The sequence below is a fragment of the Bradyrhizobium sp. SZCCHNR1015 genome, assembly GCF_032489875.1.
Classification (GTDB): domain Bacteria; phylum Pseudomonadota; class Alphaproteobacteria; order Rhizobiales; family Xanthobacteraceae; genus Bradyrhizobium.
In genome coordinates, this window is record NZ_JAUEYW010000010.1 from 227934 (window position 1) to 285237 (window position 57304).

General features: G+C 65.9%; 50 protein-coding genes (1 of these 50 running past the window's edge). 24 read left to right on the plus strand and 26 right to left on the minus strand.

Annotated features, from left to right (window positions below; genetic code table 11):
* Together QX128_RS18715 and QX128_RS18720 are read right to left on the minus strand one after the other, a co-directional pair.
* Positions 1-901 carry the 5' portion of an extracellular solute-binding protein gene (locus tag QX128_RS18715; RefSeq protein WP_316238218.1) on the minus strand. 944 nt of this gene lie to the left of the window's left edge, so 901 of the gene's 1845 nt are visible here — the first part of the coding sequence; the start codon lies at positions 899-901; the stop codon falls past the left edge of the window.
* A gap of 373 nt (positions 902-1274) precedes the next feature.
* Positions 1275-1823, minus strand: a complete 549-nt coding sequence (locus QX128_RS18720) for a c-type cytochrome (protein WP_316177215.1) — start codon at positions 1821-1823, stop codon at positions 1275-1277.
* 250 nt (positions 1824-2073) lie between these two features.
* On the opposite strand from QX128_RS18720, the gene QX128_RS18725 reads away from it, so the two are divergent.
* Both QX128_RS18725 and QX128_RS18730 read left to right on the plus strand, forming a co-directional pair.
* A complete protein-coding gene (locus tag QX128_RS18725; protein WP_316238185.1) occupies positions 2074-2814 on the plus strand; it encodes a 3-deoxy-manno-octulosonate cytidylyltransferase in 741 nt (246 codons plus the stop codon).
* A 34-nt stretch (positions 2815-2848) separates the two neighbouring features.
* A complete protein-coding gene (locus QX128_RS18730) occupies positions 2849-3709 on the plus strand; it encodes a prephenate dehydratase (protein ID WP_315805762.1) in 861 nt (286 codons plus the stop codon).
* A 7-nt stretch (positions 3710-3716) separates the two neighbouring features.
* On the opposite strand, the gene QX128_RS18735 is transcribed toward QX128_RS18730, so the two are convergent.
* On the minus strand, positions 3717-4607 hold the full coding sequence (locus tag QX128_RS18735) for a LysR family transcriptional regulator (protein WP_316238186.1): 891 nt from the start codon (positions 4605-4607) through the stop codon (positions 3717-3719).
* Between the two features lie 102 nt (positions 4608-4709).
* On the opposite strand from QX128_RS18735, the gene QX128_RS18740 reads away from it, so the two are divergent.
* Complete coding sequence (locus tag QX128_RS18740; RefSeq protein ID WP_316238187.1) at positions 4710-5579, plus strand: NmrA/HSCARG family protein; 870 nt, start codon at positions 4710-4712, stop codon at positions 5577-5579.
* 68 nt (positions 5580-5647) lie between these two features.
* Positions 5648-6313, plus strand: a complete 666-nt coding sequence (locus QX128_RS18745) for an SDR family oxidoreductase (RefSeq protein ID WP_316177205.1) — start codon at positions 5648-5650, stop codon at positions 6311-6313.
* 17 nt (positions 6314-6330) lie between these two features.
* Here the strand turns inward: QX128_RS18745 and QX128_RS18750 are convergent, their stop codons facing one another.
* Positions 6331-7350, minus strand: a complete 1020-nt coding sequence (locus tag QX128_RS18750; RefSeq protein ID WP_315805758.1) for an LLM class flavin-dependent oxidoreductase — start codon at positions 7348-7350, stop codon at positions 6331-6333.
* A 372-nt stretch (positions 7351-7722) separates the two neighbouring features.
* Here QX128_RS18750 and metF point away from each other — a divergent pair, with 372 nt between their 5' ends.
* From metF to QX128_RS18775, 5 genes are all read left to right on the plus strand, one after another.
* A complete protein-coding gene (gene metF / locus QX128_RS18755; RefSeq protein WP_315805757.1) occupies positions 7723-8640 on the plus strand; it encodes a methylenetetrahydrofolate reductase [NAD(P)H] in 918 nt (305 codons plus the stop codon).
* Positions 8640-12509: a methionine synthase gene (metH, locus tag QX128_RS18760; RefSeq protein ID WP_316238188.1), complete on the plus strand. Its 3870-nt coding sequence runs from the start codon at positions 8640-8642 to the stop codon at positions 12507-12509. Before metF ends, metH begins: the two co-directional genes overlap by 1 nt.
* 337 nt (positions 12510-12846) lie before the next feature.
* Positions 12847-13980, plus strand: a complete 1134-nt coding sequence (locus tag QX128_RS18765) for an ABC transporter permease (protein WP_316238189.1) — start codon at positions 12847-12849, stop codon at positions 13978-13980.
* Entirely contained in the window at positions 13977-14696 is a 720-nt protein-coding gene (locus tag QX128_RS18770; protein ID WP_316238190.1) for an ABC transporter ATP-binding protein, read from the plus strand. Before QX128_RS18765 ends, QX128_RS18770 begins: the two co-directional genes overlap by 4 nt.
* Positions 14693-15715 carry an HlyD family secretion protein gene (locus QX128_RS18775; RefSeq protein ID WP_316238191.1) on the plus strand — a complete coding sequence of 341 codons (1023 nt, stop codon included), beginning with the start codon at positions 14693-14695 and terminating at the stop codon, positions 15713-15715. The genes QX128_RS18770 and QX128_RS18775 overlap by 4 nt, the downstream gene beginning before the upstream one ends.
* Positions 15716-15970: 255 nt before the next feature.
* On the opposite strand, the gene QX128_RS18780 is transcribed toward QX128_RS18775, so the two are convergent.
* From QX128_RS18780 to QX128_RS18820, 9 genes are all read right to left on the minus strand, one after another.
* Positions 15971-16603: a glutathione S-transferase N-terminal domain-containing protein gene (locus tag QX128_RS18780; protein ID WP_316238192.1), complete on the minus strand. Its 633-nt coding sequence runs from the start codon at positions 16601-16603 to the stop codon at positions 15971-15973.
* A 60-nt stretch (positions 16604-16663) separates the two neighbouring features.
* Positions 16664-17257, minus strand: coding sequence for a GNAT family N-acetyltransferase (locus QX128_RS18785; protein ID WP_315805751.1), 594 nt, complete (start codon positions 17255-17257; stop codon positions 16664-16666).
* A gap of 9 nt (positions 17258-17266) precedes the next feature.
* Entirely contained in the window at positions 17267-18769 is a 1503-nt protein-coding gene (glpK, locus tag QX128_RS18790; RefSeq protein ID WP_316238193.1) for a glycerol kinase GlpK, read from the minus strand.
* Positions 18770-19124: 355 nt separating this feature from the next.
* On the minus strand, positions 19125-19898 hold the full coding sequence (locus QX128_RS18795; protein WP_315805749.1) for an SDR family oxidoreductase: 774 nt from the start codon (positions 19896-19898) through the stop codon (positions 19125-19127).
* A 214-nt stretch (positions 19899-20112) separates the two neighbouring features.
* Positions 20113-21255 (minus strand): pimeloyl-CoA dehydrogenase small subunit, encoded by a 1143-nt coding sequence (pimD, locus tag QX128_RS18800; protein WP_316177193.1) that lies wholly within the window; start codon positions 21253-21255, stop codon positions 20113-20115.
* A gap of 145 nt (positions 21256-21400) precedes the next feature.
* Entirely contained in the window at positions 21401-22591 is a 1191-nt protein-coding gene (gene pimC, locus QX128_RS18805; RefSeq protein ID WP_315805747.1) for a pimeloyl-CoA dehydrogenase large subunit, read from the minus strand.
* A 262-nt stretch (positions 22592-22853) separates the two neighbouring features.
* On the minus strand, positions 22854-24041 hold the full coding sequence (locus QX128_RS18810; RefSeq protein ID WP_315805746.1) for an acetyl-CoA C-acyltransferase: 1188 nt from the start codon (positions 24039-24041) through the stop codon (positions 22854-22856).
* A gap of 19 nt (positions 24042-24060) precedes the next feature.
* Positions 24061-25725, minus strand: coding sequence for a dicarboxylate--CoA ligase PimA (pimA, locus tag QX128_RS18815; RefSeq protein WP_316238194.1), 1665 nt, complete (start codon positions 25723-25725; stop codon positions 24061-24063).
* 175 nt (positions 25726-25900) lie between these two features.
* A complete protein-coding gene (locus QX128_RS18820; RefSeq protein WP_315805744.1) occupies positions 25901-27994 on the minus strand; it encodes a 3-hydroxyacyl-CoA dehydrogenase NAD-binding domain-containing protein in 2094 nt (697 codons plus the stop codon).
* A gap of 213 nt (positions 27995-28207) precedes the next feature.
* Between QX128_RS18820 and QX128_RS18825 the strand changes: the two genes are divergently transcribed.
* The 9 genes from QX128_RS18825 (at position 28208) to QX128_RS18865 (ending at position 38142) form a co-directional block, all read left to right on the plus strand.
* Positions 28208-29104, plus strand: a complete 897-nt coding sequence (locus tag QX128_RS18825; RefSeq protein WP_315805743.1) for an IclR family transcriptional regulator — start codon at positions 28208-28210, stop codon at positions 29102-29104.
* A gap of 66 nt (positions 29105-29170) precedes the next feature.
* Positions 29171-29968 carry an ABC transporter ATP-binding protein gene (locus QX128_RS18830; RefSeq protein WP_316238195.1) on the plus strand — a complete coding sequence of 266 codons (798 nt, stop codon included), beginning with the start codon at positions 29171-29173 and terminating at the stop codon, positions 29966-29968.
* On the plus strand, positions 29965-30678 hold the full coding sequence (locus QX128_RS18835; RefSeq protein ID WP_315805741.1) for an ABC transporter ATP-binding protein: 714 nt from the start codon (positions 29965-29967) through the stop codon (positions 30676-30678). The genes QX128_RS18830 and QX128_RS18835 overlap by 4 nt, the downstream gene beginning before the upstream one ends.
* 13 nt (positions 30679-30691) lie before the next feature.
* The gene (locus tag QX128_RS18840; RefSeq protein ID WP_315805740.1) at positions 30692-31570 is read left to right on the plus strand and encodes a branched-chain amino acid ABC transporter permease; all 879 of its coding nucleotides are present in this window, start codon (positions 30692-30694) and stop codon (positions 31568-31570) included.
* Positions 31571-31572: 2 nt separating this feature from the next.
* Complete coding sequence (locus tag QX128_RS18845) at positions 31573-32589, plus strand: branched-chain amino acid ABC transporter permease (protein ID WP_316238196.1); 1017 nt, start codon at positions 31573-31575, stop codon at positions 32587-32589.
* A 10-nt stretch (positions 32590-32599) separates the two neighbouring features.
* Entirely contained in the window at positions 32600-33823 is a 1224-nt protein-coding gene (locus QX128_RS18850; protein ID WP_315805738.1) for an ABC transporter substrate-binding protein, read from the plus strand.
* A gap of 313 nt (positions 33824-34136) precedes the next feature.
* Complete coding sequence (locus QX128_RS18855) at positions 34137-35360, plus strand: ABC transporter substrate-binding protein (protein WP_316238197.1); 1224 nt, start codon at positions 34137-34139, stop codon at positions 35358-35360.
* Positions 35361-35609: 249 nt separating this feature from the next.
* Positions 35610-36833, plus strand: a complete 1224-nt coding sequence (locus QX128_RS18860; RefSeq protein WP_315805736.1) for an ABC transporter substrate-binding protein — start codon at positions 35610-35612, stop codon at positions 36831-36833.
* A gap of 28 nt (positions 36834-36861) precedes the next feature.
* Positions 36862-38142: a glycerate kinase gene (locus tag QX128_RS18865; protein ID WP_316238198.1), complete on the plus strand. Its 1281-nt coding sequence runs from the start codon at positions 36862-36864 to the stop codon at positions 38140-38142.
* An 18-nt stretch (positions 38143-38160) separates the two neighbouring features.
* Here QX128_RS18865 and QX128_RS18870 read toward each other — a convergent pair whose 3' ends face one another.
* Entirely contained in the window at positions 38161-38667 is a 507-nt protein-coding gene (locus QX128_RS18870; protein WP_315713766.1) for a MarR family winged helix-turn-helix transcriptional regulator, read from the minus strand.
* 196 nt (positions 38668-38863) lie between these two features.
* Between QX128_RS18870 and QX128_RS18875 the strand changes: the two genes are divergently transcribed.
* The 3 genes from QX128_RS18875 to QX128_RS18885 are packed head-to-tail and all read left to right on the plus strand — an operon-like array spanning position 38864 to position 42399.
* Positions 38864-39904 (plus strand): branched-chain amino acid ABC transporter permease, encoded by a 1041-nt coding sequence (locus QX128_RS18875; RefSeq protein WP_316238199.1) that lies wholly within the window; start codon positions 38864-38866, stop codon positions 39902-39904.
* A gap of 3 nt (positions 39905-39907) precedes the next feature.
* Positions 39908-41677 (plus strand): branched-chain amino acid ABC transporter ATP-binding protein/permease, encoded by a 1770-nt coding sequence (locus QX128_RS18880; RefSeq protein ID WP_315805733.1) that lies wholly within the window; start codon positions 39908-39910, stop codon positions 41675-41677.
* Positions 41674-42399, plus strand: a complete 726-nt coding sequence (locus QX128_RS18885; RefSeq protein ID WP_316216437.1) for an ABC transporter ATP-binding protein — start codon at positions 41674-41676, stop codon at positions 42397-42399. The genes QX128_RS18880 and QX128_RS18885 overlap by 4 nt, the downstream gene beginning before the upstream one ends.
* 29 nt (positions 42400-42428) lie before the next feature.
* Here QX128_RS18885 and QX128_RS18890 read toward each other — a convergent pair whose 3' ends face one another.
* The 6 genes from QX128_RS18890 to QX128_RS18915 form a co-directional block, all read right to left on the minus strand.
* The gene (locus QX128_RS18890) at positions 42429-43235 is read right to left on the minus strand and encodes a shikimate dehydrogenase (RefSeq protein WP_315805731.1); all 807 of its coding nucleotides are present in this window, start codon (positions 43233-43235) and stop codon (positions 42429-42431) included.
* Between the two features lie 99 nt (positions 43236-43334).
* Positions 43335-44480: an ABC transporter substrate-binding protein gene (locus tag QX128_RS18895; RefSeq protein ID WP_315805730.1), complete on the minus strand. Its 1146-nt coding sequence runs from the start codon at positions 44478-44480 to the stop codon at positions 43335-43337.
* A gap of 213 nt (positions 44481-44693) precedes the next feature.
* Positions 44694-45113, minus strand: a complete 420-nt coding sequence (locus QX128_RS18900; RefSeq protein WP_316238200.1) for a thioesterase family protein — start codon at positions 45111-45113, stop codon at positions 44694-44696.
* A gap of 209 nt (positions 45114-45322) precedes the next feature.
* Entirely contained in the window at positions 45323-46087 is a 765-nt protein-coding gene (locus QX128_RS18905; RefSeq protein ID WP_315825944.1) for an SDR family NAD(P)-dependent oxidoreductase, read from the minus strand.
* A 26-nt stretch (positions 46088-46113) separates the two neighbouring features.
* Positions 46114-48015 carry a feruloyl-CoA synthase gene (locus tag QX128_RS18910; RefSeq protein ID WP_316238201.1) on the minus strand — a complete coding sequence of 634 codons (1902 nt, stop codon included), beginning with the start codon at positions 48013-48015 and terminating at the stop codon, positions 46114-46116.
* Position 48016: 1 nt separating this feature from the next.
* Positions 48017-48820, minus strand: a complete 804-nt coding sequence (locus tag QX128_RS18915; protein ID WP_315805726.1) for a crotonase/enoyl-CoA hydratase family protein — start codon at positions 48818-48820, stop codon at positions 48017-48019.
* A gap of 923 nt (positions 48821-49743) precedes the next feature.
* Here QX128_RS18915 and QX128_RS18920 point away from each other — a divergent pair.
* Complete coding sequence (locus tag QX128_RS18920) at positions 49744-50070, plus strand: hypothetical protein (protein ID WP_315805725.1); 327 nt, start codon at positions 49744-49746, stop codon at positions 50068-50070.
* Between the two features lie 210 nt (positions 50071-50280).
* Here the strand turns inward: QX128_RS18920 and QX128_RS18925 are convergent, their stop codons facing one another.
* The 4 genes from QX128_RS18925 to QX128_RS18940 all read right to left on the minus strand — a co-directional run bounded on the left by QX128_RS18925 (position 50281) and on the right by QX128_RS18940 (position 53759).
* Positions 50281-50760, minus strand: a complete 480-nt coding sequence (locus tag QX128_RS18925) for a DUF3237 domain-containing protein (protein WP_316182875.1) — start codon at positions 50758-50760, stop codon at positions 50281-50283.
* The gene (locus tag QX128_RS18930; RefSeq protein ID WP_315805176.1) at positions 50760-52079 is read right to left on the minus strand and encodes a TRAP transporter permease; all 1320 of its coding nucleotides are present in this window, start codon (positions 52077-52079) and stop codon (positions 50760-50762) included. Before QX128_RS18930 ends, QX128_RS18925 begins: the two co-directional genes overlap by 1 nt.
* Before the next feature lie 6 nt (positions 52080-52085).
* Positions 52086-52595 carry a TRAP transporter small permease gene (locus QX128_RS18935; RefSeq protein WP_316238202.1) on the minus strand — a complete coding sequence of 170 codons (510 nt, stop codon included), beginning with the start codon at positions 52593-52595 and terminating at the stop codon, positions 52086-52088.
* A gap of 144 nt (positions 52596-52739) precedes the next feature.
* On the minus strand, positions 52740-53759 hold the full coding sequence (locus QX128_RS18940) for a TRAP transporter substrate-binding protein (protein WP_316238203.1): 1020 nt from the start codon (positions 53757-53759) through the stop codon (positions 52740-52742).
* Between the two features lie 407 nt (positions 53760-54166).
* Between QX128_RS18940 and QX128_RS18945 the strand changes: the two genes are divergently transcribed.
* Positions 54167-54580 (plus strand): PaaI family thioesterase, encoded by a 414-nt coding sequence (locus tag QX128_RS18945; RefSeq protein WP_315805179.1) that lies wholly within the window; start codon positions 54167-54169, stop codon positions 54578-54580.
* Positions 54581-54585: 5 nt separating this feature from the next.
* Here the strand turns inward: QX128_RS18945 and QX128_RS18950 are convergent, their stop codons facing one another.
* The gene (locus QX128_RS18950; RefSeq protein ID WP_316238204.1) at positions 54586-55470 is read right to left on the minus strand and encodes a LysR family transcriptional regulator; all 885 of its coding nucleotides are present in this window, start codon (positions 55468-55470) and stop codon (positions 54586-54588) included.
* A gap of 120 nt (positions 55471-55590) precedes the next feature.
* Here QX128_RS18950 and QX128_RS18955 point away from each other — a divergent pair, with 120 nt between their 5' ends.
* The gene (locus QX128_RS18955) at positions 55591-56214 is read left to right on the plus strand and encodes a pyridoxamine 5'-phosphate oxidase family protein (RefSeq protein WP_316238205.1); all 624 of its coding nucleotides are present in this window, start codon (positions 55591-55593) and stop codon (positions 56212-56214) included.
* Positions 56215-56404: 190 nt separating this feature from the next.
* On the opposite strand, the gene QX128_RS18960 is transcribed toward QX128_RS18955, so the two are convergent.
* Positions 56405-57133, minus strand: a complete 729-nt coding sequence (locus tag QX128_RS18960; protein ID WP_316238206.1) for a glutathione S-transferase family protein — start codon at positions 57131-57133, stop codon at positions 56405-56407.
* Between the last annotated feature and the right edge of the window lie 171 nt (positions 57134-57304).

The window sequence follows — 57304 nt, forward strand, 5'->3', positions numbered from 1 at the left end:
CCGGGAAGTCGTAGGCCGTCGCCCATTGCTTGGCGGAGTTCTCGTTGATCCAGTCGGCCTGGTCGGCCTTGAAGGCCTCGAGGGCGACGATGTTGTCGCGGAAATATTCGAACTGCAGCTCGTCGAAATTGTTCTGGCCGATCTGGACCGGCAGGCTGGCGCCCCAGTAGTCCTTGACGCGCTCCATCTTGATCGAGCGGCCGGGCACGAATTCCTTGATGCGATACGGGCTCGACCCGAGCGGCGGCTCCAGCGTCGTCGCGGTGACGTCGCGCTTGCGCCCTTGCGCGTCGGTGCCTTCCCACCAATGCTTCGGCAGCACCAGCAGCTCGCCGACGATGTGCGGCAGCTCGCGATTGCCCGGACCGTCGAAGGTGAACTTGACCTCGAGATCGCCGGTCTTCTCGGCCTTCACGACGTGGCGGTAGTAGGACGAATAGTGCGGGCTGTTCTTCTTCAGGACGTCGAGCGAGAAGATGACGTCCCCGGGCGTCACCGGCTTGCCGTCGTTCCAGCGGGCTTCCTTGCGCAGGCGGTAGATGACCCAGGAGTAGTCGTCCGGATAGGCCGCCGACTCGGCGAGCAGGCCGTATTCGGTCGACACCTCGTCCTGCGACCGCGTCATCAGGGTCTCGTAGACCAGCCCCGCCGCGGACGCGATGTTGCCCTTCACATACATCACGACGATGTTGAAATTGTCGAAGGTGCCGAGCGAGATCATCCGGGCTGTGCCGCCCTTGGGCGCGTCGGGATTGACGTAGTCGAAGCGCTTGAAGTCGGCCGGGTACTTGATCTCGCCGAACAGCGACAGGCCGTGGCGCCAGACCAGTTGCTCGCCGGCCTGCGCCTGCGCGGCGTCGAGCGGGACGAGGCTGGCGGCGGTGCCGAGCGCCGGGGTCATCGCAGCGAAGACGCTGCTCTGCAGGAGCTGTCGTCGGGTAATCGTCAAATGAGACTTCCTCTGAATAAGACCGCTTGAAGCAGGTGGTCGGCCGTGGCCGCTGCTGCTCAAAGATCCAACGTTCGATCGTAACCCAATTCGCAAGGGCAGGTTTCGCCGGCCTCAGCCAGGGTGCTCCAGCCCGTGAACCCGTTCCATTCAGGGGACCAATATACGGCAAGGTTTCGACCAATAACCTTGCTTTTTCCTCATGATACCGGGTTGTGAACGAGGTGGATGCGACCAAAGGTCCCAAATGCGGCGAAATTCGCCCCGCAAAGCAAAACGGCCGGGCTTGGGGCCCGGCCGTCGGAAATTGGGGATCAGCAGCCGATCACTTGGCTGCGGTCGGCAGCGGCGCCGGATTGTCCGACAGCGAGTTCAGGTAAGCCAGCACGTCGGCGCGCTCCGAGTCCTTCTGGATGCCGGCAAAACCCATCGCGGTGCCCGGGATGTAACCCTTCGGATTGGCGATGAAGTGGTTGAGTTCCTCGATCGTCCAAGTGCCGCCCTTGGCCGCCATCGCTGCCGAGAATTTGAAGCCGCGGCCTTCGCCGACCTTGTCGCCGACGATGCCGTAGAGGTTCGGGCCGACGGCATTCTTGCCGCCCTTGTCGAAGGTGTGGCAGGCCGCGCACTTCTTGGCAGCGGCGGCGCCCTTCTCGACCGAGGCGGTCTGCAGCAGCTTCTCGATCGGCTCGGCCGCGGCCGGCGCAGCGGCTTCCTTGCCTGCGCCCTCGGCCTCCTTCACCGCGATCTCGAAACCCGGCTTCTCCGGCATTTTCGGCGCGAACAGCGCGCCGGCGGAAAAGCTCGTGACCAGCACGACCAGACAGGCGGCCAGGACGGCGCCGAGGATTTTGTTCAGTTCGAAGGAGTCCATTTTGGAATCAGGCTCCGAGGGCGGATTTCATTGCTTGGGGGCCGCGGGGCCGCGACCGTGAGTCGCCCCAGGATTCGAGAAAGGACTCGTGAAGGCATCGAGCGGAATCGAGCCGTCGCGCCTCCCCCTGCGGCAGAAGTGAGATATCGGTTTGCCCGTGCTCTGGCAACCCGTATAAGCGGGCCGCTTTCGCTGTCCCCATCAAGCCCGGCCGCGCTGTTGCGACCGGCTCCGACCTGCCGTTTCCCGGATGACCAAGTCCAAAATCCTCGTGCTGATCCCGGCCCGCATGGCCTCGACCCGCCTGCCCGGCAAGCCGCTGCTCGACATCGCAGGCCTCCCGATGATCGTGCAGGTGCTCCGCCGCGCCCAGGAGGCGGGAATCGGCCGGGTGGCGGTGGCGACCGACACGCCGGAGATCGCGGACGCCGTCGCTGCCGCGGGCGGCGAAGTGGTCATGACCAGGCCGGATCATCCCTCGGGGTCAGACCGCATCTACGAGGCCATGTGCAAGCTCGACCCGGCCCGCGAGGCCGAGATCGTGGTCAATCTGCAGGGCGACTTTCCGACCATCGACCCGCAGAATATCAGCGACGTGCTGCCGCCGCTCGAGGATCCCGCGGTCGACATCGCGACCCTTGCCGCGCAGATCCATACCGAGGAGGAGAGCCTCAATCCGAACGTCGTCAAGGCGGTCGGCTCGCCTGTCGGTGGACGGCGCCTGCGCGCGCTGTATTTCACCCGGGCCACGGCGCCGCATGGCGACGGACCGAGGTACCATCACATCGGCCTCTACGCCTACCGCCGGGCGGCGCTGGAGCGCTTCGTCAGCCTGCCGCCATCGCCGCTGGAGCAGCAGGAGAAGCTGGAACAGCTGCGGGCGCTGGAGGCCGGCATGCGCATCGACGTGATGGTGGTCGACGCCGTGCCCCGCGGCGTCGACACCCCGGCCGACCTCGAAACCGCACGCCGGCTGCTGTCCAAGGCTTAATTTGACAAAGGCTTGAGCTGCTAGAAGGCCCACCATGAGCAAGATCTTGAAAATCGCATTCCAGGGCGAGCCGGGAGCCAATTCCCACATCGCCATCTCCGAGGCCTATCCGACCGCCGAGGCCATGCCCTGCGCGACCTTCGAGGACGCGCTGAGCGCGATCTCCTCCGGCGAGGCCGATCTCGGCATGATCCCGATCGAGAACTCGGTCGCCGGCCGCGTCGCCGACATCCACCATCTGCTGCCGGCCTCGGGCCTCTACATCATCGGCGAATGGTTCCTGCCGGTGCGCCACCAGCTGATGGCGCTGAAGGGCACCAAGCTCGCCGACATCAAGACGGTCGAGAGCCACGTCCACGCGCTCGGCCAGTGCCGCCGCATCATCCGCCAGCTCGGCGTCCGGCCGATCGTCGCCGGCGACACCGCGGGCAGCGCGCGGGACGTCTCGCAGCGCGGCGACAAGAGCGTGGCGGCAATCGCCTCGCGGCTGGCCGCCGAGATCTACGGCCTCGACATCCTCGCCGAGGACATCGAGGACGAGGCCCACAACACCACCCGCTTCGTCGTGCTGGCGCGCCAGGAGCAGTGGGCCGAGCAGAATTCCGGACCCTTGGTGACGAGCTTCGTGTTCCGCGTCCGCAACCTGCCGGCCGCGCTGTACAAGGCGCTCGGCGGCTTCGCCACCAACGGCGTCAACATGACCAAGCTCGAGAGCTACATGGTCGACGGCAACTTCTTCGCCACGCAGTTCTACGCCGACGTCGACGGCCATCCCAACGACAAGGGGCTGGCCTTCGCGCTGGAGGAGCTGAAGTTCTTCTCGCGCGAGCTGCGCATCGTCGGCGTCTATCCGGCGCATCCGTTCCGCGCGACCTTCAGCGAGCGGATGGAGTGATCGGGGCTCACGCTTCGAGATAGGCCGCGAGCTCCGCGGGCGTTCCCGTCGGGAACGCCGCCTTCAGATGCTCGAGGAAGGCGGAGACGCGCGCGCTCAGCAGCCGGCGCGATGGATAGAGCGTCCACAGCGCGATGGCGGGCGCGTCCAGATCGCCCCAATGCGCCAGCCGGCCGGCCGCCAGATCGTGGCTGACGAGCGACAGCGGCAGGCACGCGGCGCCGACGCCCGCGCGGACCGCATCGCGAACCATGATCAGCGACGACAGGCGAAGGATGGGGTCGAACGCGATGCGCGATCGTTCCGCCGGCCCTTTCACCTCCCAGACTGCGTTCTGATCGCTGCCGCGCACGACCGCTGGAATGACGGCGTGATCCGCCGGCCGCGTCAGGCCTGGGCTCGCCACGACCACCAGTTGGTCGCGCAGGAAGATGCGTCCAACCAGACTTTCATCGGGATCGGGATTGACCCGGATCACCAGGTCATAGCCTTCCTCGACCATGTCGACGGTGCGGTCGTCGGTGGTCACGTCGAGACGGACCTCCGGATATCGAAGCGCAAACGCGGCGGCGAGCTTGCCCATCGCGGTCTGCGAGAACAGCAGCGGCGCACTGATCCGCAACCGGCCGCGCGGCTTGTCGCCGCCGGAGGAAATGGCGGCGACCGTCTCGTCGAGCTCGGTCAGCAGCGCCCCCGCGCGCTCGAACAGCGCCCGCCCCTCCTCGGTCAGCTTCAGCGCGCGTCCGCCGCGCTCGATGAGCCTGAGATCCAGGCTCGCTTCCAGCTCGCCGACCCGGCGGGACAGCGTTGCCTTGGGACGACCGCTGGCGCGGGCGGCACGGCCGAAGCCGCCGTGGCGGGCGACGAGGTTGAAATCGGCGAGCGCAAGCAGATCCATCCGTTCCACCAGTGAGACGACCTGTCCAGATATAGCGTCTATTGGCTCGCGTGTGGATCGATATCTTCCGGGTGTCCCAACAACCAACCCGGAGTGATCCCCATGACCATCCTCGTGACCGGCGCCACTGGAAATGTCGGCCGCCGCGTCGTCGAACAGCTCGTCAAGCGCGGCGCCGATGTCCGCGCCCTCGTCCGCGATCCCGCCAAGGCCAACTTTCCAGCGGGCGTTCAGATCGCCCAAGGCGACCTGCTCGACATCGATTCGCTCCGCGGCGCGTTCTCTGGCGTCTCGACGCTGTTTCTGCTCAACGCCGTCACATCAGACGAATTCACCCAGGCGCTGGTCGCGCTCAACATCGCTCGCGAGGCCGGCATCGAGCGGATCGTCTATCTCTCGGTGATCCACAGCGACGTCTACGTCAACGTGCCGCACTTCGCCGGCAAATTCGCCGTCGAGCGGATGATCGAGCAGATGGGCCTCAACGCCACCATCCTGCGGCCGGCCTACTTCATGAACAACGATCTCACGATCAGGGACGTCGTGCGCGGCTACGGCGTGTATCCGATGCCGATCGGCAGCAAAGGCCTCGCGATGATCGATGCCCGTGACATCGGCGAGATCGCGGCCATCGAGCTGATCCGCCGCGAGCAGTCCTCGACGCCGCTGCCGCTGACGCGGATCAACCTTGTCGGCCCGGACACGCTGACCGGCGCCGATGCCGCCGCTGTCTGGTCCGAGGTGCTGGGGCGTCCGATCGGCTATGGCGGCGACAACACCGCGGGCTTCGAGACCAATCTGCGGCAGGTCATGCCGAGCTGGATGGCGTTCGACATGCGGCTGATGAGCGAGCGCTTTCAGACCGACGGCATGGTGCCGGACGATGGCGACGTCGCCCGCCTGACCGCGCTGCTCGGCCGCCCCTTGCGCTCCTATCGCGACTTCGTCGCCGAGAGCGCGACCGTCGCCTGACGGCACACACCCCATGCGTCTGCGGGACGTCTCCATGAGAGCGTCCCGCGCAATCCAAGGAGGTCATCATGACCAATCAAACGAACGATGGCGTCACCATGAAGCCCAACATCCTCGTGCTCGGCGCGACCGGCGGCACCGGACGGCTGATCGTGCGCGACGCGCTGGCGCGCGGCCATCACGTCACCGCGCTGGTGCGCTCGCCGGAGAGGGCCGGGGATCTGCAAGGCGCGCAATTGATCGTCGGCGATGCCCGCGACGAAGCTACGCTGCGCAAGGCGCTCAAGGGACAGAACGCCGTGATCAGCTCACTGGGCACACCGCTCAGTCCATTCCGCGAGGTCACGACGCTCTCGACCTCGACGCGCGCGCTCGTCAACGCGATGAAGGCCGAGCATGTCGCGCGTCTGGTCGCCATCACCGGCATCGGCGCCGGCGACAGCCGCGGCCATGGCGGCTTCGTCTACGACCGGCTGATCCTGCCGCTGCTGCTGCGCAACGTCTACGCGGACAAGAACCGGCAGGAGGCCGTCATTCGCGACAGCGGGCTCGATTGGCTCATCGTTCGCCCCGCCATGCTGAACGACAAGCCTGGCGGGCAGAAGCTGCGTGCACTGACGGATCTCGCCGGCTTTCACGGCGGCACGATTGCGCGGGCCGACGTCGCGCGCTTCGTGGTGGACCAGGTGAGCGACGACAGCTTTCTGCATCGCTCGCCGCTGATCACATGGTGAGACCAGCGCCGTCCTGCTTATGCCGCCGCCTTCCGCTCGAGGCCGAAGGCGTCGGCGAGCAGGCTGTAGGAGCGCTTGCGGGCGTCGTGATCGTAGATCGCGGTGATCACCATCAGCTCGTCGGCCTGGCTCGCTGCGATCATCGGATCGAGCTTGGCCCGCACCGTCGCCGGCGCGCCCACGAACAGCCGCGAGCGGTTGCGCGCGATCGAGGCCCGGTCCGCGTCTGTATACATGTACGCCGCCGCTTCCTCCGGGCTCGGCAGCGGCAGGAACTGGCCGCGGTCGCGCCGCAAGCGGTTGAGGTCCATCGACGACGCCAGCCGCTCGGCCTCGGCGTCGGTCTCGGCTGTCACCACTGCGACTGCCAGGATCGCATGCGGCTGCGAGCGCCAGCGCGACGGTGTGAAATGCGCGCGGTAGGTCCGCATCGCATCCACGGCATCGTGGCTCGCGAAATGATGCGCGAAGCCGAACCCCATGCCGAGCTGCGCCGCCAGCTCGCTGGAATAGTCGCTGGAGCCGAGCAGCCAGATCGGCGGCAGCGGCGCATCATCGGGCATGGCGATCACGTTGTTGTAGGGATGGCCGGCGGGGAACTCGCGGGTCTCCCACAGCATCAGCTCATGCAGCCGCTCCAGGAAGTCATCGCCCTCACGACGGTCGAGCCGGCTGCGCAGCGCATAGGCCGTGGTGCCGTCGGTGCCGGGCGCGCGGCCCAGGCCGAGATCGATCCGGCCGGGAAACAGTGCCTCCAGCATCTTGAAGCGCTCCGCGACCACCAGCGGCGCATGGTTGGGCAGCATCACGCCGCCGGAGCCGACGCGGATGTGCTGCGTCGCTGCCGCGATCTGCCCAATCATGATGTCGGGCGACGGGCTCGCCACCGACGGCAGGCTGTGGTGCTCGGCCAGCCAGTAGCGGACGTAGCCGAGCTGATCGACGTGACGGGCCAGGTCGATGCTGTTACGCAGCGCCACTGACGCCGGCGTGGCGGTGGTGGTGACGGAGAGGTCGAGGACTGAAATCGGGATCATGGCTTCAACCTAATGACTGCGAGGCGCGCCACAATGGGCTGGAAGCGATGGTGACCTGCCGGAAATGCAGTGGATGGCTGGACCTAATGTTGGGACAATACGATTGTATACATCAACAAAACCAAACTATCCCACATTCAGAATTGATAAAAAACCCTTCGCCGTAATCGATAACCTTTGATATTGTTTACCTTTATCGTCCCACTCTGGATTTCCAATAGCTCCTCAAAAATCCGCTTCTTGCCATATCAGTGGGCCAAATCCCATTTCTGGTGGGCTGTTTATTGCAGCGCCCTTCCCTTATCTTGGCACATCCAGAGGCCGATCCCCTCTTGAGTTGAAATTTACGCCCCAGCCGGAACCTGCGTTGCCATGACCGACCTCGCCACCGCCATTGCCGACGGCCACACCGCGATTCCCCGGCCGAAGATCTCGTTCGAGTTCTTCCCGCCGAAGACCGAGGAGATGGACCGGACGCTGTGGGCCTCGATCGAGCGCCTCGCCCCGCTGGAGCCGAGCTTCGTCTCGGTGACCTATGGTGCCGGCGGCTCGACGCGCGAGCGCACCCACGCCACGATCGCGCGCATCCTGAAGGAAACCGCGCTGCTGCCGGCGGCGCATCTCACCTGCGTCGGCGCTTCGCGCCACGAGATCGACGAGGTCGTCGACCGCTATCACGAGGTCGGCGTCCGCCACATTGTGGCGCTGCGCGGCGATCCGCCCGGCGGCATCGGCACGCCCTACTACACCCATGCCGAAGGCTATCAGAGCTCGCCCGAGCTGATCGCCGGCATCAAGAAGCGCCATCCCGATATCGAGGTCTCGGTCTCGGCCTATCCGGAGAAGCACCCCGAGAGCCGCGACTTCGACGCCGACATCGACATGCTCAAGGCCAAGGTCGACGCCGGCGCCACCCGCGCCATCACCCAGGTGTTCTTCGACAACGATCTCTACTTCCGATACCTCGACCGTGTCCGCGCCCGCGGCATCACGATCCCGATCGTGCCCGGCATCATGCCGATGCACAATTTCAAGCAGGCGCGCGGCTTCGTGACCCGCGCCGGCACGACGGTGCCGGACTGGCTGGCCGAAAAATTCGACGGTCTCGACGACGATCCCGAGACCCGCAAGCTGGTCGCGGCGACCGTCGCCGCAGGCCAGGTGCAAAAGCTCGCCAAGCACGGCGTCGACACCTTCCATTTCTACACCATGAACCGCGCCGACCTCGTGTTCGCGATCAGCCATCTGCTCGGCATCCGTCCGAAGTCCGCCAACAAGGCTGCCGCCTGATGTCCGCCCCTGTATCTCCAGCGCGTACCGCCTTCCTTGCCGCTGCCCGCGAGCGCATCCTGATTCTCGACGGCGCCATGGGCACGATGATCCAGGCGCTGCAGCTCGACGAGGCCGCCTTCCGCAGCGAGCGGTTCCGCGACTTCCATCGCGACCTCCGCGGCAACAACGACCTGCTGATCCTGACGCAGCCCGCGGCGATCGAGGACATCCACGCGCAATATCTGCGCGCCGGGGCCGATATCGTCGCCACCAATACGTTCTCGGCGACCTCGATCGCGCAGGCCGATTACGACCTCTCCGACATCATCTACGAGCTCAACCGCGAGGGCGCCCGGCTCGCCCGCAATGCCGCGACCCGCGTCGCCGCCGAGGACGGCAAACAGCGCTTCGTTGCCGGCGCGATGGGTCCGACCAACCGCACCGCCTCGATCTCGCCTGACGTGTCGAACCCCGGCTACCGCGCCGTGACCTTCGACGATCTCCGGCCCGCCTATGGCGAGCAGGCGCGCGGGCTCTTGGATGGCGGCGCCGACATCCTGCTGCTCGAGACCATCTTCGACACGCTCAACGCCAAGGCGGCGCTGTACGCCATCGCCGAGCTCTGCGAGGAGCGCGGCATCGATGTGCCCGTGATGATCTCGGGCACCATCACCGACAAGTCCGGCCGCCTGCTCTCGGGCCAGATGCCGGAGGCGTTCTGGAATTCGGTCCGTCATGCCAAGCCGCTGACCATCGGCTTCAACTGTGCGCTCGGCGCCGAGGATCTGCGCGCGCATGTCGCCGACATCGGCCGCGTCGCCGACACGCTGGTCTGTGCCTATCCCAATGCCGGCCTGCCCAACGAGTTCGGTCAGTATGACGAGACGCCGGCCTACATGGCGCGGCTGATCGGCGAGTTCGCGTCGGCCGGCCTCGTCAACATCGTCGGCGGCTGCTGCGGCACCACCCCCGACCATATCGCCGCGATCGCCGCCGCCGTTGCCCCGCACAAGCCGCGCGCCGTGCCCGAGATCGCGCCGCGGCTGCGGCTGTCGGGCCTGGAGCCGTTCGAGCTGACGCCCGCCATTCCCTTCGTCAATGTTGGCGAGCGCACCAACGTCACCGGCTCGGCGAAATTCCGCAAGCTGATCACCGCCGGCGACTACACCGCGGCGCTGCAGGTCGCGCGCGACCAGGTCGAGAACGGCGCCCAGGTCATCGACGTCAACATGGACGAGGGCCTGCTCGATTCGGAAGCCGCGATGCGGACCTTCCTCAACCTCGTCGCCGCCGAGCCGGACATCGCCCGCGTGCCGGTGATGGTCGACTCCTCGAAATTCCACGTCATCGAGGCCGGCCTGAAATGCGTGCAGGGCAAGCCGGTGGTGAACTCGATCTCGCTCAAGGAGGGCGAGGAGAAGTTCATTCACGAAGCGAAGATCGCGCGCCGGCACGGCGCCGCGGTCGTGGTGATGGCATTCGACGAGACCGGCCAGGCGGATACCTACAAGCGCAAGACCGAGATCTGCGCCCGCGCCTACAAGATCCTGGTCGAGACGGTCGGCTTCCCACCGGAAGACATCATCTTCGATCCGAACATCTTCGCGATCGCTACCGGGCTCGAGGAACACAACAACTACGGCGTCGACTTCATCGAAGCGACACGCTGGATCCGCCAAAACCTGCCGCATGCCCACATTTCCGGCGGCGTGTCCAATCTCTCCTTCTCGTTCCGCGGCAACGAGCCAGTGCGCGAAGCCATGCATTCGGTGTTCCTGTATCACGCCATCAAGGCGGGCATGGACATGGGCATCGTCAATGCCGGTCAGATGATCGTCTATGACGACATCGATCCGGAGCTGCGCCAGGTGTGCGAGGACGTCGTGCTCAACCGCGACCCCGGCGCGTCCGAGCGGCTGCTGGCGCTCGCGGAGAAATTCCGTGGCCAGGGCAAGCAGACCAAGGAGGCCGATCTCGCCTGGCGCGAATGGCCGGTCGGCAAGCGGCTGAGCCACGCACTGGTGCATGGGATCACCGAGTTCATCGATGTGGACACCGAAGAGGCCCGCGCCGCTTCGACGCGGCCGCTCGACGTCATCGAAGGCCCGCTGATGGCCGGCATGAACGTGGTCGGCGACCTCTTCGGCGACGGCAAGATGTTCCTGCCGCAGGTGGTGAAGTCGGCGCGCGTGATGAAGCAGGCGGTCGCCTATCTGATGCCGTTCATGGAGGCGGAGAAGGCCGCCAACAAGGGCCGCGCCAATGAGCGCTCCAACGCCGGCAAGATCGTGCTCGCCACCGTCAAGGGCGACGTCCACGACATCGGCAAGAACATCGTCGGCATCGTGCTCCAGTGCAACAATTTCGAGGTCATCGACCTCGGCGTCATGGTGCCCGCCGCCAGGATCATCGAGACGGCGAAGGCCGAGAACGCCGACATCATCGGCCTGTCCGGCCTGATCACGCCCTCGCTCGACGAGATGGCGTATCTGGCGTCCGAGATGGAGCGCCAGGGCCTGAACTTGCCGCTCTTGATCGGCGGCGCCACGACGAGCCGCGTCCACACCGCCGTCAAGATCGACCCGAACTATCAGGGCGGTCCGGTGGTGCACGTCAACGACGCCAGCCGCGCCGTCGGCGTCGCCTCGTCGCTGCTGTCGCCCGAGCGCAAGGACGCCTACGCCGCCGACATCCGCGGCGAGTACCAGAAGATCGCCGCAGCGCATCTGCGCGGCCAGGCCGATAAGAAGCGGCTGTCGCTGAGGGACGCGCGCGCCAACGCGCCGAAGATCGACTTCGCCAAGGCGAAGCCGGTGAAGCCGACCTTCCTCGGCACCAAGACGTTCGTCGACTATGACCTCGCCGAGCTCGTGCCCTATATCGACTGGACTCCGTTCTTCCAGACCTGGGAGCTCGCCGGTCGTTTTCCTGGCATCCTCGACGATGCCAAGGTCGGCGAGGCCGCGCGGGCGCTGTATGACGACGCGCTGAAGATGCTCGAGCGCATCGTCGACGAGAAGTGGTTCACGGCGCGCGCCGTGATCGGCTTCTGGCCGGCGAACGCCGTCGGCGACGACATCGTGCTCTATGCCGACGACGGCCGCACCCAGGAGATCGCGACGCTGCACACGCTGCGGCAGCAACTCGAGAAGCGCGAGGGCCGCTTCAACACCGCGTTGTCCGATTTCGTCGCGCCTGTGGATGCCGGCGTGCCGGACTATGTCGGCGGCTTCGTCGTCACGACGGGCCTCGGCGAGGACGCCGTCGCCGACCGCTTCAAGAACGCCAATGACGACTACTCCTCGATCCTGGTCAAGGCACTGGCCGACCGCCTCGCCGAAGCCTTTGCCGAACGCCTGCATGCCCGCGTCCGCCGCGAGTTCTGGGCCTACGCCCCGGACGAGGCGCTCTCCGCCGATGACCTGATCCTGGAGAAGTATCAGGGCATCCGCCCGGCCCCCGGCTATCCGGCGCAGCCCGACCACACCGAGAAGGCGACCTTGTTCGAGCTGCTCGATGCCGAGAAGAATGCCGGCGTCCGCTTGACCGAGAGCTTTGCGATGTGGCCGGGCTCGTCGGTCTCGGGCCTCTATTTCGCCTCGCCGGAGAGCTTCTATTTCGGCGTCGGCAAGATCGAGCGCGACCAGGTCGAGGACTACGCCGCGCGCAAGGGCATGACGGTGACCGAGGTCGAGCGCTGGCTGGCGCCGATCCTGAACTACATCCCGGCGAGGGGCGGCCAGCAGGCAGAGACGCCTCGCGCAACCGCTGCGCCCGCTCCCGCAGCAGCCAACGACGCCGCGCCCGCGGAGCTCGCCAGTCATCCGGCCGGCTGCACCTGCGCCGTGCATCTGGCCTGGCGCAAGAAGGCGGTCGGCGCGAAGTAACCGGCCCAGTCACCACGCCCACAACTGTCGTCCCGGCGAACGCGGGGACCCATACCGCGTGATGTATCGGTCGTACGCGATCGCGGAGACCGAGCTCACCAACAACTTTCCGGGGTTATGGGTCCCTGCGTTCGCCGGGACGACACCTCGTGGTGGCGGACGGCTCTCGCCTCTCATCGGCGTTCGCGACACCGAGGGTTGGAGCCATCCTCCGTGTCTCCAGCGCCACGACCGCTCCGAATGACAAGGCGCCACAGTCGCCGCCAGGCGATGCGGCGTGGACATCGCCGCCGTAACCGGCTGAAATAGGCCCGGGGCCTTCGGGTGGTTTTGGTTCATGTCGTTGCAGTTCAGGCTTGCGTCGCGAAACCTGTTTCATGACAGGCTGCGCTTCATCGCGACCATCATCGGCATCATCTTCTCGATCGTGCTGGTGACCGTGCAGATGGGTCTCTATGTCGGCTTCCGCCGCATGGTCACGACCATGATCGACCATTCCCCCGCCGAGCTGTGGATCATGCCAGTCGGAACCAAATGCTTCGAGGACCCCTCGCTGCTCGACGAGCGGCAGCGGTTTCGCGCGCTTGCGGTTCCCGGCGTGGCGGAGGCGACGCCGCTGGTGATCGGCTATGCGCAATGGCGGCTGCCGCAGGGCACGACGACGCCGGTGTTCGTGGTCGGCTCGGAGCTGCGCGGACTCGGGCTGCATCCCTGGAACGTGGTGGAGGGACGGCTGGACGACCTGTCGGTGCCGGGCGCGGTCGCGATCGACCGGACCTATTTCGAGCGGCTCGGCATCACCGGCGTCGAGCAGGCCGCGGAGCTGCGCGATCGCAAGGTGCAGGTGATGGCGGTGACCAAGGGCATCCGCTCGTTCACGACGACGCCTTACGTTTTTACCGACGTGGAGCGCGCGCGGACCTATACCGGCATCGCGCCGAACAAGGCGTCCTATCTGCTGGTGAAGCTGACGCCCGATGCCGATCTCGGCACGGTGCAGCAGGCGCTGCGCGGCAATCTCGGAAACGTCGACGTGCTGACCGCAGCCGAGTTCCGCAGCCGCAGCCGCTCGTTCTGGCTGTTCGGCACCGGCGCCGGCGCGGCGCTATTCGCCGGCGCGCTGCTGGGACTGATCGTCGGCACCGTGATCGTGGCGCAGACGCTCTATTCCAGCACAAAGGATCATATCAACGAGTTCGCGACGCTGCGCGCGATCGGCTCGACCAGCCGCTACATCTACACCGTCATCATCTGGCAGGCGCTGCTCAGCGCCATCGTCGGCTTCGCCGGAGCCGCCGGCATCGGCAAGATCGTGGCGGCGGCGACGGCGGAATCGGCGCTGCCGGTCATCATGACGCCGGCGCTGACGGTCGCGCTGTTCGTGCTGACGGTGACGATGTGCATCGGCTCGGCGATCGCGGCGATCCTCAAGGTCATGCGCATCGATCCGACGCTGGTGTTCTCGCGATGACCGAGACCGTGCTCGAGGCCACCGATCTCGTGCATCACCTCGGCCAGGGGGCCGGCCGGGTGCAGGCGCTGAAGGGCGTGAGCCTGTCGCTGAAGGGCGGCGAGCTGGCGCTGCTGATGGGTCCCTCGGGCAGCGGCAAGACGACGCTGCTGTCGATCCTGGGCTGCCTGATGACGCCGGATGCCGGGACCGTGCGGGTTGCCAACCAGCCGGTCGCGGGGCTCGATCCCGAGGCGCTGGCGAAGCTGCGCCGCGAGCGCATCGGCTTCATCTTCCAATCCTATCATCTGTTTCCGACGCTGAACGCCGAGGACAACGTCCGGCTCGCGCTCGACGTACGCGGCGAGCGCGCGCGGGCGGCGAAGAAGGCGGCGCGCGAGGTGCTCGACAGGGTCGGCCTCGGCCCGAAGAAGCGGTCGTTCCCGCGCCAGCTCTCGGGCGGCGAGCAGCAGCGCGTCGCGATCGCCCGCGCCATCGTCGGCAAGACGCAGGTCATTCTCGCCGACGAGCCGACCGGCGCACTCGATACCGCCAACGGCCAGGCGATCATGACCCTGCTCGCCGATATCGCCAGGGATCCGTCGCGCGCGGTGCTGGTGGTGACGCACGATCCGCGCATTCTGCCGTTTGCCAATCGCGTCATCCACATCGAGGACGGCCGCATCGTCCGCGAGGAGAGCGGCGGCGAGTCCATGAAGAAAGTCTCGCACGCATGATATCGGGAATTCCAGAACGCGCTCACCTGCTCGGGCTCGTCGCCGCGGCTGCATTGGCGATCATCGTCACGCCGACCTCGATTCCACCGACAGCGCGCGCCGCCAATGCCCAGGAGGAACGCTGGCTGGCCGTCGCACCCGGCCGGGTCGAGCCGGCATCCGGCCTGATCAAGCTTGGCGCGCCGGTGGTCGGGCTGATCCAGGAGGTGCTGGTCAAGCCGAACGAGACCGTGTTCGCCGGCCAGGCGCTGGTGCGGCTCGGCGACGCCGAAGCCCGCGCGCAGCTCGCCAGCGCCGAGGCGCAGGTCGCGATGCGCAAGCGCGTGCGCAACAAGGAGTCGACGCCGTCTGGCGCGGGTCCGCGGCGCCGCGCCGAAGACGGCCTCGCCGATGCGCAGGCGGCGGTGTTCGACGCGCGTGCTGCGCTCGACAAGGCCGTGGCCGAGCGGCGCGCCGGGCGCGGCACCGATGCCGATGTCGACACTGCACGCACGCAACTGACAGCCGCGCAGGCGAAGCTGGAGCAGCAGGCCGACGAACTGCGCAAGGTCACCGCGGATGCGCCGCTGCCGGTCAGCGCCGAGGGCCAGCTCAACGTCGCCCGCAGCGAACTGCAGGGCGCCCGCGCCACGTTGGAAAAGCTCACCATCCGCGCGCCGCTCGACGGCGCGGTGCTGCAGGTCAATGCGCGCACCGGCGAGATCGCTTCGCCGCAGACAACGCCACCGCTGGTGCTGCTCGGCGATACGTCCTCGCTGCGCGTGCGCGCCGAGCTCGACCAGCGCGACCTCGACAAGATCAAGGTCGGCCAGCAGGCCGTGGTCCGCTCCGACGCCTTCCGGGGCCGCGACGTCGCCGGCAAGGTCGCCGCCATCGCCCCGCTGGTCGAGAGCAGCCGCACGGCTGCGCTCAGCCAGCGCAACATGACCGATGTCGACGTGGTGGAAGTGCTGGTCGATCTCGCCGAGCCGGGTCCGTTCGCGGTGGGCATGAAGGTGGACGTGTATTTCAGGCCGTGAGGGCTGGTGGCTCGACTGCGCTCCGCGCCTGGCTGCACAGCTTCTCTTGGCGGGCTGAGGTGAGAACATCTCTCGCCGCTGGCGCGGTGCACCTCGCCCCGCTTGCGGGGAGAGGTCGGATTGCATCGCCAGATGCAATCCGGGTGAGGGGGTGCAGGTCTTTCCGCTGACACTTCTCGTGCGGCTGCCCCTCTCCCCGTGAGGAACGGGAGAAGGAGCGCACCATCGCCGGGGCGGCGGCTCGCTCCAACAAGCTCAATCCCCGCTCGGCGGCGCCAGTGGCTGGACGATAGCCTGGAATGGCGACAGCGCCTCACAGCGGGCGGCGTGCGTGGCCAGCGCCGGGTAACGCGTCGCGTCGAACAGATGCGGATGCGCCTCGCGGGTGAAGCGCAGGACGCAGGCGACGGCGATGTCCGCGTGGCCGATGCGCTCGCCATACCAATAATCCGTCGTCGCGGCGGCGCGCTCGGCCTCCAGCATCGCCAGCACGCCGGAGATCTGCGTCTCGCAACGCGCGACCCACAGGGCCAGGCGGTCCTTGCGCAGCACGCGCTCATAGATCAGGCTGACGGCCTTGTCGCCGAGACCGGTCGCGAGCGCGATCGTATGCAGCTGCCTGCGGCGCGGCGCGCCGCTGCGCGCCAGCATGGCACGCTCGGGCCCGACGGCCTCATCGAGGTGATCGAGGATCGCCGCCGAATCGATCAGCGCCTCGCCGTCATCGAGCAGCAGCACCGGCACCCGGAGCAGCGGATTGTACGGCGCGATCTTGTCGGCATCGCCGAAGGTCGACCACGGCTTGTGCTCGAACGGGATGCCGTAGAGCTCGAGTGCGATCGCGGTGCGGCGGACGAAAGGCGAGTCGTATTGGCCGATCAGGAACATCGGTTATCCTCCTGTGCGGCGCATTGAAGCGCCGTTCGGCGCCGTTGTCAGCTGCCACGTTCAGGCGAGCAGCGGCACATGCGCGGCGACAGAACGCGGCAGGGTACCGTCGAGGCGGGGATCGGGGGCGATCTCGATCTGGCGGCGATAGGGGCGGAAGCCGGAGCGCTGGTAGAAGGCCAGCGCGCGCGGATGATCGAAGCTGCAGGTGTGGACCCAGAGCCGCGTCAGCGGCTGCGCCCAGGCGCGGCGCAGCGCATGGTTCATCAGCAGGCGTCCGGCGCCGGTGCCGATCAGCCTGTCGGTGACGCCGAACAGCACCAGCTCGCAATCGGTCTTGTTGCGGAAGTCGAGCTCCAGCAGGGCTTCGTCACCGCCGTCATGCGCCAAGGTGTAGATCTCGACTCCGTCGGCGCGAACTGTCTTGGCAAGCTCCGCATCGCTCATCCGCGTGCGCTGCGACCACAGCCACTCCCAGCCGACGCGGGCATAGAGGTCACGGTACCAATCGAGATCGGGCTGCGCGACGCGGCGAATGCTCCAGTCGCCGATCGGATCCGGCGGCAACACCGGCGGCGCCACCATTTCCAGCGAGGTCACCACGGCCGCGACCTTGCCGTGTGGAACGTCGTAGTGGCCGTCGGGGACCGACATGCCGTTCACCTACTCGCCCTCGTCGCTCGCCAGCACGCCCTTCACGGCGCGGGCCCAGCCGGCGAGCTTGCGCTCCCGCGTGGCCGCGCTCATCGCCGGCCGGAAGCGGTGCTCGAGCCGCCAATTGTCGGCGAACTTTTCCGGCTCCGGATAGACGCCGGCGTTGAGGCCGGCGAGATAAGCGGCGCCGAGCGCGGTGGTCTCCTGAATCATCGGACGGTCGACTGGTGCGTCGAGCAGGTCGGCGAGACGCTGCATGGTCCAGTCCGATGCGGTCATGCCGCCGTCGACGCGCAGCACGATCGTGGCTGCGGACGCATCGGGCCAGTCGGCGCGCATCGCGGCCCACAGATCGTAGGTCTGGTAGCACACGCTCTCCAGCGTGGCATGCGCGAGCTCGGCGGGGCCGGTGTTGCGGGTCAGGCCGAACAGCGCGCCGCGCACGCGCGGATTCCAATACGGTGCGCCGAGGCCGACGAAGGCCGGCACCAGATAGACCGATTGCATCGAGTCGGACTTGTCGGCGAGCGGGCCGGTTTCGGCGGCATGCTTGATGATGCCGAGCCCATCGCGCAGCCATTGCACGGCCGAGCCGGCGACGAAGATCGAGCCTTCGAGCGCGTAGGTCCGGACGCCGTCGAGCTGATAGGCGATGGTCGTCAGCAGCTTGTTGTTCGATTTCACCGGCGTGGCACCGGTATTGAGCAGCGCGAAGCAGCCAGTGCCGTAAGTGGACTTCATCATGCCCGGCGTGAAGCAGGCCTGGCCGATGGTCGCCGCCTGCTGGTCGCCGGCGATGCCCGCGACCTTGATCGGACCGCCAAACAGGTCGGGCGTGGTGGTGCCGAACTCAGCCGAGGAATCTTTCACCTCCGGCAGCATCGAGCGCGGCACGCGCAAGAGCTTCAGCAGGGCATCGTCCCACTGCCCGGTGTGAATGTTGAACAGCAGCGTGCGCGAGGCGTTGGTGGCATCGGTGGCGTGCACCTTGCCGCCGGTCAGCCGCCACAGCAGGTAGCAGTCAACGGTGCCGAACATCAGCTCGCCACGCTCGGCGCGCTCGCGCGCGCCCGGCACGTGATCGAGGATCCATGCGACCTTCGTGCCGGAGAAATAGGGATCGATGATCAGGCCGGTCTTCGCGCTGACCTCCGGCTCATGGCCTTCGGCTTTGAGACGCGCGCAGATGTCGGCCGTGCGGCGGTCCTGCCAGACGATGGCGCGGTGGACGGCCTGGCCGGTGGCGCGGTCCCACACCACGGTGGTCTCGCGCTGGTTGGTGATGCCGATCGCGGCGATGTCCTTGGCCGCCAGTCCCGCCTTCTCCAGCGCATCGCGGCAGGTCATCACCGTCGAGGTCCAGATGTCCTCCGGCTCGTGCTCGACCCAGCCCGAGGCCGGAAAATGCTGCGGGAATTCCTGCTGCGCCACCGCGGCGATCGAGATGTCGGAGCGGAACACGATCGCGCGCGAGGACGTGGTGCCCTGATCGATGGCCAGCACGAAGGACATGGGGCTTCTTCCCGGGAGTTGACGACGTTGGGCCGACAAGCAAGCGGATTGGCGGGGGAAGGTCAAGGAGGTTGGGAGCGCGCGACGTCCTTCTGGAAAAAGTGGAGAGTTCGCACCTTACGAGCATCCAACCCCGTGTCCGAACTTGGCTGGGACCACTGCGCTGCGCATGGCTGGGCCCTCTCCCCTTGTGGGAGAGGGCCACACCGCCGACAGCCGCAAGCTCACTCGGGTGAGCGGTTGGCGCCACATGCGCGCTCTGAGTACGCGGAGAGAGACCCCTCACCCGGTTGCGCTTCGCGCAACCACCCTCTCCCACAAGGGGAGAGGGTGCGGCTATCGTGTGGAGAGATTTTTACACCGCCGCCGTCGTGACGCCGCCGTCGACCACGATGGTCTGCCCCGTCATGAAGGTCGAGGCATCCGACGCCAGATACGCCACCGCGCCGGCGATCTCATGCGGCTCGCCGATGCGGCGGAGCGGGGTCGTCGCGCAGCGCTGTTTCAGGCGGGCTTCGTCCTCCCACAGCGCGCGGGCGAAGTCGGTCTTGATCAGGCCCGGCGCGACGCAGTTGATGCGCACGCCCTGCGGGCCCCATTCGCCGGCAAGGCTGCGGCACAGCGCGAAGTCGGCGGCCTTGGAGATGCCGTAGGCGCCGATCACGGTCGAGCCGCGCAGTCCTCCGATAGAGGACACGATGACGACCGAGCCTTTGCCGCGCGCGGCCATCGGCGGGATCGCCTTGGCGCAGAGCCAGAGATTGCTCTTCACGTTGGAGGCCATGATCTTGTCGAAGGCCTCGTCGGTGATGTCAAGCAGCGGACCGTAATACGGGTTGACCGCAGCATTGCAGACGAGGATGTCGACCTGGCCGTATTGGCTGACGGCGCCGTCGATCAGCGCATCGACCTCGGCGCGGCGCGAGATGTTGCAGGGGATGACGCGGGCCTCGCCACCGCTCGCGCGGATGCCGCTTGCCACTTCCTCGCAGGCGTCGGCCTTGCGGCTGGAGATCACGACCTTGGCGCCGAGCTGCGCCAGCAGCTCCGCAGAAGCACGGCCGATGCCACGGCTCGAGCCGGTGATGACGGCGACCTGGCCGGAGAGGTTGAAGGGATTGGGGATCATATTCTGCGTCCTCCGAGTCATTGCGAGGAGCGAAGCGACGAAGCAATCCAGGGCGACGCGTGACGCCCTGGATTGCTTCGCTACGCTCGCAATGACGGCTCAAAACAACCGAGCCGGCGTAGGCTCTCACGCTCGTCATGCGCGGGCTTGACCCGCGCATCCATCATCAAGGAGCGATGGGTTGCCGGGTCAAGCCCGGCAACGACGGACCATCTCAGATCAGCCCACCCGCCTCGCTGACGCGGCGGGTATGGTAGTCGGTGTCACCGAAGGTGCTCTCGATCATGGTCAGGCGCTTGAAGTAGTGGCCGATCTTGGCCTCCATCGTCATGCCGATGCCGCCGTGGAGCTGGATCGCCTGCTGGCCGACGAACTTGGCCGATTTGCCGATCTGCACCTTGGCCGCGGCGATCGAGGTGGCGCGCTCCTTGGCGTCGTCGAAGTCGGCGGCCATGGTGGCGAACATCGACATCGAGCGGGCCTGCTCCAGCGCGACGAACATGTCGGAGGCGCGGTGCTGCAGCGACTGGAACGAGCCGATCGCGACGCCGAACTGCTTGCGCGTCTTGATGTACTCGACCGTGGTCTTGAGCGACTCGTCCATCAGGCCGACGGCTTCCGCACACAGTGCGATGCGGGCCTCGTCGACGACGCGCTCGATCAGCGGCAGAGCGTTGGCAGGATCGCCGATCGCGGCGTCGGCGCCCACTTCCACACCGGTGAAGGTGATGTCCGCCGCGTGCAGGCCGTCCTGGGTCGGATAGCCCTTGCGGGTGACGCCCTTCGCGTCGGCCGGCACGATGAACACGCCGATGCCCGACTTGTCGCGCTGGCCACCGGAGGTGCGCGCGGAGACGATCAGGGTGTCGGCATTCTCGCCGTTGAGCACGACGAACTTCTCGCCGTCGATGACCCAGCCGTCGCCCTTCTTCTTGGCGGAGGTGGCGACATCGAACAGGTCGTAGCGCGACTGCTTCTCGAGCTGCGCGAACGCAAACGTCTTGCTACCGTCGATGATTCCGGGCAGGTGCGCCGTCTTCTGCGCTGCCGAGCCGCCATGGCGGAGGAAGCCGCCGGCCAGCACGACCGTGGCGAGATACGGCTCCAGCACCAGCGCGCGGCCCATCGCTTCCATCACGATCATGGTCTCGACGCCGCCGGCGCCGAAGCCGCCGTCGTCCTCGGAGAACGGCAGACCGAGCAGGCCCTGCTCGGCGAGCTTGGACCACATCGTCCGGCTCCAGCCGCCCTTCTCCTTCATGTACAGCTTGCGCTTGTCGAAATCATAGGCATCCGCCAGCAGGCCGTCGATGCTGTCCTTGAGGAGACGCTGCTCCTCGGTGAGATCAAAATCCATTGGTTGACTCTCCAGTATCCCCATTCTCCGTCATGCCCGCGCTTGTCGCGGGCATCCACATCAGGCCTTCGCGGGGCTCCGCGTGGACGGCCGGGTCAAGCCCGGCCATGACGGCGTGCGTTGTCGAAGCGCTGCGGCTCACACGTCAGAGCCCCAGCACCGCCTTGGCGATGATGTTGCGCTGGATCTCGTTGGAGCCGCCGTAGATCGAGACCTTGCGGTTGTTGAAGTAGCTCGGCGCGATCTGCGCGGTCCAATCCATGGTCTCGTTGCTGTCGTCGTCGCCATGGATGTCGTAGGGCGCGGCGAACGGACCGATCACCTCCATCAGCAGCTCGGTCGTGGTCTGCTGAATCTCCGAGCCCTTGATCTTCAGCACCGAAGACGCCGGATTGGGCTTGCCCTTGCCGTGCTTGCCCTCGTCGGCGACGACACGCAGCTGCGTCAGCTCCAGCGCCTTGAGCTCGACCTCGCACGCGGTGAGCTTCTCGCGGAACGACGGGTCTTCCAGCACCGGACGGCCGCCCGCCTCGATCTTGGCGGCGAGCTCCTTGATGCGGCGGATGCGCTCCTTGGAGACGCCGACGCGGGCGATTCCGGTGCGCTCATTGCCGAGCAGGAACTTGGCGTAGTCCCAGCCCTTGTTCTCCTCGCCGATCAGGTTCTCATAGGGTACCTCGACGTCGTCGAAGAACACCTCGTTGACCTCGTGGCCGCCGTCGATGGTCTGGATCGGACGCACGGTGACGCCCTTCGACTTCATGCTGAAGACGATGAAGGAGATGCCCATCTGCTTCTTCGCGGAGGGATCGGTGCGGCACAGGCAGAAGATCATGTCGGCGTGCTGGGCCAGCGTGGTCCAGGTCTTCTGGCCGTTGATGATCCACTTGTCGCCGCGGCGCTCGGCCTTGGTCTTCAGCGAGGCCAGGTCGGAGCCGGAGCCCGGCTCCGAGAAGCCCTGGCACCACCAGTCGTCGACATTGGCGATGCGCGGCAGATACTGCTTCTTCTGCGCCTCGTTGCCGAAGGTGTAGATCACCGGGCCGACCATGCTGACGCCGAAGGCGAGCGGCTGCGGCGCCGGATAGGCCTGCAGCTCCTCGTTGAAGATGTAGTGCTGCACCGAGGTCCAGCCGGTGCCGCCATATTCCGTCGGCCAGTGCGAGACGCCCCAACCCTTCTTGTTGAGGATGCGCCACCAGGTCACCATCTCGTCCTTCGACAGATGGCGGCCCTCGATCATCTTCCGCCGTGTCTCCGGCGGCACGTTGTCCTTGAAGAACTGCCGGACTTCCTCGCGGAACGCCTGCTCTTCCTTCGTGAATGCAAGATCCATTGGATCGCTCCCTTAGGTACTCGAATGGTTCGTTTCGCTCCGCTGTCGTCCCTGCCTAGTGCGCAATTGCGCACGCGGCGCAAGCGACCCATAACCACCGGCTAACGTTGGAGGCACAGGCGACTGCCATTGTGCCCCAAGCAACATCACGCGGTATGGGTCCCGGGTCTGCGCCCGCGAGCGCTGTTGCGCGCGCGGGCTTGCCCGGGACGACAGCTGTTTGAAATCCCGCGCGACGCTCGCCCGGGATGACGGCTGTTGTTTACTGCAGCACCTCGAACAGGCCGGCGGCGCCCATGCCGCCGCCGACGCACATGGTGACGACGGCGTACTTGGCCTTGCGGCGGCGGCCTTCGATCAGGGCGTGGCCGGTGAGCCGCGCGCCCGACATGCCGTAGGGATGGCCGACCGCGATGGCGCCGCCATTGACGTTGATCTTGTCGGGGTCGATGCCGAGCTTGTCGCGGCAGTACAGCACCTGCACGGCGAACGCCTCGTTGAGCTCCCACAGGCCGATGTCGTCGACGGTCAGCCCGTGGCGCTTGAGCAGGCGCGGCACCGCGAACACCGGGCCGATGCCCATCTCGTCGGGCTCGCAGCCGTGCGCGACGAAGCCGCGGAAGATGCCGAGCGGCTGCAGGCCGCGCTTCGCCGCAGTGGCGTCGCTCATGATGACGCAGGCCGAGGCGCCGTCGGAGAGCTGGCTGGCATTACCCGCGGTGATCGAGAAGCCGTCGCCGCGCACGGCCTTGAGGCCGGCAAGACCTTCGGCGGTCGTCTCGGGACGCGGCCCCTCGTCCTGCGACAAGGTGACGTCCTTGAACGAGACATTGCCGGTGGCCTTGTCGGTGACCGCCATCTTGGTGGTGATCGGCGCCAGCTCGTCGTTGAACTTGCCGCCCTGCTGCGCGGCCGCGGTGCGGCGCTGGCTCTCCAGCGCATATTCGTCCTGCCGTTCGCGGGAGATGCCGTAGCGCTTGGCGACGATCTCGGCGGTGTCGATCATCGGCATGTAGACGTCGCCCTTGATCTCGAGCAGCGCCGGATCGGTGGCCTGGAAGCTGTTCATCTTGTCGTTCTGGACCAGCGAGATCGATTCGCCGCCGCCGCCGACTGCGATCTCGACACCGTCGAAGATCACCGAGCGCGCCGCGAGCGCAATCGCCTGCAGACCGGAGGCGCATTGGCGGTCGATCGTGGTGCCGCCGACCGACACCGGCAGGCCGGCACGCAGCAGCGCCTTGCGCGCGATGTTGCCGCCGGTCGAGCCCTGCTGCAAGGCCGCGCCCATCACGACATCCTCGACCTCTGCCGGATCGACCTTGGCGCGCTTGACCGCCTCGCCGATGGCGTGGCCGAGCAGCGTCGCGCCGCCGGTGGCATTGAGCGCGCCGCGATAGGCCTTGCCGATCGGCGTGCGGGCGGTGGAAACGATGACGGCATCGGTCATGGGCGACCTCCTGTTGTTGTCACTGATGTTTGATTTGAGACGCGGGTGATTGCTGCTGGCGCAGTTCGTGACGCGACAGCTTGCCGACCGGCGTGCGCGGCAGCTCGTCGACGAACTCGACCGCCGCCGGCAGCTCGTGCTTGCCGAGCTTGCCGGTGAGGAAGGCGCGGAGATCCTCGACCGGGAACGGCGCAAAGCCGTCGCGCAGCTTGATGAAGGCCTTGGCCGCCTCGCCGCGATAGGCGTCGGGAATACCGATCACGATGACCTCCTGCACCGCCGGATGGGTGTAGATCGCCTGCTCGATCATCTGCGGATAGACGTTGAAGCCGCCGGAAATGATCATGTCCTTCTTGCGGTCGACCAGGAAGTAGAAGCCGTCGGCGTCGACATAGCCGATGTCGCCGGTCAGGAAATGATCGCCGACGAACGACTGCGCCGTTTCCTCCGGCCGGTTCCAATAGCCCTTGGTGACGTTCGGCCCCTTGATCCGGATCTCGCCGACCTCGTTCAGGCCGAGCACCTTTGCGGGATCCTCGAGCGACACGACGTCCATCTCGATGCCGGGCAGCGTGATCCCGATCGAGCCGGGCTTGTCCGGGCCACCCTTGGGATGGGCGGTGCCGGGCGAGCAGGTCTCGGTCATGCCCCAGCCGCTCTTCAGCTTCATGCCGACGCGTCGCTCCAGGATGCGCGCGACCTCGACCGGCAGCGGCGCGCCGCCGGAGCCGACGCTGGTCAGCGACGACAGATCACGCTTGTCGAGATCGGGCAGGTTGGCGATCGCGATCCACATCGTCGGCACGCCGGGAAAATAGGTCGCGCGCTTGACCTCGATGTCGCGCATCACGGCGTCGAGATCGAAGCGCTGGTGCAGCGAGATCAGGCTGCCGAGGCGCAGCGAGGTCAGCAGCACCACCGTCAGTGCATAGATGTGGAACAGCGGCAAGACGCAGATCACGCGGTCGGAGCCGTTACCGTTTGCACGCGTCGCGCGGCCCCAGACTTCGGCGATCGACACCGCGGAGGTGAGATTGCCATGGGTCAGCATCGCACCCTTGGGCAGGCCGGTGGTGCCGCCGGTATATTGCAGCAGGGCGATGTCGTCGGGCGAGATCGAAGGCCACGCCATAGGCGCAACGGCGCCTTCGACGAAGGCGCGGTGCGTAATCACCGCGGGATTGTCCGGCAGCGCCGTCTGCGGCGTGCCGACTTTGCCCCAATCATCATCCTCGCAGACGATCAGGCGATCGATCAGTCCCTTGGCGAGGAACTTCAACGCGGTCGGCAGCAGCGCTGATAGGTTCGACGTGACGAGAATGCGCGCGCCGGAATCGCTGAGCTTGTGCGACAAGGCGATCTCGCCATCGAGCGGCGACAGGTGCACCACGCGGGCGCCGGCCTTGAGCGCGCCGAAGAAGTTGATCGGATGATCCGGCGTATTGCCGAGGAACAGCGCGATCGACGCGCCCTTGCCGAAGCCGGCGCGCAGGAACGCCGCGGCGGCCTGGTCGACGAGCGCCGCGAGTTGCTTGAAAGTGATGGGGCGGTCGCGGAATTCCAGCGCGTCGCCATCGCCGAAGTCACTGACCGCCTTTGCCAGCAGATCCGGCAAGGTGCCACGCGCGATCGGCGCGTCCCAGCGGACGCCTTCGGGATAGAACTGTTCGCCAGGATGGGTCATGCGAGCTCAATGTCCGTTGGCGTAAGACGGCCCCGCTGTCTCCGTTCCCTCCCCCCTTGTGGGGGAGGGTCAGGGAGGGGGGTGGCCCCGGGCGAGACTGCCCGTGTGGACCCCCAACCCCTCCCCGCAAGGGGGAGGGGAGCGCAGCCGGGCGCAGAGTGATAGTTGGGCCGCCTCAAGCGGCCTTCCCCTGCGCCAGCGAGGCGAAGGTCTTGCCTTCGTCGGCGAGCTTCTTCAGCAGCGGCGCTGGCTCCAGCGACGGGTCATTGGTCTCCTTGGCATAGAACGCCAGCCGCTCGGCAATGTGCTTCAGGCCGACGCTGTCGGCCCAGTACATCGGGCCGCCGCGATAGATCGGCCAGCCATAGCCGTAGAGCCAGACAACGTCGATGTCGGACGGACGCGCGGCGATGCCCTCGGCGAGGATCTTCGCGCCCTCGTTGATCATCGGATACATCATGCGCTCGAGGATCTCCTCGTCGCTCACCGCGCGGCGCTTGAGGCCGAGCTTGGCGAGCGTCTCGTCGATCAACTTCTCGACATCGGGATCCGGCAGCGGCGCACGCGAGCCGGCCTCGTATTTGTAGTAGCCCTTGCCGGTCTTCTGGCCGAAGCGGCCGGCTTCGCACAGCGCATCCGCGATCTCGCTCTTGATGCCGCGGTCCTTGCGCGAGCGCCAGCCGATGTCGAGGCCGGCGAGATCGCCCATCGCGAACGGGCCCATCGGCATGCCGAACTTGGTGACGACGGCATCGACCTGCTGCGGCAGCGCGCCTTCGAACAACAGCTTCTCGGCCTGCTTGCCACGCTGCGCCAGCATGCGGTTGCCGACGAAGCCGTCGCAGACGCCGACCACGGCCGGCACCTTGGCGATCTTGCGGGCGATCGACACGGCGGTGACGAGCGCATCCGGCGCGGTCTTCTCCGCGCGCACGATCTCGCACAGCTTCATGACGTTGGCCGGCGAGAAGAAATGCATGCCGAGCACGTCCTGCGGACGGCTGGTCTCGGCGGCGATTGCGTCGATGTTCAGATACGAAGTGTTCGAGGCCAGCACCGCGCCCGGCTTGGCATATTGATCGAGCTTGCCGAACACTTCCTTCTTCACGGCCATGGTCTCGAACACCGCCTCGATGACGAGGTCGGCGTCCTTGACGTTCTCGAGACCGACCTTGCCGTCGATCAGCGCCATGCGCTTGGCCGGGGCGTCCGCCGGAATGCCGCCGCGCGCGGCGGTCGCCTCCCAGTTCTTCTGCATGATGCCCATGCCGCGCTTGAGCTGCTCCTCGGCGGTCTCGATCAGGGTGACCGGGATGCCGGCATTGGCGAACGACATCGCGATGCCGCCGCCCATGGTGCCGGCGCCGATGATGGCGACGCGCTCGACCTTGCGGCCCTTCGTGCCCTCGGGCACGCCGGCAATCTTGGCCGCCTCGCGCTCGGCGAAGAACGCGTAGCGCTGCGCCTTGGACTGGTCGCTGGTGAGCAGCTTGAGGAAGCCCTCGCGCTCCCGCTTCAAGCCCTCGTCGAACGGCAGATCGATCGCATAGCCGACCGCATCGGCCGCCGCGAACGGCGCCTCCAGCCCGCGCGACTTCTTGGTGATCGCAGCGACCGCATTGGTGAAGATCGAGCGATCGGCCTTGGCCGCGGCGATCTTGGAGTCATCGTCGCGCAGCTTGCGCAGCGGACGGTTCTCCGCCACCACCTTGCGCGCGAAGGCTTCGCCGCCCGATGCCGGCCCCTCGACGATCTCCTCGATCAGGCCCGCCTTCAGCGCTTCGGCTGCGCCGATCGGATCACCGGCGACGATCATCTTGACCGCGAGCTCCGGCCCCACCGCGCGCGGCAGGCGCTGCGTTCCGCCCGCGCCCGGCAGCAGGCCGAGCTTCACCTCGGGCAGGCCGAGCTTCGCCTCCTTGGTGGCGACACGATAATGACAGGCGAGCGCCACTTCGAGACCACCGCCCAGCGCCGTTCCATGAATCGCCGCGATGACCGGCTTGGGGCTGTTCTCGATCGTGCTCAGCACGTCGTTGAGCGCCGGCGGCTTCGGCGGCTTGCCGAACTCGGTGATATCGGCGCCGGCAATGAAGGTGCGTCCGCCGCAGGTCAGCACGATGGCCTTGATTGCGGGATCGTCGATCGCCGCCTTGACGTTGTCCAGGATGCCGCCGCGAACTGCGGCACTCAGCGCATTGACGGGCGGACTGTCGATGGTGACGATGCCGATGATGTCATGACGATCAAGCTTTGCCACTTCGCTCACGCGTAAGCTCCTTGGGATGTCGTTTCTTTGCGGCCGGTTAACGTTCCGACCCCTTCTTGGCTCTTCATTTGCGCAGAGGTTCAGCCTTGCTTGCGTCTACCCGCTGCCGGACATCAATTCCGCAGTGCGAAATCTAATTCCACATCTTGACAGCCAGGGTTATTTTGAAGCACGAGCGTTGTCAACGAGGCTCATCAATCAACAGCCGATGACATGAAACGCCCAGGGAAGAAAGCTGCGACCGATCGCAACTTCGTCGTTGCGCTGTCGCGCGGCCTCGAGGTGCTCAGGGCTTTCCGGCCCAATGACGGCCTGCTGGGCAACCAGGAGATCGCGGCGCGCACCAACCTGCCCAAGCCGACCGTGTCGCGCCTGACCTACACGCTGACCAAGCTCGGCTATCTCACGCCCGTTCCCCGCTTCGAGAAATATCAGCTGGCGCCGTCAGCGCTGCTGCTCGGCTACGCCGCGCTCGCCAATCTCGGCGTGCGCCAGCTCTCCGAGCCGTTCCGCGAGCAGCTGATGCGCGAGACCGGCGGTGCGGTGGCAATCGGCGGCCGCGACCGGCTCAGCATGATCTATATCGGCCAGAGCCGGCACGGCGTCGTCAACGTCGAGCTCGACGTGGGCTCGCGCATTCCGATTGCGACCACCGCGATGGGCCGGGCCTATCTCTGGGCGCTGCCCGAAGAGGAACGCGCCGTGCTGATGCGCGAGATGCGCGAGCATTACGGCAACCGCTGGCCCAAGATCCGTGACGGGATCGAGCGCGCCGGCGAAACCGTCGCCAAGTACGGCTTCACGATCTCGGCCGGCGAATGGCAGGATGACGTTCACGCCGTCGGCGCGGCGTTGAGGCTCAACGATGGAACGGGTCCTTACGCGATCAATTGCGGCGCGCCTGCATTCCGCTTCACGGAAGAGCGCCTGCTCACCGACATTGGACCTCGTCTCGTGGCGATGGTAAGGAAAATCGAAGCAGCGCTTGGCGGACTTGCGCCGCAAACTAATCAGACGAATGTTCATGCGAACAATTCGTCTCACAAAGAACTCAATAAAAAGCCGAAGCCAGGAGGAAAAGTTGCCCGTGTTGCCGAGGGTATCAGATAGCCTGCATCATCGCGGTCGGCTGGCGCCGCGTCCTGACCTGAACGATTTCGGGAGGGGCGAGACGAGATGACGCAGGCACAACTCGCCCAGACCAACGATCCGCTGCTCGCCGTCCGCGACGTCAGCGTCGTATTCGGCGGCATCGTGGCGCTGAACGGCGTCTCGTTCGACATGCGCCAGGGCCAGATCCTCGGCCTCATCGGCCCGAACGGCGCCGGCAAGACCACGCTGTTCAACTGCCTCAGCCGGCTCTACCAGCCGAGCTCCGGCGACATCCTGATGGAAGGCCACAGCATCCTGAAGCGGCCGCCACACCGCATCGCCGAGATCGGCATCGGCCGCACCTTCCAGAACGTGGCGCTGTTCCCGAACCTGTCGGTGCTCGACAACGTCCGCGTCGGCACGCATGCGCGGACCTCGAGCGACATCATCTCCGATTCGCTTCGTCTCGCCTGGATCCGCCGCAGCGAGACTTCGGTGAATACCAAGGTTCACGAGATGCTCGCCTATCTCAACCTCGAGGAGGTCGCGCACAAAACCGTGTCCGGGCTGCCGTTCGGCACCCAGAAGCGCGTCGAGCTGGCGCGCGCGCTGGCCGCCGACCCGAAGATCCTGCTGCTTGACGAGCCCGCCGGCGGCCTCAATCACGAGGAAGTCTATGTGCTCGGCGACCTGATCCGCCGTATCCGCGACGACCGCCACATCACCGTGCTGCTGGTCGAGCATCACATGGGCCTGGTCATGTCGATCGCCGACCACGTCGTGGCGCTGAATTTCGGCCGCAAGCTCGCCGAGGGCACGCCCGCGCAGGTGCAGGCCAATCCCGACGTCATCAAGGCCTATCTCGGGAGCAAGGATCAATGACGGCGCTGCTCAACGTCAAGGACCTGCGCGCCTATTACGGCCAGGTCCAGGCCCTGCACGGCCTCTCCTTCTCTCTCAACGAAGGCTCGCTGACGACCCTGCTCGGCGCCAATGGCGCCGGCAAGACCACCACCCTGCGCGCGATCTGCAACATGGTGCGCTCGACCGGTGCGATCGAGTTCGAGGGCAAGCCGCTCAACAACAAATCGACCGAGAGCATCGTGCGCTTCGGCATCGCCCATGTGCCGCAGGGTCGCGGCACCTTCACCAACATGACGGTGGAAGAAAACCTGCAGCTCGGTGCCATCACCCGCTCCGACAAGGCGGGCATCGTCGCCGACATCGAGCGGATGTATTCCTACTTCCCCAAGCTGAAGGAGCGTCATACGCAGCAGGCCGGCACCCTGTCCGGCGGCGAGCAGCAGATGCTGGCCGTGGCGCGGGCGCTGATGCTGCGTCCCAGGTTGATGCTGCTCGACGAGCCGTCGTTCGGCCTCGCGCCGCTGGTGGTCCGCGACCTCTTCGGCATCCTCGGCAAGATCAACCGCGAGGAAAAGGTCTCGATCCTCGTCGTCGAGCAGAACGCGCAGCTCGCGCTGGAGCTCGCCGATCAGGCCTATGTGATCGAGACCGGCCGCATCGTCATGTCCGGCGCGGCCTCGGACATCGCGAACGACGAGAACGTTCGCAAATCCTATCTGGGCTACTAACGGAGGCGGGACAATGGAGCTGTTCACCAACCAGGTCCTGGCCGGCATTGCGACTGGCGCGATCTACGCCTGCATGGCGCTCGCGGTCGTGATGATCTACCAGGCGATCGACCATCTCAACTTCGCGCAAGGCGAGATGGCGATGTTCTCGACATTCATCTCCTGGCAGCTGATGCAATGGGGCCTGCCCTACTGGGTCGCCTTCGTGGCGACGCTGGCCCTGTCGTTTGCAGGCGGCATCGCGATCGAGCGCGTGCTGTTCAAGCCGCTTACCAAGGCGCCGATCCTGACCCAGGTCGCCGGCTTCATCGCGCTGTACTCGATCATCAACTCCTTTGCCGGACTGACCTGGGACTTCACCATCAAGCAGTATCCGACGCCGTTCGGATCGTCGCCGTTCCTGGGCAGCCAGCTGATCTCGACGCACCAGGCCGGCATGATCGGCATCACCTTGCTGCTGCTGATCGGCCTGTACTTCTTCTTCCAGTACACCAGGGTCGGGCTTGCGATGCGTGCGGCGGCGGCGGTGCCCGAGTCGGCGCGGCTGGTCGGCATCAACACGTCGTGGATGATCGCGCTCGGCTGGGGCATGGCGGCAGCGATCGGCTCGATCGCCGGCATGCTGATCGCGCCGGTGGTCTTCCTCGAGCCGAACATGATGGGCGGCGTGCTGATCTACGGGTTCGCCGCCGCCGTGCTCGGCGGCCTGACCAGCCCGTTCGGCGCGGTGCTCGGCGGCTTCCTGGTCGGCATCTTCGAAAATCTCGCCGGAACCTACATCCCGCATGTCGGCAACGAGATGAAGCTGCCGATCGCTCTGGCCCTCATCATCTCCGTCCTGGTCATCAAGCCCGCCGGCCTGTTCGGCCGCAACATCGTGAAGCGAGTCTGATCATGAGCGCAATCGAGGACATCACATCCCAGGCGCCCGCGGTCGAGGCCGTTCCGAAGCGGGCCATGACCCTGAGCTCCGGCACCACATTCGTGGTCGTGCTGCTGCTCCTGGTGGTGCCACTGTTCGTCAAGAACTTCATCATCTTCCAGATGACGATGCTGCTGATCTACGGGCTGGCCGTGCTGGCGCTGAACATCCTGACCGGCGGATCCGGCCAGTTCTCGCTCGGCAACAGCGCCTTCTACGCCATCGGAGCCTATACGTCGGCGATCCTGATGGAGCAGTACAATGTCAACTACGCGCTGACCCTGCCGGTCGCCGGCGTGATCTGCTTCGGCGCCGGCTTCCTGTTCGGCCAGCCGGCGCTGCGGCTCTCGGGCGTGTATCTCGCGCTCGCCACCTTCGCGCTAGCCACCGCGATGCCGCAGATCCTCAAGCTCGGCTTCTTCGAGGAATGGACCGGCGGCGTGCAGGGCCTCGTCGTCACCAAGCCGGACGCGCCGTTCGGCCTGCCGATGTCGCAGGACATGTGGCTGTACTACTTCACACTGGCGATCACGATCGCGATCTACGTGTTCTCGGTGAACCTCCTGCGCTCGCGTTCGGGGCGGGCTTTCATGGCGATCCGCGACAACGAGATCGCGGCATCCGCCATGGGCATCGACGTCGCGACCTACAAGACGCTGGCGTTCGGCGTCAGCGCCGGCATCACCGGCGTCGCCGGCGGCCTCGGCGCCATCGCCGTGCAGTTCGTGGCACCCGACAGCTACACGATCGTGCTCGCGATCTCGCTGTTCCTCGGCATGGTCGTCGGCGGCGTCGGCTGGCTGCCCGGATCGTTCGTCGGCGCGGCCTTCATCATCTTCGTTCCCAACATCGCCGAAGGCATTTCGAAGGGCCTGTCCGGCGCGGTGTTCGGCGTGCTGCTGTTCCTCGTCATCTTCCTCGTGCCGCACGGCTCGCGGCAGGTGGCGATGGTGGCGCAGCAGCTGCTCGGCAAACTCAGAAAGAACTAAGGAGGAACTCTTGCAGGTCGTTCAACAACTACGAATCGCCGCGATCGCGACGGCGGTCATCGCCCTCACCTCGGGCGCAGCACTCGCCCAGAAGAAATACGATACCGGCGCGTCGGATACCGAGATCAAGATCGGCAACATCATGCCCTACAGCGGACCGGCGTCCGCCTACGGCGTGATCGGCAAGACCGAGGAGGCGTATTTCAAGAAGATCAACGCCGAGGGCGGCATCAACGGCCGCAAGATCAACTTCGTCAGCTATGACGACGCCTATTCGCCGCCCAAGGCGGTCGAGCAGGTGCGCAAGCTGGTCGAAAGCGACGAGGTCCTGTTCGTCTTCAACCCGCTCGGCACGCCCTCGAACTCGGCGATCCAGAAATATCTCAACGGCAAGAAGATCCCGCAACTGTTCGTCGCCACCGGCGCCACCAAGTGGAACGACCCGAAGAACTTCCCCTGGACCATGGGCTGGCAGCCGAGCTACCAGAGCGAGGGCCGCATCTACGCGAAGTACCTGCTCAAGGACAAGCCCGGCGCCAAGGTCGGCGTGCTGTTCCAGAACGACGATTTCGGCAAGGACTATCTGAAGGGCCTCAAGGACGGCCTCGGCGACAAGGCCGCGTCCATGATCGTCATGGAAGAGAGCTACGAGACGTCCGAACCCTCGATCGACGGCCACATCGTCAAGCTGAAGGCCTCCGGCGCCGACGTCTTCTTCAGCGTCACCACGCCCAAGTTCGCGGCGCAGGCGATCAAGAAGCTTGCCGAGATCGACTGGCATCCGACGCATCTGGTCGTCAACGTGTCGGCCTCGGTCGGCAGCGTGATCAAGCCGGCCGGCTTCGAGAACTCGCAAGGGATTCTTTCGGCCGCCTACGCCAAGGATGCTGCGGATCCGCAGTGGAACGATGATCCCGGCATGAAGAAGTTCTTCGACTTCCTCGCGCAGTACTATCCCGACGCCAACAAGCTCGACAGCTCGACCGTCTACGGCTACGGCGCCGCGCAGACGCTGGTGAAGGTGCTGCAGATGTGCGGTGACGACCTGACCCGCGCCAACGTGATGAAGCAGGCCGCGAGCCTGAAGGACTTCGCGCCCGACACGCTGCTGCCGGGCGTCAAGATCAACACCTCGGCTACCGACTTCGCGCCCATCGAGCAATTGCAGATGATGCGGTTCAAGGGCGAGAAGTGGGAGCTCTTCGGCGAGGCGATCAGCGGCGCCATCGAGTAATCGCGCATCGCCGCAGAAAGCGGTGCCGATCTCCACTGGCCCTCCGCGCCGATGGCGCGGAGGGCTTTTTCGTATCTGGATCGGCGTCGAACTATTCATCTCAGGCTGTTCTTGCAGAGCACTCACCCGCCGAGATTGCGGAGACCTCTCGCAGTTGCACATGATATGGACCGTCAAGGCACCGCGAAAACACGGACCGTGCCGTGATGTCGCAACCACCCCGGTGCAGCTCTGCTATAGTTCCAGCCAGAACAAGAGCCGCCATCAAGGCGGCCGAGACACGTCAACCAAACCAACACGGGAGAAACGCACCATGATGATCACGCGAAGGGCCGCCCTCGCCTCGGCTGCCGCCATCGTTCTCGCCTCGAGCTCCGCAATCGCCGCCGACAAGAAATACGATACCGGCGCCTCCGACACCGAGATCAAGATCGGCAACATCATGCCCTATAGCGGGCCGGCCTCGGCCTACGGCATCATCGGCAAGACGGAAGCGGCCTACTTCAAGAAGATCAACGCCGAGGGAGGCGTCAACGGTCGCAAGATCAACTTCATCTCCTATGACGACGCCTATTCGCCGCCGAAGACGGTCGAACAGGCACGCAAGCTGGTCGAGAGCGATGAAGTGCTGTTCATCTTCAATTCGCTGGGCACGCCGCCGAACTCGGCGATCCACAAATACATGAACTCGAAGAAGGTCCCGCAACTGTTCGTCGCCACCGGCGCCACCAAGTGGAACGATCCGAAGGACTTCCCCTGGACCATGGGCTGGCAGCCCAACTACCAGAGCGAATCGAGAATCTACGCAAAATATCTGCTGAAGGAAAAGCCGGACGCGAAGATCGCGGTGCTGTATCAGAACGATGATTACGGCAAGGACTATCTGAAAGGGCTGAAGGATGGGCTTGGAGCCAAGGCCGCCTCAATGATCGTCATGGAGGAGAGCTACGAGACCGCCGAACCCTCGATCGACAATCACATCGTCAAGCTCAAGTCCACCGGCGCCGACGTATTCGTGAACATCACCACGCCGAAATTTGCGGCGCAGGCAATTAAGAAGGTCAAGGAGATCGAGTGGAAGACGCTGCATATCCTCAACAACGTCTCCGCCTCCGTCGGCAGCGTGCTGAAACCGGCCGGCTATGAGAATTCACAGGACATCCTCTCGGCGGCCTATCTCAAGGACGTCTCCGATCCGCAATGGAAGGATGATGCCGGGATGAAACAGTTCCTCGACTTCATGGCGAAGGATTTCCCGGATGGCGACAAGCTCGATGGCGGCACCGTCGTCGGCTACAGCGTGGCCCAGACGCTTGTGCAGGTGCTGAAGCAGTGCGGCGACAACCTCACCCGCGAGAACGTCATGAAGCAGGCCGCATCCCTGCGCAACTTCCGCACCGAGATGCTGCTGCCTGGCATCACGATCAACACCTCGGCAACCGACTTCGCGCCCGTCAGCCAGTTGCAGCTGATGCGCTTCAAGGGCGAGAAGTGGGAGCTGTTCGGCGACGTGATTTCCGCCGACGTCGGCGGCTAACGACGGAACGCAGTTGAAACCGCCTCCTGCGGCTTCGCGCCGCAGGAGGCGATCTCTCCAGGCATCTTTGCTGTCTTTGCCAAGAATTTCTTAAGCTAGGAGTTGAAAGAGAGGCGGTCATGCAGCGGCGGCGGTTACGCCGAGCGCGCGGCTGCGCTATGGGGACTCGTCCGGAGTGAAACGAGTCGCCCGTGCTGCGGGCGAATCCAACAACAAGGCCAAGCTCCAAGGCCGAGAAGGAGTCCCCACGTGACCACTGCCCTCACCCGCCGCACGCTCTCCAGCCTGCTCGGCCTCGCCTTGGTTGGCGCCGCTGCCGGCAGCGCCTATGCCGACAAGAAATACGACACCGGCGCCAGCGACACCGAGATCAAGATCGGCAACATCGTGCCCTATAGCGGCCCGGCCTCGGCCTACGGCTCGGTCGGCAAGGCGATGTCGGCTGTGTTCAAGAAGGTCAATGATGAGGGCGGCATCAACGGCCGCAGGATCAATTTCATCTCGTACGACGACGCCTATTCGCCGCCGAAGACGGTGGAGCAGGCGCGCAAGCTGGTGGAGAGCGACGAGGTGCTGTTCCTGTTCGGCGTGCTCGGCACTGCGCCCAACACGGCGATCCAGAAATACATGAACGCCAAGAAGGTGCCGCAGCTGTTCGTCGCGACCGGCGCCACCAAGTGGAACGAGCCCAAGACCAATCCGTGGACCATGGGCTGGCTGCCGAGCTATCAGTCGGAAGCCCGCATCTACGCCAAATACCTCACCGCGCAGCAGCCGACCGGCAAGATCGCGGTGCTCTACCAGAACGACGACATGGGCAAGGACTATCTGAAGGGTCTCAAGGACGGCCTTGGCGACACCTCCCGCGTCGTGCTGGAGGAGAGCTATGAGATCGCCGAACCCACGGTCGAGTCGCACATCGTCAAGATGAAGTCCGCCAATCCCGACATCGTCGTGCTGTTCACCACACCGAAGTCCGGCGCCCAGGCGATCAAGAAGCTCGGCGAGATGAACTGGAAGCCGCTGACCATCATCTCGAACGTCAGCGCCTCGACCGCGGCCGTGATGCGGCCGGCCGGCGTCGAGAACTCGCAAGGGGTGATCTCGGCCGCCTATGCCAAAGATGCCTCCGATCCGCAATGGGCCAACGACCCCGGTCTCGGCGCGTTCAGGGAACTGCTCGCCAAATATCTGCCGGAGATCAACCCCGTGGATTCGTCGGCGCTGACCGGTTACAACATCGCCACCACGATGGTCGAGGTGCTGAAGCGATGCGGCGACGAACTGACCCGCGCCAATGTCATGAAGCAGGCGGCAAGCCTGAAGCAGTTTGCGCAGGGCGGGCTGTTGCCCGGCATCACGCTGACCACCGGTCCGGACGACTTCCAGCCGATCGAGCAGCTGCAGCTGATGCAGTTCAAGGGCGAGCGCTGGCAGTTGTTCGGCGAGGTCATGAGCGGCGAGCTGAAATAGGCTCCGCACGGCACGCGGGCGGCGCCGCATGACCAGCCGCCGTCCGTTGTTGCGCGCGATCTTCGATGCCGCGGTCGCCGCGGCGCATCCTGACATGGTGCTGCCGGCATTCCTGCCGGCGGCTCCCAAAGGACGAATCATCTGTCTCGCCGCCGGCAAGGGCGCGGCCGCGATGGCGGTCGCGGCCGAGCGCCACTACCTGGACACGCTGGGATTCGATCCCGCGAAGCTGACCGGCATCGCAACCACCCGCCATGGCCATGGCGTGCCGACCCGGCGGGTGAAGGTCATCGAGGCCGGACATCCGATGCCAGACGAGGCCGGGCTGAAGGCCGCCGACGAGACGCTGCAACTGGCGGCAACCGCCGAGCCCGGCGACCTGATGCTGGTGCTGCTCTCCGGTGGTGGGTCCGCCAATTGGGTCGCGCCGGTGAACGGCGTCAGCTTCGCGCAGAAGCAGCAACTGACCCGCGCGCTGCTCCGCTCGGGCGCACCGATCGGCGAAATGAATACGGTCCGCAAGCATCTGTCGCGGATCAAGGGCGGCCGGCTGGCGCGGGCCGGGCAGAAGGCCGAGATCGTGACCCTGGCGATCTCCGACGTGCCGCATGACGATCCCTCGGCGATCGCATCGGGTCCGACGGTGCCCGATCCGACCACGCTGGCCGATGCCCGCGGCATCGTCGCCAAATACAAGCTTGAGGTCGACCCGGCGATCAGCCGGGCGCTCGATGATGCCGCCAATGAGAGCTGCAAGCTCGGCGATGCCGCCTTCGCCCGCGCCTCGTTCGAGCTGATCGCGCGCCCCGCCAGCTCGCTCGAGGCCGCCGTGGCCAGCGTCAAGGCGGCGGGCTACGACGTGCTCGATCTCGGCGCCGATCTCGAGGGTGAGGCCCGCGATGTCGCGGCCGATCACGCCAAGCTGGCGCGCGAGGCCCGCGCGCTCGGCCGCCGCATGGCGATCATCTCCGGCGGCGAGCTCACCGTGACGGTGCGCGGCCAGGGCCGCGGCGGCCCGAACCAGGAATATGCCTTGGCGCTCGCCGACCTCCTCAAGGACATGGAGGGCATAGCAGCGCTCGCCGGCGACACCGACGGCGCCGATGGCGGCGGCGGCAGCGCCTCCGATCCGGCCGGTGCGCTTGTCGATGCCGAGGTCATCGCCGCGATGCGGGCGCAGGGGCTGGATCCGCAGGCCTATCTTGCCAACAACGACGCCACCGCATTTTTCGCCGCGACCGGCGGCCTGCTGCAGACCGGACCGACGCTCACCAACGTGAACGACGTCAGGGTCATCCTGGTCGATTGAGGGGCGCGCCTGCGTCCTTCAGAACTCCTCCGCGATCTTGGTGAGCATCGCCAGTAGCGCGTCGCGCCCATCCGGGCCCAGCAGCTCGTTGAGCCGCGCCTCGTGCTTCGACACCACCAGCTTCTTGGCGCGGGCCAGCACGGCGCGGCCCTTCTCGGTCAGCATCAGGATGTGCGAGCGCCGGTCGTTGGCCGAACGCACTCGCGCACACAGGTCGCGGCTCTCGAGGCTGTCCAGCAGGGACACGAAGTTCGGCCGCAGGATGCCCAGGGTGTTGGCGATCTCGGTCTGGTTCCGGCCCGGATTGGCGTCGAGCAGCAGCAGCACCGAGAACTGGGCCGGCGTCAGTTGCAGCGGCGCGACGCAGCGCAGGAAGTCCTCGAACACCTTCAACTGCGCCCGTTTCAGCACATAGCCAAGCAGATCCGACAGCTCGCCGAGCTGGACCGCTTGCGTCTCATCGGCCGCTACGGCAGCTTCCTTGCGGCTTTCCCTCTTGCTGACGGGCTTGGCGCTATCGGCCATCACGGTCCGCCAAATTCATCGCATTTGCTTCCATCCCTGGTCTCGAACGCCGCAGCCGGAACAGCGGCCTTGAGATTATAATCGATAATTGTTATCCACTATATCAAACACGGGCAGCCCAATTCAACTGCCCCGACCTGCGGACGGCGCATGGCGTCGCCCGCATCCGGTCACCACAGAGGGGGAGCGTCCGGTCTTGAACACAACGATCCTGCTGTTCCTGTTGCAGGACGGCATTACCAATGGCGCGATCTACGCGCTGCTCGGGCTGGCGCTCGTGCTGGTGTTTGCCGTCACCCGGGTGATCCTGATCCCGCAGGGCGAATTCGTCACCTACGGCGCCCTCACCTATGCCTCGCTCGCTGCCGGCCAAATGCCGGGCACGGCGAAGCTCGCCGTCGTGATCGGGCTCGCGGCCTTCGCCTTCGACCTTTACGCCATGCGCAAGACGCTGCACGCGCCGAAGATCGTGCGCACCTTCGGCCTCAACGTGGTCCTCCCGGTGGCCATTCTGCTCGCCAGCATGTGGGCGGCGAACCAGCGCATGCCCGCCGGCGTCAGCCTGGTGCTGTCGCTGCTGATCGTGGCCAGCATCGGCCTGTCGCTCTACCGCATCGTGTTCCAGCCGCTCGCGCACACCTCGGTGCTGGTGCTGCTGATCGCCTCGGTCGGCGTTCACTTGGCGCTGCAGGGCCTCGGCCTGCTGTTCTTCGGCGCCGAAGGCCAGCGTGGCCCGACGCTGCTGAATGCCAGCGCGACGCTCGGCTCGCTGCGCTTTACCGGACAGGGCATGGCGGTCTACGGCATCACCATCGCCTTCATCGTCGGCCTCTGGCTGTTCTTCGGCCTGACCCTCTACGGCAAGGCGCTGCGCGCCACCGCCGTCAACCGGCTCGGCGCCCGCCTCGTCGGCATCCGCACCACGCTGTCCGGCCAGATCGCCTTCCTGCTGGCCTCCAGCATCGGCGCGCTCTCGGGCATCCTGATCGTCCCGATCACGACGCTCTATTACGACACCGGCTTCCTGATCGGCCTCAAAGGCTTCATCGCCGCGATCATCGGCGGCCTGATCAGCTATCCCCTGACCGCCGTCGCCGCGCTCGTCGTCGGCATCGTCGAGGCGTTCTCCTCGTTCTACGCCTCGAACTTCAAGGAAGTGATCGTCTTCACGCTGCTGATCCCGGTCCTGCTGCTGCGTTCGCTCGCCGCGCCCGCGGTCGAAGAAGAGAAGGATTGAGCCGTGCGCGAGCGTTGGCCTCTCATCGTCTTTGCCGTCATCGTTGCGGCGATCCCGTTCATTCCGGGCATGCCGCCGTTCTGGATCGTGCTGCTCGACAATATCGGCCTGTCCGCGCTGGTCGCGATGGGCCTGGTGCTGTTGACCGGCGTCGGCGGCCTCACCTCGTTCGGCCAGGCCGCCTTCGTCGGCTTCGGCGCCTACACGACCGCGGTGCTCTCGGCGCAGTATGGCATCTCGCCCTGGCTGACCTTGCCACTGTCGCTGCTGGTCTCCGGCCTCGCCGCGGTGCTGCTCGGCCTCGTCACGGTCAGACTGTCCGGCCACTATCTGCCGCTCGGCACGCTCGCCTGGGGTCTCGGCCTGTACTACCTGTTCAGCAAGCTCGCCTTCCTCGGCCGCAATGACGGCATCTCCGGCATCCCGCCGCTGTCGATCGGCAGCCTCAAGATGCTCGATCCCGGCACGATCTATTTCGCGATCTGGGCCGCCGTTCTGATCTCTGCGCTGCTGACGATGAACCTGCTGGACTCCCGCACCGGTCGCGCCATTCGCGCCCTGCGCCGCGGCCACATCGCGGCGGAAGCGTTCGGCGTCTACGCACCCCGCGCCAAGCTGCTGGTGTTCATCTATGCCGCCGTGCTCGCCGGCCTCTCGGGCTGGCTCTATGCGCACTTCACCCGCGCCGTGAACCCGACGCCGTTCGGCGCCCAGGCCGGCATCGAATATCTGTTCGTCGCCGTCGTCGGCGGCGCCGGCTATGTCTGGGGCGGCGTGCTGGGTGCTGCGATCGTCGTTGTGCTGAAGGAGGTCCTGCAAAGCTACCTCCCGCTGCTGCTGCATGGCGAGGGCCAGCTCGAGACCATCGTGTTCGGCATCCTGCTCGTGACGCTCCTCCAGCTCGCTCCGACCGGCCTGTGGCCGTGGCTGACGGCGCGCCTGCCGTTCAAGCCGCTGGCGAAGAAGCCGGACACCACAATCAAGCTGCCGGCCCGCGAGCGGTCCGCGACGACGCCCAACGTCCTGCTGCAGGTCGACAACGCGCGAAAGCAGTTCGGCGGCGTGGTTGCGGTCAACAACGTCTCCTTCGACGTCCAGGCCCGCGAGATCGTCGCGCTGATCGGCCCGAACGGCGCCGGCAAGAGCACGACCTTCAACCTGATCACCGGCGTGCTGCCGCCGACCTCCGGCAACATCTCGGTGCTCGGCAAGGCCGTCGGCAACGCCCCGCCGCAGGACGTCGTCAAGCTCGGCATTTCCCGCACCTTCCAGCACGTCAAGCTGGTGCCGGACATGACGGTGCTGGAGAACGTCGCGATCGGCGCCCATCTGCGCGGCCATTCCAATGCGCTCACCAGCATGTTCCGGCTCGACCGCGCCGACGAGGCCAAGCTGCTCGCGGAAGCCGCGCGCCAGATCGATCGCGTCGGGCTCGGCGACCAGATGCACCAGCTTGCTGGCTCGTTGTCTCTCGGCCAGCAGCGCATCGTCGAGATCGCCCGCGCGCTGTGCGTCGATCCGATGCTGCTCTTGCTCGACGAGCCGGCCGCGGGATTGCGCCACATGGAGAAGCAGCGCCTCGGCGCGCTGCTGCGCGACCTCCGCGCCGGCGGCATGTCGGTGCTGCTGGTCGAACACGACATGGGATTTGTCATGGATCTCGCCGACCGCATCGTGGTGCTCGATTTCGGCACCAAGATCGCCGAGGGCACACCAGCCGCGATCAAGACCAATCCCGAGGTGATCAAGGCATATCTCGGAGCCGCTGCATGAGCACCTTGCTGGAAGTCGCCGACGTCCACGTCTCCTACGGCAAGGTCGAGGCTGTCAGATCGGTCTCGCTGACCGTCGCCGAGAACGAGATCGTCACCATCATCGGCGCCAACGGCGCCGGCAAGACTACGCTGCTCAGCGCCATCATGGGCGTGTTTCCGCTGAAGGGCCGCGTCTCCTTCCTGGGCGAGGACCTGGCACGCTATGAGATCGAGGACCGCGTCGCGCGTGGACTGTGCCTGGTGCCGGAGCATCGCGAGCTGTTCGCCACCATGAACGTCGAGGACAATCTGCAGCTCGGCGCGTTCCGCATGAGCAAGGCGCACGCCGCGCGCGGCTTCGAGCACGTCTACACGCTGTTTCCGAAGCTCAAGGAGCGGCGCAAGCAGCTTGCCGGCACGCTCTCCGGCGGCGAGCAGCAGATGCTGGCGATGGGCCGGGCGCTGATGGGCGCGCCGAAGATGCTGATGCTGGACGAGCCCAGCCTCGGTCTGGCGCCGATCATCGTCGCCGGCATCTTCGAGATCGTCGCCAGGCTGCGCCAGGAAGGCGTCTCGGTGCTGCTGGTCGAGCAGAACGCCAAGGCCGCGCTCAAGGTCGCCGACCGCGCCTATGTCATGGAGCTCGGCGAGTTCGTGCTCAACGGCAAGGCCAGCGAGATCGCCACCGATGAGCGCGTGGCGGCGAGCTATCTCGGCTTTGCCGAGGCGGCTGCGAGCTGAGCCTGATGTCGATGGGGTGAGGCGCTGCTTCAGGAGGGCGCCTCCTTCGACAGCAGGAAATCGACCATCACGCGCTCCAGCGCCCGGTACATGTCGGTGCCGGTCGCCGTCAGGCAGCCGCGCTGGCGCGCAGCGGCGATGAACGGCGACACCTCCGGCCGGGTGATCACGCAGCCGCAATAGGCCGACGGGCTGACGGTCGCCATGTCGACCGGCAAGGGATCGCCGGGCTGCATGCCCGCCGGCGTCGCATTCGCGACCAGGTCGAAGCCGCTGGCATCGGTGCCGCCGACAACGGCGCGGCCTTTGCCCCGCTCGTTGAGGCGCGCGATCAGCACATCGCGGCGTCCGGGATCGCTGTCGTGAATGGCAAGCTCGCGCACGCCGGCATCGATCAGCGCCAGCGCAATCGCCGAACCCGCTCCGCCCGCGCCGATCTGCAACGCCCGGCAGCCTGCGGGATCGAAGTCCTTGGCTTTCGCCGCGCCGACGAAGCCGAGGCCATCGACCATGTCACCGTGCCACCCGCCGCTTTCACCACGCCGCATCAAGTTGACGGCGCCGATGAACTGCGCACGCTCGGTGGCGGTCGCGCAGGCGCGGTAGCAGGCGAACTTGTGCGGGATCGTCGCGACGATGCCGTCGAGATTCCTGACCCGAGTCATTGCCGCCAGGAAGTCCGCGAGATCGCCTGGCGCGACCTGGACCGGGACGAGGATCGCATCGCTGCCCTGCTCGGCAAACGCCTGGCTCACGCCGGCCGGCGCACGCACCTGTGCGATCGGATCGCCGATGATGATGTGGAGCCTTGTGGCGCCGGTGGGGGCTGGGATCATGGCGGGCCTCTCGGAAAACTACAAAGATCCTCGTCCAAATGGCCGAAAGGCCGGCTCACGGAGCCGGCCTTTCTCAATCAGAAGCTATGGTCTCGCGGCTCACTTCGCCGGGACGTACTTCCCGTCCTTCACGGTCAGGATGATGCGGGAGCGGTCGTCGAGGCCCGAGCGATCCTTTTCGGTGAAGTTGTAGACGCCCTGCGAGGCCGCCATGTCCTTCTCGGTCATCAGCGCCTGGCGGATGGCTTCGCGGAACTCCGGCGTGCCGGGCTTGGCGGTCTTCAGCGCCACCGGGATGACGCGCTTGAGGATCTCGAACGCATCGAAGGAGTGACCGGCGAACTGGCTGCGGCTGTTCGGGCCATACTTGGCTTCATAGGCCTTGTTCAGCTCGAGGCCGGGCTTCTTGGTCAGCGCGCTGTCGTCCTGCGTCTCCGGCGACATCACCGGGCCGGAGGCCATGATCACGCCCTCCGCCGCCTTGCCGGCGATGCGGATGAAGTCCATGCTCGCGGCGCCGTGGGTCTGATAGATCAGGCCGGTGTAGCCGCGCTCGCGCAGCTCGGTCTGCGGCAGCGCCGCCGCGGTGCCGGAGGCGCCGACCAGGATCGCGTCCGGATTGGCGGCGACCAGCTTCAGCACCTGGCCGGTGACCGACGTATCGGGGCGCGCGAACCGCTCCTCGTCGGCAATCGTGATGCCCATCGGCACCGCCTGGTTCTTCAGATCGTTGAACCAGAGATCGCCGTAGGAGTCGGAGTAGCCGATGTAGCCGACGGTCTTGATGTTGTGCGCCTTCATGTGCTCGTACAGCACCTTGCCCATGATCGGCACCGGCTGCGGCATCACCACCGACCATTTCATCCGCTCAGGCGTGACCGGGAACGGCGCCAGGCCGAAATGCGGAATGCCGGCCTCGTTGGCGACGTTGGACACCGCGATGGTCGGCGGCGTCAGCGCCGAGCCCATGATGATGTCGGCTTTCGACTCCGTCACGAAGCGGCGCGCATTCGTCGTCGCCGTGGTCGGATCGCCGCCGTCGTCGAGCACGATCACCTTGAGCGGCACGCCGCCGATCTCCTTCGGCACGAACTCGAGCGCATTGCGCTCGGGGATGCCGAGCGCAGCGCCCGGCCCCGTCGTGGTCGTGGTGATGCCGATGGTGATCTCGCTGGTCTGCGCCAGCGCAGGAGCAGCTGCGAGCATCGCGATGACGCCTGCCGCCGCCAGATAGGCCTTCCTCATAAAATCCTCCCTTGATCTTTTCGGTTCAGCTCGTGATCCGCCGATCCTGTTTGCAGTCCCGCCCCTTGTCCGGGGCGCCTTCCAACATGGCCGGCCGATATGTGTCCAAACGTGATCATAGCATTGAACACGAGAAGATCACGCCTCACCAGTCGACCAAAGCATGACAGCTGAACATCCTTAAGACGGTCGCATGTCGCACCCATTCCAGCCTCATCCACCGAGAAACTTGGCGCGCATCTCCTCGGGAAACGGCGCCGACTTCAGCTTGTCCGGGTCGGCCGGATCGCGCCCGACCAGCACCCGCGTCTCGAATCCCTCGATCGCCAGCGCCTCGCCCTTGAACACCTTATGGGTGACGTCGAAGGACGAGCGCTTGATGCTCTCGATCCGGCTCTCGATCGTGATCCAGTCGCCATAGGTCGAGGGGATGTAGAACTTGGCGCGGGTGTCGACCATGGGGATGCCGACCAGACCGTAGCGACGGACGATGTCCTGCTTGGAGAACCCGGCCGCCTCGAACATGACAGAGGTTGCATCGTCGAACATCGCGAAATAGCGCGGGTAGTAGACGATATTGGCGGGATCGCAGTCGCCCCACTGGATCTGCACGTCGCGGCGGTGGATGAACATTGGTTTGGCCTCGCTATCAGCCGTGTAGACGGTGCGCTCCCTCTCCCCGTTCTTTACGGGGAGAGGGCTGGGGTGAGGGGCAGCCACGCGCACCAGACTCGCGGAGAGCCCCCTCACCCGGATTGCATCTGGCGATGCAATCCGGCCTCTCCCCGCGCGCGGGGAGAGGCTGGCAGCGAGCCTCTGGCGAGTAGCTCGGCGCATCAATCCTACTTCGGCGCCATGCGCAGCGAGCCGTCGAGGCGGACGACTTCGCCGTTGAGGTAGGCGTTCTCGACCATGTGCAGCGCCAGCGCGGCGAACTCGTCGGCGTGGCCGAGACGGCGCGGGAACGGGATCGCGGCGGCGAGCGAGTCCTGGGCCTCCTGCGGCAGGTTGGCGAGCAGCGGCGTCAGGAACAGGCCGGGCGCAATGGTCAGCACGCGGATGCCGAACTGTGCGAGCTCGCGCGCGATCGGCAGGGTCATGCCGACGATGCCGCCCTTGGAGGCCGAATAGGCCGACTGTCCGATCTGGCCGTCATAGGCGGCGACGGACGCGGTGTTGATGACGACGCCGCGCTCGCCGGTCGCCTGCGGCTCCAGCTTGGTCATGCCGTTGGTGACCAGACGCAGCATGTTGAACGACCCGATCAGGTTGACCTTGATGACCTTCTCGAAATCGGCCAGCGGCATCGGGCCGTCACGGCCGACGACGCGCTTGGCGACGCCGATGCCGGCGCAGTTCACCAGCACGCGCGGCTGCTGGCCGAGCGCCTCGACGGCCTTGGCAACGGCCGCTTCCGCGCCGGCGGCGTCCGAGACGTCGCAGACCACCGGCACGCCCTTGATCTCGGCCGCGACCTCCTCCGCCAGCTTGGCGTTGAGATCGAACACCGCGACCTTGGCGCCCTGCGCAGCGAGCTTGCGGGCGGTGGCGGCCCCGAGGCCGGAAGCGCCGCCGGTGACGATGGCGGCCTGATCCTTCAACAACATTGTCGTTTCTCCCTTGGATGCGTCGATCAGCCGGCGATCATGATGTCGTCGTCCGGCGTCGCGGCGTAGATGCGTTCGATCAGGTCCTTGCGGTTCTCCAGCACGGCGCGCTGGTTGATCGATCCCTTGTCGGTGACCTCGCCCTTGTCGATCGACAGCGGCACGCCGAGCAGGACGGCGCGCGTGATGCGCGTCGACGAGCCGGTCGCGGTCTGCAGGAATTTTGCGAAGCGCTGACGGAAGGCCTCGATGATCAGCGGATCGGCCGCCGTGGCGGCGAGGTCGTCGAACGGCAAGGTCGCGTTGATCAGGCGGCAGCCGTCGAGATCGAGCACGACGATGGCCGCGATCTCGTCGCGGTTGATGCCTGCGATGATGACGTCGCGCGCCAGCGGCGCGCAGGCGGCGATGAAGCGCGCCCTGAGAGGACCGACCGAGACCCAGGTGCCCGACGCCAGCTTGAAGTCCTCGGCAACACGGCCGTCGAAATCGAAGCCGGCATTGAAGTCGTCGGGATCGACGGGCTTCAGCGCGTCGCCCATCTTGTAGTAGCCTTCGTCATCGAAGGCCGCGGCCGAGACCTCCGGCAGGCGCCAATAGCCCGGCGTCACGTTCGGCCCCTTGGCGCGCACTTCCATCTTGCCGTTGTTGGGAACGAGCTTGGCCTCGTTGCCGGAGACCGGCAGGCCGACATGGCCGGAGCGGCTGGTGCGTGGATTGACCGACATGAAGAACGGTGCGGTCTCGGTGGAGCCGAGGCCCGTCAGCATCGGCACGCGATAGCCCGTCTCGGCCACCGAGAGCTCGTCGAGCTCGTTCCAGACATGCGGCGCCAGTGCGGCGCCGGAGAAGAACATCGCGTGCAGCCGCTGGAAGAAGGACTTCCGCAGCGCCGGGTCCTCGCGGAAATAGGGCAGCAGCGACTCATAGCCCTTGGGGACGTTGAAATAGACCGTCGGCGAGATCTCGCGCAGGTTTCGCACGGTCTCCTCGATGCCGCCAGGCACCGGCTTGCCCTGGTCGAGATACATCGAGCCGCCGTTGAACAAGGTCAGGCCGATGTTGTGGTTGCCGCCGAAGGTGTGATTCCAGGGCAGCCAGTCGATGATCACAGGCGGCTCGTCCTTCAGGAAGGCGAGCGTCTCGCGGATCATCACCTGGTTGGCACAGATCATCCGCTGGGTGTTGATCACGGCCTTCGGATTGCCGGTCGAGCCCGAGGTCAGCAGGAATTTCGCGATCGTGTCCGGGCCGATCTTGTCATGGGCGGCGTCGAGGCCAGGAAACAGCGGCGATGCGATCAGATCGGCGAGCATCGTGATCTTGCGGCCCGGCACCGAGCCGAACGACGCCACGATCTCGGCGCCTTCGGGTGCGTTGGCGATGAGCGCGTCGGCGAACTTGTCGGCGTCGTCGACGAAGACGAGGCCCGGCGTTAGCAGCTTCATCAGGTAGGCGAGCTTGCCGTAGTCGCGCGACACCAGCGAATAGGCCGGCGACACCGGACAGAACGGCACGCCGGCATAGAGCGCGCCGAACGCGACCAGCGCATGGTCGATCGAATTGCCCGACAGGATCATGACCGGTCGGTCCGGCGACAGCCCGCGCGCGAGCAGCCCCGACGCGATGTGCCGGCTCGCCGCCAGCAGCGTGGCATAGGTCAGCTCGCGCCAGCCCTCGGGCCCGACGCGCTCGGCCATGAACACGCGCTCTGGTGTGGCTTTGGCGAAGTGATGCAGCCGATCCGTGATCCGCTGCGGATAGTCGCCGAGCGGCTGCTTCGGACGGAGATAGATGGTGCCGTCGTCGCGGCGATCGACGGTGACCGCGGGATCGTTGAACGAGATCGCGCGCAACGGATGAACACTGGCGGTGCGCGCCGTGTCGTCCGTTCCTCCCTGTGTGCTTCTTATTGTTTGTGTGGTCATGTCACGTCGGCTTCACTTTGGCGGTCTTGTGATCGAGGAAGGCGCGGATGCGACTCTTGGCCTCCTTGTCGCTCTGCGCGACGGTGGCCATCAGCGATTCCATCAGCAGGCCGGTCTGCGGATTGGCCTCCGCGATCATCGGCAGCGCCTGCAGCACCGCGAAATTCGTCAGCGGCGCGTTACCCGCGATCTTGGCGGCCAACTCCATGGCCTTGGTCATCGAGGCACCGGCCTCGACGAGATATTGCGCGAAGCCGTAGGACGAGCCTTCGGTCGCGGAATAGACGCGCCCGGTCAGCATCATGTCCATCATGCGGGCGACGCCGATCAGGCGCGGCAGCCGCACCGAGCCACCGCCTCCGACGAAGATGCCGCGCTGGCCTTCGGGCAGCGCGAAGTAAGCCGACGGCTCGGCGACACGGATATGCGCGGCGCAGGCGAGCTCGAGACCGCCACCGATGACGGCCCCCTTCAGTGCGGCGATCACCGGCACGCGGCAATACTGGATGCGGTCGAACACGCGATGCCACATCTGCGAGTGCACCAGGCCCTCGGTCGCGTCGCGCTCGCGCAATTCGGAGAGATCGAGGCCGGAGGAGAAATTGTCGCCGAGGCCGTGGATCACGACGCAGCGGACGTCGTCGGGCAGGCTGGTGAAGCGCTCGCCGATGGCGAGGATGATGCCGTCATTCAGCGCGTTGCGCTTGGCCGGGCGGTTGAGCCCGATCGTCAGGACGGCGCCCTGCTGTTCGATCTGCAGCAGAGACGGATCGCCCGCTGGCGTGGCGGTGTCGGCGTTTCCCATCGCTTGATTGTGTCCTGTTCAGAATAGTTATGTTTTATAACGATCTTCGCGGGAGTCAATAAGCGGCGCCCGACATCATGTTGTGCGATGCAAAACAACAAGCCGCGGGGGGAGCGGCCAGACGCAGCATGGTAAGGCCCGCCTGCGCGCAAAGGCAAATGACATGATCCGGCATTCCCGCGGCGAAATCACGCCCGGGGCTTTGCTGATCGTGTTCACCCTCCGGTGCGGAGGGCGCAGGGAAGGCCAGGCGTCGGCTGACGCCTGCGGCCCGCCTGCGAAAAGAATGCAGGCGGCAGGTACCACAGGTGCAGCCGAGAACGCCCGGCCTTCCCTGCGCGATGGTCTTCACGCTTATACGCAGTCTCCCTGGTGCGCCGGGCTTTTTGGCCACCATCACCGCGCAGCGCCTGCGGCGCCATCACGGCTTGATACCAGCGTCGGGGTATCAGGACGCTGCGATTTCACGTCCGCGTCACATCGTTCGTCCGCGCGCCCGAAGACACGCTGCGACATGATCGCGGCCACCGCTCCCCGCCCCGCGTGTCGTGACGATCGCGCGCTACGCCCCTCGGCTTGGGACGGGATGGCGCGATATGATCATAACTTCTGGAAAAACGCAAGATATTTTTGTTTTGCAAAAATCAAGGATCGGAGGCAACGGCGCCTCACCGCTCTCCGCTGTCGTCCCTGCGAACGCAGGGACCCATAACCACCGGCCCTCGTGAGATGAGGACTGCCAGTTATGCCCAACCGACAGATTCCGCGGTATGGGTCCCTGCGTTCGCAGGGACGACACCGCCGTTGCGGCGGGCAGCGTGGCCGACAGCAAAGTGAACGGCCGACAACATCGCATTCAGGGTGCCTTCAAAGCGCGCGCTGTAGAACCTCTACCGTCACCACACTTCCCAATGGAGGGGATCATGGTTTCGCTGAAGACATCTCTCGCAGGCGGCATCGCCGCGCTCGCCGTGACCACCACCCTGCTCGCCGGCGTGGCGCCGGCTCAGGCCCATGACGGCCGCAACGCGGCGCTTATCGGTGGTCTCTTGGTCGGCGCTCTCGTCGGCGGCGCGCTGGCGTCGGAAGCGCAAGCCTATGAGCCCGCGCCGGTCTACCGGTCGCACTATCGCGACGCGGCGTATGACGGCTACGGCTACGAGCGCTACCGTTACGTGCCGGCCCAGCGCTATCGCAATTGCGACCACGGCGGCTATGGCCGGGCGGCGGATTGGGACGACGAGGATTAGTCGCCGGCGTTCCCGAATACGAAGCTGTCGCGACGAACGACCCGGTCAGCCAAGAACTCCGTCATGCCCGGGCTTGTCCCAGGCATCCACGTCGTTCTCCGCAGCCGGAGGACGTGGATGGCCGGGACAAGCCCGGCCATGACGACGTGGAGACAGGCTACCGCCAAACTCAGGCCGCCTGATGCGATCGCACTACGCAGGCCGTGCAGCCTACAGCACCACGTGCACGTCGATGATGACGCGGTCGGCGTGCCGGGCCGCCGAGCCGACGAAGACGTACTCCATCAGCCAGCGATATCTGTCGTGGCCGGTCTCGAACCGCGGGTGGGTGCGGAAGTAGATCAGCTTGGGATCGACCGGCTCGCCGCGCTTGAGCTTCTGCAACAGGTCGACCGGCCCGAAGCGGATGCCGCGGTTCTCGACGTAGATCGTCGCGCCGTCGTCGGTCTCGAAGCCATATTTGGCTTCGAGGTCGATCAGCTCGTTCGGACGGATGACCTGGAAGTCGGCGCCGAAATTGCAGATCCTGCCGCTGATGCCCTCACCGGCGCGGCCGGGGCCCTTCACCTCGCCGCCATGGATCGGGATGATCCGGCGCACGCCGATGCCGGTCTCGCCGGCACTGGTGACGTCGCCGATCATCACGGTGAGGGTGAAGACGTAGCGGGTCTCGAGGATCGGGGTCGTCATCAGCGGGCCATCATCTGTTGCGGCAGCCAGGTGGCCAGCAGCGGGAAGGCGATCAGGATCACCAGGCGGATCAGGTCGGTGACGACGAAGGGCAGCACGCCCTTGAAGATCGTCGAGAACGACACGTCCTTCACCACGCTCTTGATGACGAAGACGTTCATGCCGACCGGCGGATGGATCAGGCCGAGCTCGACGGTCATCACGATGATGACGCCGAACCAGATCGGATCGAAGCCGAGATGGGAGATGACCGGGAAGATGATCGGCACGGTCAGGATGATCATCGCCATCGCATCCATCAGGCAGCCGAGCACGAGATACATCACCATGATCAGCGCCAGCACCCCGTAGGGGCCGAGGCCGAGGCCGGTGAGGAACTCCGTCACCTTCTGCGGCGTCTGCGTCACCGTCAGGAAGTAGCCGAAGATCAGCGCGCCGATCAGCACGGTGAACACCGCGGCCGCGGTGCGCGTGGCCTGCAGCAGCGAAGCCAGGATCTTGTCCTTGTCGAGCCGGCCGGTGAACACGCCGATCAGGAATGCGCCGGTGGCGCCGACGCCGCCGGCTTCCGTCGGCGTGAAGCGCGGCAGGAACGGCAGACCATAGAGACCGCCGATCACGAACAGGAACAGGAGCACCGGCGCCCAGATGCCCTTCAGGCCCGCGATGCGCTCGCGCCACGGCGGCGCCTCGCCCTTCGGGAGAAAATCCGGCCTGACACGGCCGATCACCGTGATCGTGATCATGTACATGGTCATCGCCAACAGGCCGGGGATGATGCCGGCGATGAACAGCTTGCCGATGTCCTGCTCGGTGATGATGCCGTAGACGGCGAGCACGGTCGACGGCGGCAGCATCGCGCCCAAGGTGCCGCCGGCGGCGATGACGCCGGTGGCAAAGGACTGCGGATAGCCGAAGCGGCGCATCTCGGGATAGGCCACCGCCGAGAACGTCGCGGCGGTCGCCACCGACGAGCCGCAGATCGCGGCGAAGCCGCCGCAGGCGGCGACGGTGGCGATGCCCAGGCCGCCCCTGAGATGGCCGACGAAGCCGTTGGCGGCGCGGAACAGCTCGCGGCTCATGCCGGAGTTGGAGACGAACGTTCCCATCAGCAGGAACATCGGGATCACGCCGAACGTGTAGTCCGTGACCGTGCGCATCGAGGTCTGGCCGACCAGCTTCAGCGCCGCCGTGCCGTTGACGAGATAGGCGAAGCCGGACACGCCGACGAGACCCATCGCCATGCCCACGGGCACGCGCAGCAGCATCAGGGCGAATAGCGCAACAAAGCCGATGACGGCGACCGCATCCGTGCTCATGCGGCGCTACTCCGTGGGCTTGACGTGAGGGTCATGAATCTCCTCGGGGTGGAAGATCAGGCGATAGGTCCGGATGGCGATCAGGAGCACCGCCGAAACGTCGCCGATCCAGGCGATTGCGAAGAACGGCCAGGTCGGCATGTGCAGATCGAAGGTGAGGACGTTGTCCTCATAGGTGCCGCGCACCTTGTCGAACAGGGTCCAGGTCTGCACCGTGACGACGAACAGCAGCACCAGCGTTGCGAAGATGTCGATCCAGCGCTGATAGCGCGGGCCGACATTGCCCCAGATCAGGTCCACGGTGATGTGGGTGCCGCGATAGGATGTCGCGGCGATGCCCCAGAAGATCAGGATGCCGAGCAGCATGCGCCCGATATCGAAGGAATCGGGGATCGAATAGTTCAGCGTGTTGCGGAGCAGCACCGACAGGAAGATGTCGAGCGCGACGATGCCGACGAAGAACGCGGCGATCCACTCGATCCCGTCGATGATCCGGTCCATGAAGGCGCGCTGCATGGCGTCCCCGTGTCAGAAAGGCTTGGCGTGGAGATTGAAGAACGAGAGCGAGCTGCTGCGCGGCCGGCGGTGAACTCCCTTTCCCCGTAAGAACGGGGAGAGGGATTTCACCGTCCGCCGCGCAAGAGCTTGGGTCTGAAGAAGCTACTGCGCCAGCGCCTTGTACTTGGCGAGCGAGGCCTTCAGCTCGGTCATGGCGGCGTCGGCATCGACGCCGGTCTTCTTGACGCCATCGGCCCAGGTCTTGAACAGCGGCTCGGAGGCCTTTTTCCACAACGCGGTCTGCTCCGGCGTCAGCTTGTAGACCTCCTGGCCCGGCTCGGCCTTGATCTTGTCGACGCCGGCGTCCTCGAACTTGCCCCAGGGCTCGCCGACCTTGCCGGCGGTCTCCGTGTTGCAATTGTCGTCGATCGCCTTCTTCTGCATCGCCGACATCTGGTTGTACTTGTCCTTGTTCATGACGAACACGAAGGTCGTCACGTAGAACGGCGCGTCCATGTGGTACTTCGTGACCTTGTCGACTCCGAACAGGACCAGCGAGCCCGCCGGAAAGGTGACGCCGTCAGCGACACCGCGCTCGATGATGTCGCGCACTTCCGGCGCCGACGACTGCACATTGGTGCCGCCGAGCAGGGTGACGAAATTGGCGATCGTCGCATCCGCCGGGCGGATCTTCATGCCCTTGACGTCCTCGGGCACGACGACCTTCTTGGTGCGGGTGTGGAAAGCCGAGGGCGTGTGGACGAAGGCGAGGCAATACTTGACGTCCTTCATCTCCTTCTCGGCATATTTGCGGTACCACGCGTCCAGACCTTCCGAGCCGCCCTTGGCGTCGGAGACCAGGAACGGCAGCTCGCCGGCGCCGATGATCGGGAAACGGCCGGGCTGATAGCCGGGATTGACGTAAGTGACATCGGCGATGCCGTCGCGCGCCATGTCGTAATGGTCGAAGGCCTTGCCGAGCTGCTGGGCCGGGAACACCTTGCCCTTGATGGTGCCGCCCGAGGCCTTTTCGACCGATGCGGCCCAATCCTCCAGCGCCTTCTGCAGCGGATGGCTGGCGGGCACCCAGTGCGAGATCTTCAGCTCGAACGTCTTGTCCTGCGCGAGCACGGGGGTGGTCACACCGGCAGCCAGCGCCAACGCCAGAAGCGTCTTCCTCATCGGGATCCTCTCCTTCCATCATGGGCCTTCGAGGGCCCTTTGCTTCATTGTTATAGCATATAACCATCATTGCAAGCGTGACGGCAGACCTGCCGTCGCTGCACGCGCGAGCCTGCCCCTATCGCGCCAGCCAGCGCAAGTCTGGCAGACGAAAGTTGCAGCCGCGCGACCAATTCATTAACACGTTAAGCATCTTGAGTGCACCCGAAATTGCACGACTGCATCGGCACACCGCGAAATTGCTAGGAGGGGTCGAGCGGCCCTGCGACATCGTGCGCCATCTCCTCCGGCGTCGGCACGCACCGTTTCAAACATCGGCGCAAAACACGTTTGAAACTTTGTAGGCGGTGCAAAACGCGCGGAGACGTCGTTGACTGCGGACATCGCCAGCAACGATCGAGACACGCGTGAGCAGCATTCCCGCCGGCTTCGAGCCGCATTTCCGCAAGAGCCCGTTCACCGATCCCTGGGAGCCGCTCTACGCCAGGAGAACCGACAAGGCCGTCATCCTCGGCCTGCGGCTTGCCGTGCCGCACACCAATTCGCGCGGGCTGATCCATGGCGGCCTGATCGCATCGCTGGCCGACAATGCGATGGGCTATAGCTGCGCCCAGACGCTGGGCTGGGAGGCGTCGTTGGTGACGATCAACCTCGCAGTCGACTACATCGGCAGCGCCGGGATCGGGCAGTGGCTCAGCGTCGAGAGCGACGTCATCAAGAGCGGACGCACCGTCTGCTTCGTGCAGAGCCTGGTGCTGGCCGACGACGCCGTGATCGCGCGGGCGAACGCAACGTTTCGCGTCGTGCCGAAGAAGGAGTGACGTCGTCAGCCGAAGCGCCAGTCGCAGGTCGTCGCGATCAGGTCGATGAAGGCGCGGACCTTGGCTGATAGGAGCCGGGAGCTCGGGAACACGATGTGGATGGGAAGTGGCGGCGGCTCGTATTTCGCCAGCACCCGCTTGAGGCGGCCGCCACGCAGCGCGTCGGCGGCCTGATAGGCCATCACCCGTGTCACGCCGCCGCCCGCCTCCGCATATTGGATCGCGGCGTCGGCATTGTTGGTAACGAGCCGCGGGCTGACCGCAATCCGCAGTTCCCTGCCCTCCTTGACGAAGCGCCATTCGTCGGCCGGGCCGAATTGGATGGTCTGGTGCTTCGCCAGCGCATCGGGTGTCCGCGGCTCGCCTTGGCCTTTGAAGTAGGCGGGAGCCCCGACCACGATCCGGCGCATGCTGCCGACCTGGCGGGCCACGAGCGACGAATCGCCGAGATGGCCGATCCGAACGGCGCAGTCGACGCCGTCCTCCACCAGATTGATCTGGCGGTCCTCGAGGCGCAGCTCGGCCGCGACCTCGGCATAGCGGCTCAGATACGCGGCCATGACCGGACCGACATGGAGCCGGCCGAAGCCGACCGGCGCCGAGACCACCAGCCGCCCCACCGGCTGCAGGCGCTCGCTCTCCGCGGCGCGCTCCGCCTCCGCCAGATCGGCCAGGATGCGGCCAGCGCGTTCCAGATAGCGTCGTCCGGAATCGGTCAGCGTCACCGAGCGCGTCGTCCGCTGCAGCAGGCGGACGCCAAGATGCGCTTCGAGCGCGGCGACCAAACGGGTGACCGCCGATGGTGACAGCTTGAGCCGGCGCGCCGCCGGTGCGAAGCCGTTCAGCTCGGCGACGGTGACGAACGCCTGCATGGCATCGATGCGGTCCATGGGATTATTGCAACATCTGCAACGATCCAATGTCAACTGGTCAGATTATTTCCCTGGGGGATTGGGACCATATTGCCTTCACGGCGGCAGTCACGGCCGCAGCGACAAGGAGTCATTGCGATGACCCAGCCAACCATCCAGGCACCCGGCGACGTCATGTTCTCACCCGCCGTCAAGGCGATCCAGGCCCGCAAGGGGTCGCGCGAGAGCTACGCGCATGTGGAGCAGAGCCGCGGCTTTCGCCACGAGGTCGACGCCGATCTCGCCGGCCGCCTCGCCGAGGCCACGAGCTTCTATCTCGCGACCGCCTCGGCCGACGGCCAGCCCTATATCCAGCATCGCGGCGGACCGAAGGGCTTTCTCAAGGTGCTCGACAGCCACACGCTGGCGTTCGCCGACTTCAGCGGCAACCGGCAGTACATCACCCAGGGCAATCTGTCGGAGAACCCGCACGCCTACATCTTCGTCATGGACTACGCACATCGCCGTCGGGTGAAGATCTGGGGGACGGCGCGGGTGGTCGAGGATGATGCCGCGCTGACGGCCTCGCTGATTCCGAGAGGCTACAAGGCGCGGCCCGAGCAGGTCATCCTGTTCACGATCAGCGCCTGGGACACCAACTGCCCGCAGCACATCCCGCAGAAGTTCGACGCGGCCGACGTCGCGGAAGCGCTGGCCGTGCGCGATGCGCGCATCGCGGAGCTGGAGGCGGAGGTGACGCGGTTGAAGGGCGAGGCCCTCTGACGAAGTCCTCTGCCTTCAGCACTGTGGACCTGTGCTTGGTCGTCATTCCGGGGCAAATCGTTCGTGCGCGGTAGTGCACGGGCGATTGAACCCGGAATCTCGACATGAGTAGAGCGCAAAACAATCTCGAGATTCCGGGTTCAAGGCCTGCGGCCTTGCCCCCGGAATGACGTGGGTGGGGCTTAAGAACTCAGGCGGCCTCGGCCGCCCTGCCCCAATCGAACTCAGGATAGTACTGCGCCATCATGCGCTCGGCATAGGCGACGAGATTGCCGAAGCTTTCGGTCCTGCGGCGGAGCTCGGAGTCGAAGAACGGCGTGAGAATGCCGGCGATGACGGCGAACGCGGTCGCGTCGGTGCCGCATGGACGATCGCCCATCAGATAGAGCCGGTCGCCGAGCTGCACCGAGAGCGCCCGCAGCGAGCGCGCGGCGAGATCGACGTCCTCGTCCGGCGCATGGCGGCCGAGCCCTGAGATCAGATAGTTCTCGGCGACACGAAACTGCGCGTCCTCGCGCAGCTTCTCGCGCTTGTCGGCCGGCACGCCGTCGAAGAAATGCGCCGGCCCCTTGGCGAAGTTGACCGGATCGACCCAGCGCGCCCCGACCAGCGCGAAATACAGATGATGCTCGATCATGCGCTCGAACCCCCAGGCCTGCGCCCGCGCGCGCACGTCGAGTCCGGAATCGAAGTCGAAGCCGTATTTGCGCTCGATGTGGGCACGGATGAAGGTCGAATCGGCAATCAGCTCGCCGCCATCGTCGATGAAGGGCAGTTGCCCCTTCGGCGACGCCGGCGGCATCGCCCGCTGCTTCCGATAGTCGAGGCCCGCCATCTTCAATTGCACCTCCGTCTTGGTGACGAAGGGGCTGATCTCCGGCAGGCCGAAGCCCGCGCCCAAACCGAACAATGTGATCATGACAGCACTCCCGACTTCCTGAGCAGACGCCGGACGCTACGGACGTGCTGCTGCCACCATGGTGTCAGCAGCGGCAGTAGCGTGGTGGCCAGGCCAAGGCCATAAAACATCATCATCGACATCACCCCTTCAATCTCGTTGTTGGCCCGGTATAAGGACAGGCTGCTGCCA

Excerpts from the sequence above, each read along its gene's own strand:
- QX128_RS18720 (WP_316177215.1), bottom strand. The coding sequence starts at position 1,823 with ATGGACTCCTTCGAACTGAACAAAATCCTCGGCGCCGTCCTGGCCGCC.
- QX128_RS18725 (WP_316238185.1), top strand. The coding sequence starts at position 2,074 with ATGACCAAGTCCAAAATCCTCGTGCTGATCCCGGCCCGCATGGCCTCG.
- QX128_RS18730 (WP_315805762.1), top strand. The coding sequence starts at position 2,849 with ATGAGCAAGATCTTGAAAATCGCATTCCAGGGCGAGCCGGGAGCCAAT.
- QX128_RS18735 (WP_316238186.1), bottom strand. The coding sequence starts at position 4,607 with ATGGATCTGCTTGCGCTCGCCGATTTCAACCTCGTCGCCCGCCACGGC.
- QX128_RS18740 (WP_316238187.1), top strand. The coding sequence starts at position 4,710 with ATGACCATCCTCGTGACCGGCGCCACTGGAAATGTCGGCCGCCGCGTC.
- QX128_RS18745 (WP_316177205.1), top strand. The coding sequence starts at position 5,648 with ATGACCAATCAAACGAACGATGGCGTCACCATGAAGCCCAACATCCTC.
- QX128_RS18750 (WP_315805758.1), bottom strand. The coding sequence starts at position 7,350 with ATGATCCCGATTTCAGTCCTCGACCTCTCCGTCACCACCACCGCCACG.
- metF (WP_315805757.1), top strand. The coding sequence starts at position 7,723 with ATGACCGACCTCGCCACCGCCATTGCCGACGGCCACACCGCGATTCCC.
- metH (WP_316238188.1), top strand. The coding sequence starts at position 8,640 with ATGTCCGCCCCTGTATCTCCAGCGCGTACCGCCTTCCTTGCCGCTGCC.
- QX128_RS18765 (WP_316238189.1), top strand. The coding sequence starts at position 12,847 with ATGTCGTTGCAGTTCAGGCTTGCGTCGCGAAACCTGTTTCATGACAGG.
- QX128_RS18770 (WP_316238190.1), top strand. The coding sequence starts at position 13,977 with ATGACCGAGACCGTGCTCGAGGCCACCGATCTCGTGCATCACCTCGGC.
- QX128_RS18775 (WP_316238191.1), top strand. The coding sequence starts at position 14,693 with ATGATATCGGGAATTCCAGAACGCGCTCACCTGCTCGGGCTCGTCGCC.
- QX128_RS18780 (WP_316238192.1), bottom strand. The coding sequence starts at position 16,603 with ATGTTCCTGATCGGCCAATACGACTCGCCTTTCGTCCGCCGCACCGCG.
- QX128_RS18785 (WP_315805751.1), bottom strand. The coding sequence starts at position 17,257 with ATGTCGGTCCCCGACGGCCACTACGACGTTCCACACGGCAAGGTCGCG.
- glpK (WP_316238193.1), bottom strand. The coding sequence starts at position 18,769 with ATGTCCTTCGTGCTGGCCATCGATCAGGGCACCACGTCCTCGCGCGCG.
- QX128_RS18795 (WP_315805749.1), bottom strand. The coding sequence starts at position 19,898 with ATGATCCCCAATCCCTTCAACCTCTCCGGCCAGGTCGCCGTCATCACC.
- pimD (WP_316177193.1), bottom strand. The coding sequence starts at position 21,255 with ATGGATTTTGATCTCACCGAGGAGCAGCGTCTCCTCAAGGACAGCATC.
- pimC (WP_315805747.1), bottom strand. The coding sequence starts at position 22,591 with ATGGATCTTGCATTCACGAAGGAAGAGCAGGCGTTCCGCGAGGAAGTC.
- QX128_RS18810 (WP_315805746.1), bottom strand. The coding sequence starts at position 24,041 with ATGACCGATGCCGTCATCGTTTCCACCGCCCGCACGCCGATCGGCAAG.
- pimA (WP_316238194.1), bottom strand. The coding sequence starts at position 25,725 with ATGACCCATCCTGGCGAACAGTTCTATCCCGAAGGCGTCCGCTGGGAC.
- QX128_RS18825 (WP_315805743.1), top strand. The coding sequence starts at position 28,208 with ATGAAACGCCCAGGGAAGAAAGCTGCGACCGATCGCAACTTCGTCGTT.
- QX128_RS18830 (WP_316238195.1), top strand. The coding sequence starts at position 29,171 with ATGACGCAGGCACAACTCGCCCAGACCAACGATCCGCTGCTCGCCGTC.
- QX128_RS18835 (WP_315805741.1), top strand. The coding sequence starts at position 29,965 with ATGACGGCGCTGCTCAACGTCAAGGACCTGCGCGCCTATTACGGCCAG.
- QX128_RS18840 (WP_315805740.1), top strand. The coding sequence starts at position 30,692 with ATGGAGCTGTTCACCAACCAGGTCCTGGCCGGCATTGCGACTGGCGCG.
- QX128_RS18845 (WP_316238196.1), top strand. The coding sequence starts at position 31,573 with ATGAGCGCAATCGAGGACATCACATCCCAGGCGCCCGCGGTCGAGGCC.
- QX128_RS18855 (WP_316238197.1), top strand. The coding sequence starts at position 34,137 with ATGATGATCACGCGAAGGGCCGCCCTCGCCTCGGCTGCCGCCATCGTT.
- QX128_RS18865 (WP_316238198.1), top strand. The coding sequence starts at position 36,862 with ATGACCAGCCGCCGTCCGTTGTTGCGCGCGATCTTCGATGCCGCGGTC.
- QX128_RS18870 (WP_315713766.1), bottom strand. The coding sequence starts at position 38,667 with ATGGCCGATAGCGCCAAGCCCGTCAGCAAGAGGGAAAGCCGCAAGGAA.
- QX128_RS18885 (WP_316216437.1), top strand. The coding sequence starts at position 41,674 with ATGAGCACCTTGCTGGAAGTCGCCGACGTCCACGTCTCCTACGGCAAG.
- QX128_RS18890 (WP_315805731.1), bottom strand. The coding sequence starts at position 43,235 with ATGATCCCAGCCCCCACCGGCGCCACAAGGCTCCACATCATCATCGGC.
- QX128_RS18895 (WP_315805730.1), bottom strand. The coding sequence starts at position 44,480 with ATGAGGAAGGCCTATCTGGCGGCGGCAGGCGTCATCGCGATGCTCGCA.
- QX128_RS18900 (WP_316238200.1), bottom strand. The coding sequence starts at position 45,113 with ATGTTCATCCACCGCCGCGACGTGCAGATCCAGTGGGGCGACTGCGAT.
- QX128_RS18905 (WP_315825944.1), bottom strand. The coding sequence starts at position 46,087 with ATGTTGTTGAAGGATCAGGCCGCCATCGTCACCGGCGGCGCTTCCGGC.
- QX128_RS18910 (WP_316238201.1), bottom strand. The coding sequence starts at position 48,015 with ATGACCACACAAACAATAAGAAGCACACAGGGAGGAACGGACGACACG.
- QX128_RS18915 (WP_315805726.1), bottom strand. The coding sequence starts at position 48,820 with ATGGGAAACGCCGACACCGCCACGCCAGCGGGCGATCCGTCTCTGCTG.
- QX128_RS18920 (WP_315805725.1), top strand. The coding sequence starts at position 49,744 with ATGGTTTCGCTGAAGACATCTCTCGCAGGCGGCATCGCCGCGCTCGCC.
- QX128_RS18925 (WP_316182875.1), bottom strand. The coding sequence starts at position 50,760 with ATGACGACCCCGATCCTCGAGACCCGCTACGTCTTCACCCTCACCGTG.
- QX128_RS18930 (WP_315805176.1), bottom strand. The coding sequence starts at position 52,079 with ATGAGCACGGATGCGGTCGCCGTCATCGGCTTTGTTGCGCTATTCGCC.
- QX128_RS18935 (WP_316238202.1), bottom strand. The coding sequence starts at position 52,595 with ATGCAGCGCGCCTTCATGGACCGGATCATCGACGGGATCGAGTGGATC.
- QX128_RS18940 (WP_316238203.1), bottom strand. The coding sequence starts at position 53,759 with ATGAGGAAGACGCTTCTGGCGTTGGCGCTGGCTGCCGGTGTGACCACC.
- QX128_RS18950 (WP_316238204.1), bottom strand. The coding sequence starts at position 55,470 with ATGGACCGCATCGATGCCATGCAGGCGTTCGTCACCGTCGCCGAGCTG.
- QX128_RS18955 (WP_316238205.1), top strand. The coding sequence starts at position 55,591 with ATGACCCAGCCAACCATCCAGGCACCCGGCGACGTCATGTTCTCACCC.
- QX128_RS18960 (WP_316238206.1), bottom strand. The coding sequence starts at position 57,133 with ATGATCACATTGTTCGGTTTGGGCGCGGGCTTCGGCCTGCCGGAGATC.